The organism is Nonomuraea deserti, assembly GCF_004348685.1.
GTDB classification, from domain to species: domain Bacteria; phylum Actinomycetota; class Actinomycetes; order Streptosporangiales; family Streptosporangiaceae; genus Nonomuraea; species Nonomuraea deserti.
In genome coordinates, this window is sequence record NZ_SMKO01000055.1 from 1 (window position 1) to 50,294 (window position 50,294).

The following is a 50,294-nucleotide window of genomic DNA, read 5'->3' on the forward strand; positions in this document are numbered from 1 at the left end:
GGGTGGGGGTTGCCCGGTCGGGGAGCGGGACACGGTAGACCGGGCTGCGCGGCCCCTCCGAGCCGGCCAGCAGCGCCGTTCCGTCGGCGGTGTAGGTGATCGACTCGGCCTGTTCGAGCTCCGGCATCGGCACCTTGGCGATCGTCTCGCCCGAGGGCTGGTAGAGGGTCGCCGAGAAGTAGGTGCGGATGACGTACGACGAGCCGTCGGGGGCGTAGGCGGCGTCCGTGGCCATGAGGGGGGCGCTGGCGACCTTGCGCAGGATGTTCGTCCGGCCGGTGCGCAGCTTCTTCGGCGCCGCGTAGACCGAGCCGGCGAACTCCTTGGACACCACGTAGAGCCGGCCGGTCCTGGGGTTGATCATGAGCCCTTCGGCGTTGCGGGCTCCGTCGGCGTAGCGGAAGCGGTAGCGGGTGGCGGGCAGGGTGGTGCTGCGCAGCGTCTGCGGCTCCATCACGCGATAGACGGAAATGTCGGGCCAGGCACCGTCCAGGTTGTCGCCGATGTCGGCGAACCAGAGCACCCCCCGGCCCGTCTCCGGCTCCTTGGTCGCCGCCATCGCCTCCCAGTCCCGCGCCTGGGCGCCCTGCACCTGGAAGGCGGCCTTCGTACGGCCTTTGCCGTCGACGGCGTAGAAGGCGGGGCTGGCGGAGCTGTCGTTGTGCGTGTAGAAGACGCCGTCGTGCGTCGGCGACACGGCCAGGCCGCTGGACTCCGTGATCGCGGGATCGCGAAAGGTGAAGAGCTTCTCCGTGCCGTCGTCCGCCGCGTAGGCGGGAACGGCGGACAGACAGCAGATCGCCGTGACGACCGCGAGCACCCTGATCACGACATCCCCCACGCCGCCATCATGCCCCACCCACCGGCCACCCCGTCCGCGCGACAGGCCCCACCCCCGAGTGCAGGCAGCGCCAACGACCTCGCCATCCACCGCTAAGAACATCGTCCCGGCCCGCGACCTAACCTGACGGCATGATCACTGAAACGAGCCGTATGGCCGTAATGCTGACCGCCACCGTGGTGGCAGGAGGCGCTGCGCTGGCCGCCGCACCCGCCGCCGGCGCCACCACCTCGACCGGGTACACCTACTGCACCTACAAGGCCTTGAGGGCAACGGAAAAGTGGACGAACCCCGGGGGCGATGTCTCCAAAGGCACGTGGAAGTAGGGGAGCACCATCACCGTTTACGAAGGGGTCAGCCAGCTAGGCCGGATGTTGACGGCGAGCTCCAAGGCCTACTGGGTCGATCAAATTGACGTCACCAAGACTGGAAGTTGCCACCAGTAAGCCGGTTCTGAGCCTCAACCGGACACCCTGGCGCTGTGGCGGTGGAAGCCGGTGCCCTGGAGCACCACCAGCAGCACGTTGGCCACCGCCATGGCCGCCCACAGCCCGGTGATGCCCCAGGTCCTGGCCACGGGTACGGCGGCGAGGACCAGCAGCCCGTACCCGATGGCGAAGTAGCCCAGGCTGGCCCCCGAACGCTTGAGCGCGGTAAGCCCGGTCCCGTGCACGGCCTGGGCCGCGTCGGCCATCGACGCCAGCACCATCAGCGGGAGCAGCGCGAGCACGCGTTCGCGTACCCCGGGGTCGTCGCTGAACAGCGTGACCAGCGACGAGCCGAATCCGAGCAGCAGGCCCGCGCCGGCGAGCGAGGCCGCGAGGGCGAGCAGTACCGCCGTCCTGTTGGCCCGCCGCGCCCCCGCCGGGTCGGCGGCACGGGCGATCTCCGGCACCGAGGCCAGGCCGATGGAGAGCGAGGCCATCATCATGAGCGCGGTGAGCGTGGTCAGCACGGCGTGGGCGGCGGTTTCACGCGCGCCGGTGCCGCCCGCCGCGAGGGTGACGACCCCGAGCACCCCGAACTTGATCAGTACGGTGCCCGCCAGCGGGACGCTGACCCTGGCCAGCTTGACGATCTCACCGGACCTGGGTCGTGCCTGCCCGATGGGACCGCCGAGCGCGCGGCGCAGCAGAAGGCTCGCCACGACCGCCGCCACGCCGCCCCCGGCCACCCACGCGACGCCCACCCCGGCCAGCCCGAACGACGGCACCAGCGCCACGGTGAGGAAGCTCAGCAGCAGCCCGAAGGTCAGGCTCGGCCAGAGCACGCTGCGGTTGCGCCCGAGCGCCACCAGGATGGTGCTCGCGCCGCCGGTGGAGGCGAAGATCAGAAGGTAGACCGCGACGAAGTACGGCAGCGGGCCCAGCTCGCGCACCACTTCGCCGGGCACCCCCGTGGCGCGCGCGAGCAGCGGCACGCAGAGCACCGCGAGCGCCCCCGCCGCGCCGGCGGCCATGCTGAGCCAGCGCGCGTCCCGCACGATCGGCACGGCCGCCGCGGGCTCGTCCCTGTGCTGGGCGACGAACGGCCCCAGGCCGCGCAGCGCACCCTGGACGGCGGCGGACGCCGGGTTGAGCACGGCGGTCATGACCGCGAAGGCGGCGAGGGCGACGGTGTCGTGCCTGCCGAGCACCGAGGTGACCACCAGCGAGCCGATCATGCCCGTGACCATGGCCAGGAAGAGCGGGACGGCCGCCCTGAGCAGGGCGATCATGAGGAGAGACGGCGCGGCAGGAAGTGCCCCATATCTCTGTAGATCACGCCTGGATCCTATGGCCTGGAGCGCACTCCAGGTACTTAGGGTTGAGAGCATGGATTACGTCAATCTCGGACGCAGCGGCCTCCAGGTGAGCCCGCTCTGCCTCGGCACGATGAACTTCGGCCCGCTGACCACGGAGGAGGACTCCTTCGCGATCATGGACCGGGCCCATGAGCTGGGCATCAATTTCTTCGACACCGCCAACGTGTACGGCTGGAAGCTCGGCGAGGGCATCACGGAGCAGATCATCGGCCGATGGTTCGCCCAGGGCGGCGGGCGCCGGGAGAAGACGGTCATCGCGACCAAGCTGAACGGCAGGATGAGCGACTGGCCCAACGACCAGAAGTTGTCGGCGCTCAACATCCGCAAGGCCTGCGACGCCTCGCTGAAGCGGCTGCAGACCGACTACATCGACATCTACCAGGCCCACCACATCGACAGGGACACCCCGTTCGACGAGTTCTGGGAGGCCATGGAGATCCTGCGGCAGCAGGGCAAGATCGTGTACGTGGGCTCCTCGAACTTCGCCGGCTGGCACATCGCCAAGGCCCAGGAGAGCGCTGCCAGGCGCAACTTCACCGGGCTGATCAGCGAGCAGTCGCACTACAACCTGCTCACCCGCACGGTCGAGCTGGAGGTGCTGCCCGCCTGCGAAGACTACGGCCTCGGCGTGATCCCGTGGAGCCCGCTGGCCGGCGGCCTGCTCGGCGGCGTGCTCCGCAAGATCGACAAGGGCCGGTCGGCCTCGGACAACGTGGTCAAGCAGCTCGAGAAGCACCGCGACAAGATCGAGCGGTACGAGACGTTCTGCGACGAGCTGAACGAGGACCCGGCGTACGTGGCCCTCGCCTGGCTGCTCAAGCAGCGGGCGGTCACCGCGCCGATCATCGGCCCGCGCACGCTGGAGCAGCTCGAAGGCAGCATGCGCACCCTGGAGATCGAGCTCGACGAGGCAGCGCTGGCCCGGCTGGACGAGATCTTCCCCGGCCACCGCACCGCGCCGGAGGACTACGCCTGGTAGCGCTCAGGTCAGCAGGGCGCCGATCACGACGATCAGCAGCAGCAGGCCGAGCACGATGGGCAGCAACCAGGAGCGAGGACGGTCCACGCCCTGGAGCCTAGCCCTGCTCAGAGGGTGCGAGCGCCCATTCGGCGAGTGACTCGTACCTCACCTGCGGCCCGTTGTGACTGCGGACGAGACGGACGTGCTCCGCCCGCCACGGCGAGCCGCTGAATCCCGACAGCGACTCGATCAGCGGGCGGAGGTCCGTCTCCGTCTTGGCCCTGGCCAGCGTCAGGTGCGGGTGGAACCGTTTGCCGTCCGCATGCGCGGCCCCTGCCCGGCGGGCGCCGGCCTTGACGGAGTCGGCGAGCCGGGTCATGGAGTCGCCCGTGACGCCCACCCACAAGACCCTGGCCCGGCGGGCGGACGAGAACGCGCCGAAACCGTCGAAGGCCAGGTCGAGCACGCTGTAGCGGCGCACGGCACGGGCCAGGCGCAACTCCAGCTCGGGCAGCGCCCGCTCGGGCACCTCGCCGAAGAAGGCCAGCGTGATGTGCCAGGTGGCCCGGTCGGGCCAGCGCAGGCCCGGCACCTGCCCGACGTGCGGCGCGATCGCGCGGGACACCTCGTCCAGCGCCTCGTCGGGCGGCACCAGGGCCGCGAAGAGCCTCATGCCATCCGATTGTGCCCCGTCGCGGGGACCGGTCGCTCAGGCCGTGGCGAGCGCCGGCTTGTGCACCCGCGAGCTGATCAGCCGCGTCACGAGGACCGCCAGCCCCGTGCCTGCCAGGACGAGCACGCCCGACAACATCACGCCCGTACGCGGCCCGCCCAGCTCGGACAGCCATCCGATCAGCGGCGCGCCGAGCGGCGCCCCGCCCGTGAATACCAGCATGTAGATGCCCATGACCCGCCCCCGCATGTCGGGGGAGGTGGCGAGCTGGACGCTGGCGTTCGCGGCCGTGTTGATGGTGATCAACGCGATGCCGGTGGGGACCAGCAGCAGCAGGTAGACGGGGTAGAACGGGGCCAGCGCCGTCGCGATCTGGAACAGGCCGAAGCCGATCGCCCCGGCGAAGAGCACCTTGCGCGACAGCCGCGCCCTGCGCGCCGCCAGCAGCGCCCCTCCGAGCGCGCCCACCGCGAACATGCTGGAGGCCAGGCCGAACGAGGACGCCCCGGCCTTGAACACCTCGCGGGCCATGAGCGCGATCGACATCGAGAACGACTGCGAGAACATCGACACGAACCCGATGAGCAGCACCGGCATGAGCAGTTCTTCGCGCCGCATCACGTAGCGCAGCCCTTCGCGGAGTTGCCCCCTGGCCCTGGGCACGCGCTCGGAGATGTTCAACTCCGACCTGCGCATGAAGACGAGGCTGGAGATCACGGCGCCGAACGTCAGCGCGTTGATCAGGAAGATCGGGCCCGTCCCGCCCAGCACGTAGATCAGCAGGCCGGCGAGCGCCGGGCCGACCACGCGGGCCAGGTTGAAGATGGAGCTGTTCAGGGCGATCGCGTTGGGCAGGTCGTTACGGCCGACCATCTCGACCACGAACGCCTGCCGCGTCGGCACCTCGACGCAGGAGATCATGCCGAGCAGGAACGCCATCGCGTACACGTGCCACACGTGGGCCGCACCGGTCATCGTCAGCACGCCTATGGTCAGCGCGAGCGAGGCCATCAGCACCTGGGCGCCGATGAGGATGGGCCGCTTGGGGTAGCGGTCGGCCAGCACGCCGCCGAACATGCCGAACAGCAGCATGGGCAGGAACTGCAGCGCGGTCGCCGTGCCGAGCGCCGCCGCGCTGCCGTTGGTCAGGTCGAGCACCAGCCAGTCCTGGGCGGTGCGCTGCAGCCAGGTGCCGACGTTGGAGACCGCGCCCCCGGCCGCGAACATGCGGTAGTTACGAACCCTGAGCGACCGGAACATCCCGGTCCTGGGTTCCTCAGGTTCGTCTATATCCGGCTGAGCTTCTCCAGGATGGGTGCCGCCTGCCGGAGAATCGCCCTCTCCTCGGGGGACAGCTCTTTCAGCCGCTGCGTCAGCCACGCCTCCTTGCGGCGTCGCTCCTCCTTCAGCAGCTTCTCGGCGGCCTCGGTCACGGTCACGGTCACCTGGCGCCGGTCGGTCGGGTGCGGGGTGCGTGCGACCAGGCCGCGTTCCTCGAGCTTGGCGATCACGCGCGTCATCGAGGGCGGCTGCACCTTCTCGAGCTCGGCCAATTCGCCGGGGGTTATCCCGGAATGCCGTTCCACGGCGGCGAGCGTCGCGAACTGGGTGGGCGTCAGCGAGTGTGCCGCTGCCTGTCGTCGTAGGCGCCTGGTCAGCCTTGCCATAGAAACGCGCAAGGCCGAAGCCAGGCCTGCGTCGCTGCGCAGGTCCGTCTTGTGCTGGGGTTTGGTTAGCATGAGTCATTACCTTTGCTAACTATAGGCGAAGACAGGATATTTCCCTAACCGGTTTTTTGCCCTCCTGGATACCAGGAAGCCGCCCCGCGCGCGCGAGACGGCTCCCACCTGCTCAGATCCCGAAGAGCGCGCGGATCGGACCGATCGCGAAGTAGAGCACGAAGAGGATCGTGACCGCCCACAGCAGCGGATGGATCTCCCTCGCCTTGCCCCGCACCGTCTTGATCAGCACATAGCTGACGAAGCCGGCGCCGATGCCGTTGGAGACCGAGTAGGTGAAGGGCATGACCACGACGGTGAGGAACGCCGGGATCGCGATCTCGTAGTCGTTCCAGTCGATGTCGCGGATCGCGGTCATCATCAGGAAGCCGACGACGACCAGCGCGGGGGCCGCGGCCTCGTACGGCACGACCGTGACGAGCGGCGCGAAGAAGATCGCCACCAGGAACAGCAGGCCGGTGACCACGCTCGCCAGGCCCGTGCGCGCGCCCTCGCCGACGCCGGCGGCCGACTCGATGTAGGTGGTGTTGGAGGAGACGGAGCCCGCGCCGCCGGCCGCCGCGCCGATCGAGTCGACGAGCAGGATCTGCTTGGTACGAGGGAGCGTCCCGTCCTCCTCGATCAGGTTCGCCTGGCGGCCGACGCCCACCATGGTGCCCATGGTGTCGAAGAAGTCGGTGATGAGCAGAGTGAAGACGAACAGCACGGCCAGCAGCACCGAGATCCGGCTGAACGCCCCGAAGGGGTCGAACTCCGTGAACAGCACCAGCGGGTTGTGGAAGCCGAGGATCTGCTCGGGCAGCGTGGGCACGTTCAGCTGCCAGCCGCCGGGGTTCTCGGCCGAGAACGCGCCCGACTTGGTGAGCAACTCCACGATGATCGCCAGCACGGTCGTGCCCACGATGCCGATGAGGATGGCGCCCTTGACCTTCCGCGCCACCATCGCCGCCGTGGCCAGCAGCCCGACCACGAACACGAAGATCGGCCACGAGGTGAGGTTGCCCCCGATGCCCATCTCCAGCGGCGGCCCGGCCGGCACCCGCCGTACGAACCCCGCGTCCACGAAACCGATCAGCGCGATGAACAGGCCGATGCCGACGCTGATGGCGGTCTTGAGCTGGGCGGGAATGGCATGGAACACCGCCACCCTGAGCCCGGTCAGCACCAATATGGCGATGATGACGCCTTCCAGGAAGACCAGGCCCATGGCCTCCTCCCACGTCATCACGCCGGCCAGGTTGAACGTGACGAAGGCGTTCAGGCCGAGCCCGGCCGCCATCGCGAAGGGCACCCTGCCGACGACGCCCATGAGGATCGTCAGCACCCCCGCCACGAAGGCGGTCCCGGCCGCGACCAGCGCCACGTTCGGCGTCGTGCCGTCACCGATGACCTGCTTGTCCACGTCCGTGCCCGTGGCGATGATGATCGGGTTCAGCACCACGATGTAGGCCATGGTGAAGAACGTGGCCAGGCCACCCCGTACCTCACGGGAGACGGTGGAACCTCGTGCGGAGATTGCGAAGAAACGATCTATTTTGCTACGTGTGTCGCTCACGACGCGAACAGTGGCAGGCGCGGTGAGCTGCGGAAAGAGCCAGTAATGATTTCGAGACCCGATTGCAAGCTAGGGTGGACACGTGAAGCAGGAGTGGCACCCCGACCCCGAGCCGATCGAGACCAACGACACCGCGGCCGTGGCCGTCGGCACGGCCGTGTGGGCCGTCGCCCTGGTCGTCCTGCTGATCTTCAATCCCGCCCCGGAGAACACGTGGTGGATCTGGACCTGCGTGACCGGGGTCGCCTTCGGCCTGTTCGGCATCTGGTTCGTCCGCAGACCGGGCCGGGAGTGACCGGATCGGTCCGTACGGGCTGACATTCGTCATCCCCCGCCGTTCCCCGAAGTCACCCCTAAGTGGTGTTTCCGCCCACTACGTCGGCGCACCTCCGGTAAACCATGCTTATAGGCATGAAGAAGCCCATAGCGACATTCCTCCTGGGCGCGGCGGTTCTCACGGCCTGCGGCACCACCGGCGAGCCCGCCCCGGCCGCCAAGGACAAGCCCACAGGCAGAGACACGGGCACCGTGGCCTGGACCCAGTGCACGGATCTGGTGGGCGCAGACGGCAGGCCGATCCCCCCGCCCGCCGGCACCGAGTGCGGCACGATCGAGGTCCCCCTCGACCACGCCGACCCCGGCGGCGAGAAGATCGACCTCGCCCTGATCCGGATGAAGGCCACCGGCGACCGGCTCGGCTCGCTCGTCTTCAACTTCGGCGGCCCCGGCGCGTCGGGAGTGGACACGCTGGCGCTGGCCGGCCGGGCCTTCGCCGGCCTGAACCAGCGCTACGACCTGGTCAGCTTCGACCCGCGCGGCGTCGAGCGCAGCGCCGGCGTCAAGTGCGGGGGCCAGGTCGACAAGCTCCTGGCCGCCGGCGCGGAGGCCGACGCGGACCGGCTGGCCAAGGAGTTCGCGCAGGCCTGCCAGAAGGACTCCGGCAAGATCCTGCCGCACGTCGGCACCGTGAACGCCGCCAAGGACCTCGACCTCATCAGAGCCGCGGTCGGCGACAAGCAGCTCAACTACCTCGGCTTCTCGTACGGCACCCATCTCGGCGCCGTCTACGCCACCCACTTCCCCAAGAACGTCGGCCGTTTCGTCCTCGACGGCGCCTTCGACCCGACGGTGACCTTCGAGGAGCGGGCCGTCATCCAGGCGACCGGCTTCGACCAGGCCTTCGACGCGTTCGCCGAGGACTGCGTGGCGCAGAGCTGCGAGCTCGGCGCCGACCCCGCGGCCGTCGAGAAGACCGTCGAAACCCTGCTCGACAAGCTCAAGACCGAGCCGCTCAAGGTCGGTGACCGCGAGCTCACCTACAGCCTGGCCCAGCTCGCCGTCATCACCCCGCTGTACGCCAAGGCGACCTGGCCGATGCTGGAACAGGCCGCCGCCGCGGCGCTCAAGGGGAACGGCACGGCCCTGCTCACCCTGGCCGACTCCTACACCGGCCGCAGGGCCGACGGGACGTACTCGACGGTCATGACGAGCCTGCAGGCCATCAACTGCGCCGACACCGCGGACCGGCCCACGGCCGCCGACACCGCCAGGATCAACGACAAGGTCGAGAAGATCTTCCCCATCCTGTCCGTCGAGGGCTCGAGCGAGGCCTGCGCGCACTGGCCGGTGCCCGGGAACGACGAGGCCAAGCGCATCGACGCGACGGGGTCCGCGCCCATCGTGGTGGTCGGCGGCAAGGGCGACCCGGCCACTCCGTACCGGTGGGCCCCCGCCCTGACCGAGCAGCTCAAGACCGGTGTCCTGGTCACCTACGAGGGCGAGGGCCACGGCGCCTACCTGAGCGGCAACGGGTGCGTCATGAAGACGGTGGACGCGTACCTGCTGGAGGGCAAGGTGCCCGGCGACGGCACCACCTGCGCGGCCTGACCGTCCCCGTGCCCGCCGCACCCCCACGCGCCACCGGACGCGCGGGGGTGGCAGGCTGCCAGGCCGAACGACCTTCCCGCGCACACCGGCCCCGAACCCGCGCCACCGGTCGGCGCCACCGGACCCGCGCCACCGGACCCGCGCCACCGCGCCCGCGCCACCGCGCCCGCGCCACCGCGCCCGCGCCACCGGACCCGCGCCACCGGACGGCGTGCCGCCGGAAGAGCACCCCGGTCGAGGGAGGACATGGCGGCCGCGCGCGGCTGGACCCGTGGCAAGAGGGGCGGCGGGGCGGGTCAGGAGAGGTCGGCCTCCGCGAGCAGGAGAGGAACCGCCTGAGGATCACGCAGCAGGGCGGCTACCGCGAGCCGGTCGTTCCACTGCCCCGTGGCCCACGCCAGCCCTCTGGCCAGCCCGTCGAACCCCGTGCAGTGCACCGCCCCCTCGAAGAACCGCCACGAGCACTCGACCCCGTCGACGAGCAGTTTCTCGTGCTGGACGTACGTCTCCGGCGCCGTGGGCAGCAGGGAGCGCACCTCGCGGGGCACCTGCGAGACCTCCCCCTGGGACGTGACCTCGCCGGAGGTGAGCTCTCCCGCCAGCGGCAGGTCGAGCAGCTCCGACAGCGCCTCGGCCAGGTCGTAGGGGGCCAGCACCAGCGGCCGGTCGGTGACGAGCTGCAGCAGGTCGGGGGCTTCGACCACCACGACGTCGTCGGCCGGGGCCACCACGATGGAGCCCTGCTGCACCGCGCGCACGCGGGAGGGCGGCGCGACCCTGGAGGGGTCGACGGCGGCCAGGGCGACCCACAGGGCGCGCAGCTGCGCCCGGTCGACCTCGATCGACTCGTCGGCCATGAGGTCGAGCAGCTCCTCGGGCCCGCCGTGGGAGTCGAGCAGCGCGGGCAGCGTGGTGCGTACGCCGAGCATGGACAGCGCGCCCTCGTCGAGGCCCGCGGGGGCGTCGGCGTAGAGGCCCTGCAGCAGGGGGTCGGCACCGGGGAGCCGCAGCTCCAGCGGCCTGCGCCCGCCGAGCACGGGGTGGCGGGCCAGCCACCACGCCGTGTAGGAGGGCACCTCCACGCCCTCGACGCGCAGCGGGTGGAGGGCGGCGCGCAGCGGCGGCCTGGTCAGCAGCTCGAGCGCGGCCGGCCAGTCGGCCACCAGCTCCAGGTCGCGCACCGCCACGAACTCGGGCACCAGCGGCGGCACGTCGAGCTCGGGCAGCAGGTCGAGCACGTGGTCGAGCCAGTCGTCCTCGCCGTCGAGGTCGTGGTCGCACTCGTCGTGGTCGAGCAGCACGTCGGACTCGTGCACGAGCGCGAACCCGTCGAGCACCCCGGCGGCCGCGAGCACGCGCGAGCCGTAAATCTCCGCCAGCTCCGAGGCGGCCACACCGAGGTGGGTGTCGGGCTCGATCAGCCCGGCCAGCGCCCCGTCGGCCAGCATGAGCTCGCCCGCCGGATAGAGCTCGCCATCGGTGCCGCGCAGGGCCAGCTCGGCCAGCCACGGCGCCTCGCCGGGCGCCAGCCCGGACGCCTCCACCAGGGACAGCACGGCCCGCGCCACCGGCTCGGGGTCGGGGCTGTCGAGCGACTGCGCGACGGCGGCCTTGGTCAGCGGGTCGTCGAGGATCGTGCGGGGGGTGGCCTCGGCGGCGCCGAGCCGCAGCAGAGCGGGATGGGCGGCATCCGGGTGCACGATGCGCAGCCCGAGCGGCGTCAGGTCGAGGTCGGCGCCGCCGTCGGTCAGGATGAGCGTGCCGCGCGGCCCCCGCACGAGCCGGCCGTCGGTGAGCGGCACCGGCAGCGCCCCCAGCGCCTCGGGGTCGTCGACGGGCAGCACGTCGTAGAGCGAGCGCCACCACGCCGGCTCGCGCGCCTCCACGGCCTCACCCGACAGCAGGTCGACGACGTCGGCCAGCTCGACCCTGCGCACGCCCAGCGACGTCATGGCCGGATGCCTGGCCGGCCATCCGGCGGGCAGCAACCCGGGGACGAAGCCGGCGACCGTCTCGAGCAGCTCGGCGGAGGCGCCCGCCACGACGGCGGCCTCCCGGCCCGCGACCACCCAGCCGTCGTCGCCCGGCTGGGCCGCCGGGTGCTCGACCCGCCACTCGGCGTCGGGCTCGTAGACCTCGGCCTCGGCGAACGAGGGTGTCTGGACGGCCGGCGCGGGCGCCGACAGCGCGGGCAGCAGCGGTGTCTCGGGCAGCCGGGCGAGCACGGCCCTGCGGATGCGGGCGTCGAGCTCGCCCTTGCCCATGAGGGACGGGACCAGGTCGAGCAGCCTGGACGTGCGCGGCAGCTCCTGGAGCAGCCGGACGTAGGCGTCGGCCACCCGCTCGACCAGGAAGTCGGTGAGCAAGCCCTTGGCGACGTGGCGGCGGTCGGTGGCCATCGGGAACGACGCGATCAGCAGGGCGGGCAGGTCGAGCGGCTCGTCGCTGGGCGTGGGCGCGTGCACGACGGCCGGCACCGTGTCGGGCGGCGAGCCCGGCTCGCCGGTGCCGGTCACCGGGACCGCCCAGCGCAGCGACCAGTAGGGGCGGGCGCGCTCTTCGGTGGGCCGGTCGGCGAAGAGCCTGCTCACCTCGTCGGGCGTGAACTCGCCCGACTCCGACACGACGTGCCAGCCGTCGGCGACGACCGTCCGGACCGACCCGTCGACGTCGATCTCGATGGACTCCAGCGCGGGCATGCCGAGCAGCAGCGCGGGGCTGGTCTCGGTGAGCATCCGCCGGACCGCGTCGACGGCGGCCTGGTCGCGCAGCGGAAGGCGGACGAGCGTGTCGAAACCGTCGGGCACGTCGAGCGGCGGCGCGTCGAACGGCAGCCGCAGCAGCGGGACGTGCCCCGAGCGGTCGGCCAGCTCGGAAGCGAGCTCGGGGATCTCCCCCACCGCGGCGGAGGTGTCGGCGCGCGACCAGCGCACGGAGCCGCGCCCGCGCGAGCCGATGGCCGGCTCGTCGCAGACCGAGACCACCGCCGCGAACCCGACGCCGAAGCGCCCCGCCGCGCCGGCGTCGTCGCGCTTGCCGGAGACGCGCAGCGTCGACAGGCCCTCGACGCCCCTGGCGTCGAGCGGCGCGCCGGTGTTGGCGGCCGTCAGCACGCCGCCCTGGAGGGTCAGCCGCAGCACCCCTGGCACGCCCGCCTGCAACGCCGCGTCGGCGGCGTTCTGCGCCAGCTCGACGATCAGCCGGTCGCGGTAGCCGCCGAGCGCGAAGTCCTCCTCCGCGTTGGCGTCTTCGCGGAACCGGGCAGGCGAGGCCGTCCAGGCGGAGAGCACGGCCGCTCGCATCCGGTCGGTGCCGTAGGTGTCGCTCATCTATCACGATCCTGGTGTGAGGATAGGGGGCCACCGTAGGTTAGCGGCCTTCACCGACAGGTGAGGCGCATCCGCGCCCCACCTACCCTCACGGCGCCGCGCATGCGCCCCCAAGAACGGCCGAGCCGCGCAGGCGACTCGGGAGCGGCCTCAACCGCGCAGGCGGCTCAGGAGTGGCCGAGCTCCTCGGAGGCGGACGCGTCGACCGAGCCCGTCTCCTCCTCCATCAGGTCGTAGCCCAGATCGTCGAGGATGGGGATGGCCTGCTCCACGGGCGCCGGCAGCACGGCGGCCTCCGAGTGGGCGCCGCAACCGTGGTCGGCGGCCACCACCTTCCCGTCGTCCGGTGCGTACTCGTTGGCGCAGACGCCGAACGACAGCCGGAGCTCACCCGCGAGCAACCAGTAGAAGCCGCAGGTGGAGCACTGCGCGGGAGCGGCGTGTGCGATCGGAGTGTGCGGCCCGTGCTCGCCCGCGTGCCAGCGTCTGGCAGCCCGGTCTCTGCCGATGGCCGAGAGCACACGGGCTCGGCCCAGGCCGTATTCGAAAACCATCTGGCGATCGGTGTCATCGTCGGTCTCGGTGAAACCCGGCGCCAGCCTGTCGTCGTCTTCCGCGGTCGGCAGCAGATCGCCCACACCGAGGTCGCCCGGCCGCAGCCGCTCGCTCCACGGCAGCCACTCGGGCGCCAGCAGCGCCCCCGAGCCGGGCAGGAGGACTGCCTCGCTGACCGTGACCTTTTTCGCGCGCGAGGCACGCGTGACGGTGACGGCCCAGCGCCAGCCGCGATAGGCGCGGTCGAGACAGGCGAAATAGTGGGTGACGATCCGGTCGCCCTCGCCTTCGTAGCCGAGGTGCTCGCCGGGCTCGCCCGGGCGCGCCAGCTCCTCGGCCGCGGCGCGCGCCAGATCGACCGCGGCGACGCAGGCCTGGTCTGGAGCGGAGACGCGGGCCCTGGTGCGGCTCATCGGACCGCCTCCGCCGAAAGGTGCTGTTCGCTCACACTTCATTCTCACCCATGGCGGGACCTAAGAGTCCCACAACGGGGGATCCCGCTCCGAGATCGCCGGCGAATCGGGTAAGACTGGTAGGCGTGCAGGGAGGCTGGGAGCGGGCGCGCGAGGTCTCGCGGCGGATGGCGCACGGCGTCGCCGACGCGGGTCGTGCCACTCTGCGCGCGAGCAGGGCCACGGCCAGCGGCACGGCGCGGGCGGGCAAGGTCACCGCGAAGGGCGCGCAGAAGGTCGGCCGGGCCACGCGCCGCCTCACCCACGCCGACGGCGCCGACCGCACCGGGCTCGGCCGCCTGATCGAGCTGTCGGCGGGCAACAGCGCGAGCGACGCGCTGGTCACGGTGGCGCTGGCGAGCACGGTGTTCTTCGGGGTGCCCGTCGGCGAGGCGCGCGGCTCCGTCGCCCTCTACCTCGTCATCACGATGTTGCCGTTTGCGTTGCTGGCGCCGTTCGTGGGGCCGATCCTCGACAGGTTCAGGTCGGGGCGGCGCTACGTGATAGCGGGCACGCTGTTCGGGCGGGGCCTGCTGTGCTTCGCGATGGCCGCCGCGGTGGGGCCCGGCGACCTGCCGACGTTGTTCATCGGTGCGCTGGGCGTGCTGGTGTTGTCGAAGGCGCACAACGTGTCCAGGGCGGCGATCATGCCGAGCGTGTTGCCCGCCGACATCACGCTGGTGTCGGCGAACGCGAGGGTGGCGCTGTTCACGCTGGTCGCCGCAGGCGTGGCGGTGCCGGTCGGGGCCGGGCTGACCGCGTGGCTGGGCAGCGCGGCGGTGCTGCGCATCGCGATGGTGGCCTTCCTGCTGCTCGGGGTCGCCGCCGTACGCCTGCCGCGGCACATCGACTCGCCCGACCTGGAGGAGGAGGGCGGCGCGCCGCGCTGGCGCACGCTGCTCAAGGTGGGGCCCACGGTCGCCGAGGCCGTCTGGGCCAACGTGGCCGTCCGGGTCTTCTCCGGGTTCCTGCTGTTCTTCCTGCTGTTCCTGGTGCAGGACCGCGCGGTGCCGTGGCTGGCGGCGACGCAGCCGCAGGCGGCGGCCGACCCGTTCTTCGACATCCCCAAGACGATCGCGCTGCTCGCGGCCGCGGCCGGGCTGGGCGGCCTGGCGGGCGCCGCCGTCGCCAACTGGACCCGCAACCACGCGCCGCAGCTCATCGTGCTGGTCACGCTGGCCGTGACCAGCGTGACCACCGTCCTGACCGCGATCTTCTTCGGTCTGTGGGCCGCGCTGGCGATCTCGCTGATCACGGCGTTCGCGCAGGAGCTGGGCAAGCTGGCGCTCGACGCGATCGTGCAGCGGGAGATCGGCGAGGAGGTGCGCTCGTCGACGTTCGGCGTGGTCGAGGCCGTGCTCCAGCTCGCCTGGGTGTTCGGCGGCCTGGCCGGGCTGGTGCTCTCGCTGTCGGAGAGCAGCACGGCCGGGCTGGTCACGCTGGCGGTCGCGCTGACCGCCGCGCTGGCGTGGCTGTTGGTCTCCCGGATCAGGCACGCGCGGGCCGCCGACGCCAAGCTGCACCGTCGGCGCGCCGAGGCCGCCGCCGACCAGCCTCAGCAGCGCCAGGACAGCCTCGACCCGACCAAGCCGCTGACCAACCCCAACGGCTGAACGCGTTACGCGTCGAGGTCGTCGGCGACCGCCCGCAGCACCTGCGCGATCTTCTTGGCGTGCGCCGCGTCGGGGTGCTTGCCCCGCTGGTAGGAGGTCGACACGCCGTCGAGCAACTTGATCAGGTCCTCGACGATGACCACCATCTCGTCCGGCTTCTTCCGCTTGCCTTTGGGCTTGACCTTGGCCAGCGTCGGCGGCTGCTCGAGGATCCGGACCGAGAGCGCCTGCTGGCCCCTGCGGCCCTCGGCCACGCCGAACTCGACCTTCTGGCCTGGCTTGAGCGGGCCTGCGCCGGTGGGCAGCGCGGATGAATGCACGAAGACCTCACCGCCGTCGTCGCGGGTGAGGAAGCCGAATCCCTTGTCGGCGTCGTACCACTTGACCTTGCCACTCGGCACAGGAGGACCTCGTTCAAACAGTCGAAAACGAAGGATGGATGGATGTAGGTTATGCCCCGAAGAGCGCCAGGGCGACCGGGTAAATGGCGGTGAATTACCCAAGTTCCGCTTGGGTGCGCCAGCCGGCGAACCAGGCGGCGAAGTCGGTCAGGTCGGTCAACGCCACGTCCGCTCCGTGATCTCGCAGCTCTCCAGCCGTGTACGGGCCCGTCGCAACCGTCACGCTCAGCGCGCCGCCCGCACGTGCCGCCTCGATGTCCCCGACATGGTCACCAACATAGGCCGCCGCGCCGAACCGCGCGAGGGCTGATCCTTTCCCGGCGCCGAACAGCGAGCCGACCACCTCGTCCACGGGGAAGCCCAGCCTCTTGACCGTGCCGATCGCGTCCCTGAGGTTCTTGCCGGTGACCACGATGACCCGCCCGCCGGCCGCGCGTACGGCCTCGATGGCGTCGTACGCACCCGCCATCGCCGTGTGCACCGGAACCCCCAGCTCCGGATATATCTGACGATAAAGATCGGCTGCCGCGGGCACCGCCTCGGGCGGGAGCCAGTTGGCCAGTTCACTCTCCAGCGGAGGGCCCAGCCTCTTGACGATCGCCCCGCTGTCGAAGGGCACGCCCAGCCGGACGGCCAGCTCGTCGTAAACGGCCGCGATCCCCGCTCGCGTGTCCGCCAATGTCATGTCAAGGTCGAACCCCACCGAAGTCACCACATGAGCAGGATGCCAAACAGTGCCCTACTCCTCGTAACGGGCCCTTGTTCTGGAACACTAGTAATGGGAAGAAAGGAATTACTTATCGGAGAGGAGCGGCCGTGACCAACACCCCCCGACCGCCGCAGGCCGGAGACCGGCTCGTCGCCTCCTCCGCCCCGCCCCGCCCGCACCGGCCCGCGATGCCCGGCGGCCGGATCGCGACGCCGTGGCGGCGTGCGGTGTCGGCGGCGGCCTATCTGGTGAAGGTGGCCTCCAGGGTGGCCGCGCTCTCCGTGCTGCTCTACGCGGTGTTCACCGTGTTCAAGGCCAACCCGGCCAACATCTGGTACCAGTTCGTCGAATCGCTCGCCTCATGGCTGTCCCTGGGCCTGGCCGGCCTGTTCCAGCTCGCCGATCCGCGCTGGACGGCGCTCGTCAACTACGGCCTCGCCGCGATCGTGTGGCTGATCATCGGCTCCGCGCTGGCCGGCCTGATCCGGCGCGCCGCTCCGTGAGGGCGACGGTGAGCCGCTCCGGGCAACGGCTACGCTCCTTACGGAGGTATCAGGATAGACATGACCAGATCGACCCGTGAGCGGATCGTCGACGAGGCTCTGCGACTGTTCGCCGAGCGGGGCTACGCCGCCACTTCCGTGGCCGAGATCGAGGCCGCCTCAGGGCTGTCCCCCGGAGCCGGAGGGCTCTACCGGCATTTCAAGTCCAAGTACGAAGTGCTCGCCGCCGCGATCAACCAGCACGCGACGCGCACCAGGAGCCAGGTGGCGGAGAGCCTGGCCGAGCTGAGCGCCATGGAGGCGTCGGCGGACCTGGAGGAGCGCCTGGCCCACATGTGCCGCGCCGGGCTGGCCAAGGTACGCGAGGAGTCGGAGCTGACCCGGGTGTTCTTCCGCGACCTGAGCCAGTTCCCCGAGCTGGTCGCCGTGGTCAGGCAAGGGCTGCTGCAACCCATGTTCGACGCGATCGTCACCTGGTTCATGGCGCAGCCCGAGTACCACGACGTGGATCTCGACTGGGCGGGCATCGCGGCCGTGCTCGGCGGCTCGGTCGTGCACTACCGGTTGTTCCAGGAGACCGTGGGCGAGCTCCCCGGGCACGCGGAGAAGGACCAGTTCGTCACCGCTTGGGTACGCCTGGCCGTCGGCCTGCTCCCCAGCCCGGCGCCCGTCAGGTGACGTCGAGCAGCCGGTAGGCCAGCCACACCACGCCCAGTGCCGTACCGATCATGAACATGGTCCCGCTGACGTCGAAGAACTGCGTGACGAACGCCGACAGCCCGGCCTCCGTGCCGACCCGCAGGCCGCCGATCAGCACTCCGCCCACCGAGTAGCCGAGCAGCGGCGCGCCGATGCCGAGGACCTTGTCGCGGATCGTCCAGGTGTCGCTGAACAGCACGAGCGCGGCGCCGAACGCCCACACCATGACCGGCACCTGGAAGATCGCCACGGGCGGCAGGTCGAACGGCACCAGCAGCGCCGCCATCACCAGGATCACCATCGAGGCGGCGTCGCGCGGGTGCTCCTTGACGATGGTCCTGGCGTCCCTGCCGTCGGTGGCCAGCGGGTTGGCGCTGAACATGGCGGCCTTGCGCAGCCCCGCGAACGGCAGGTCCATGCCGGGCCGCCGGGTCGGGCGCTCCCGGGCGACCCCGCGGTGTTCGCGTACGCCCGGCGGCAGGTCACGGCCGTCGGCGACGGCGGCGAAGCGCAGGGTGGCGCCGGCCTCCTCCTTCGGCGGGGCACCGGAAGCCGGGGCGGGGCCCGACGCGGGGTTCGCGACGGGCGCGGCTGAGGGCGCGGTGACCGGTCCGGCGGAGGGCGCGGTGGTGGGGGTCGTGACGGGCACGCTGGTGGGCGCCGCCGGCGGTCTGGAGCGCATCGTCGCGATCCCGGCCGCGGCCAGCCGGCCGGCCTCCCGCTCCACCAGCGCGACCGGATCGCCGAACCTGGCCAGCACCTTCGACACGTCGCGCGGTTTCCTGCTGCCGTGCAGCTCGATCTCGATCCTGGCCCGCAGCCGCTTGGCGAAGTCGAGCCGCTGGTCGGCTCTGAGCACGCCGTGCGCGGCGTCGGCCGCCTTGGAGACGTAGTTCAGCACCTGCTGGTCGGCTCGCTCAATCACGTCAAGCAATGCTGCCCCAATCGGGGTGGACATACCATGGCAACGATGGAGTTCACGGAGTGGATCAGGGGACGCACCGACGGACAGCTGCGGGCGCTCGTGTCCGCGCGTCCCGAGCTGATCAGTCCGGTGCCCGCGCATCTGGAGGGCCTGGCGTCGCGCGCGGCCAGCCCTTCGGCGATCGGCAGGGTGCTCGACCGGCTCGACCGGTTCACGCTGGCGGTCGTCGAGACGCTCGCCGTCCAGACCGGGCCGACCTCCAGGAAACAGCTGCGCGACCTCATCGGCGCGGCCCTGGCCGGCGACCAGGAGACGGGGCAGGCCGACCCGGAGCCGGCGCTGTCGGAGGCGCTCGGCAGGCTGTCCGACCTCGCCCTGGTCTACGGCCCCGACGACGCCCTCGATCTGGGCCCCGGCGTGCGCAAGGTGCTCGAAGACCCGGCGGGGCTCGGCCCGAGTGCCGTCGACGCGTTCCGGCACCACGCGCCCGAGCACCTGGAGGAGATGGCCGACGACGTCGCGCCGGGCACCGAGGGGCCGGCCAAGGAGCGGCTGGCGGCGGCGCTGGCCGAGCCCGCCGCGCTCGTCGCCGCCGTCTCGGCCGAGGCCAGGGGCGCGCTGGACCAGCTCGTCTGGGGCCCGCCGACCGGGCGGGTGCCCAACGCCAGACGCGAGGTGCGCGTGGCCTCGGCCCGCTCGCCCATCGAGGAACTGCTCGCGCGCGGCCTGCTGGCGGCCACCGGCGAGGAGAGCGTGACGTTGCCCCGCGAGGTGGGGCTCCACCTGCGCGGCGGGCGTGTCCACCGCGGCCTGCGGGCCACGCCGCCGCCGCTCGAAGGGACCGCGCGCGACCCCGAACTGGCCGACCGCACGGCGGCCGGGCAGGCGTTCTCGTTCGTCAGGTCCGTGGAGGAGCTGTGCGAGCGATGGGGCGCGGATCCGCCGGGCGTGCTGCGCACGGGCGGGCTGGGCGTACGCGACCTGAAACGCACGGCGGGCGAGCTCGACCTGCCCGAATGGGTGACGGCGCTGGTCGTCGAGGTGGCGCACGCGGCCGGATTGATCGCGGCCGGCGGCGGCGTCGACGGCGAGTGGTTGCCGACCTCCGGCTACGACCTGTGGCGGGTCAGGTCGGCCGCCGACCGGTGGATGACGCTGGCGGCCACCTGGCTGCGCATGGACCGGGTGCCCGGGCTGGTCGGCGACCGGAGCGCAGGAGCCCGCCGGGAGAGAGCGGGCGCAGCGACGCCAACGAGTGGCGAAGCGGGCGCGACCATCAAACACAGCAGCGCAGGAGCCCGCCGGGAGAGAGCGGGCGCAGCGACGCCAACGAGTGGCGAAGCGGGCGCGACCATCAAACACAGCAGCGCAGGAGCTCGCCGGGAGGGAGCGGGCGTACGCGGCGACGACCGCGACAGGCCGCTCAACGCCCTCCACACCGACCTGCGCCGCTCGTCCGCTGCGGCGGTCAGGCAGGCCACGCTGCGGGTGCTGGCCTCCGCCCCCGGCCTCGCGCCCGAGCGTGACTCCGTGCTCGAACGGCTGGCGTGGGAGCAGCCGCGCCGCCGGGGGCCGCTGCGCGAGCAGCTCACCGAGTTCGCGCTGCGGGAGGCCGAGCAGGTGGGCATGACCGGGCTGGGCGTGCTGGCCGGGCACGGGCGGGCGCTGATCGAGGGCGACGACGCGGCCGGGGTGCTCGCGCCGCTGCTGCCGGAGCCCGTCGACCACGTGCTGCTCCAGGCCGACCTCACCGCCGTCGCGCCGGGCCCGCTGACCAGCGAGCTCAACCGCTGGATGACGCTCGCCGCCGACGTCGAGTCGAAGGGCGGGGCCACGGTCTACCGGTTCAGCGAGGGCTCCGTACGCCGGGCGCTCGACGCGGGGCACGGCGCGGAAGAGCTGCTGTCGGTGCTCGGCCGCCACTCGGCCACGCCGGTGCCGCAGGCGCTGTCCTACCTGGTGACCGACGTGGCCAGGCGGCACGGCCGCATCCGCGTGGGCACCGCGAGCGCGTACATCCGGTGTGACGACCCGGCGCTGCTCGACCAGATCACCGCCGACCGCCGCTCCGCCGCGCTGCGGCTGCGCCGGCTCGCCCCCACCGTCATCGCCTCCCGCTCCTCGCGGGCGGCGCTCGTCGACTCGCTGCGCGCCATGGGGTACGCCCCGGTCGCGGAGTCGATCGAGGGCGACGTGATCGTCTCCCAGCTCGAGAGCCGCCGCACCGAGGGCGCGGCGCCGGTGCGCACCATCGCGTCGGCGAACGGCCTCGACCCCGAGGTGGCGGCGGCGGCCGTACGCGCGCTGCGGGCCGGCGACGCGGCGCACCTGGCGCGGCGCGAGCCCGTCGACGCGCCCAACGGCCAGGTGCCGCGCGGGCCCGCCACCGCGACGATCTCGGCCCTGCAGGAGGCGATCAAGCAGGGCGTGCGCGTGTGGATCGGCTATCTCGACTCCCAGGGCAACGCGACCTCGCGCATCCTGGAGCCGGCCCGGATGGAGGGCGGCTACCTGACCGCCTACGACGAGACCAGGGCCGCCGTGCACCGCTTCGCCCTCCACCGCATCACGGGCGTGACCGGCCTCTGACGCGGGGCTCAGCCGTCCCCGGCGAGGTGGTCCGCCTGGCCGCGGTCAGCGCGCCGGCTCGCCGTCGCGGACCAGCCGCGTGGCCAGGCGGACCACCGCGGCGGGCGTCGGCAGGGTGAGCGCCTGGTTCCTGGCGGCGGCCAGCTGCTCGGCGCCGGTGCCCGCGCGCCGCCCGTAGGTGCTCAGGCAGAGGTCGAACAGCTCGCCGGGGTCGGGGGCGCACCACGGCTGCTCCACCTCGACCGCCTGGGAGGGCACGCCGTTCCTGGTGATGACGAGGTAGGAGCCCAGCTCGGCCAGCTTGCGGGCGAGGTTGACCAGCTCGATCCGCTCGGCGCCGGCCGCGATCCAGTCGTGCAGCACGTACGCCTGCCCGGGCCCGTAGTCGGTCGCGGAGAGCAGTTGCGGGGCGGTGGCGGCCGGGGACAGCACCGAAATCGTGCTTTCCGCCAGCGACATGCGCGAGAGCAGGGCGATGGCCCCTAATCGTTTGCCGGTCTCCTCCTCGCCCACGAGGACCAGCAGGTGCCGCATGGCCAGGCGGCGCACCGCCTCGGGGAAGCAGCCCGGCTCCCGGTAGGAGCGGAGCAGGATGTCGGCCTCCCGCCGGCTGAGGTCGCGCGTGATCGGATGGGTCATGGCGCGCGGCCGGTCATTGACGGCGATGACGCTCTGACTGAGCGTTATGGTGTCGAGGTCGATCTCGCCTGGTTCAGGCGTGTCGGTCACGAAGCCACCTCGGTGATTGACTGGAAACTTGTCTACAGAAAAGATGGAGGATCAACAACTTTCTTCTTTTCCTACGAAGGCAATACGTAGCGTCACAATATCGCCCTGAACTGGCCTTACGTGCGGCCGATGAGTTTATGGGGACACGTCGACCACTCCCTTCGCCTAGATCTTCCACCATGGAACGATCGAGGTCGAGCAGAAAACGAAAATAGCCACGGACGGAGCTTTATATCGTTTTACCGACCCCGGCCGAGTATTGTCCGCATGGACGGTCAAGGGTGCCCGGCGCGACATCAAGGGTTGACGGCGCAACGTCATTCGCATCAGGTTGGGCATGTGACCGAGCAGACGCTGGGCAGGCTGGCCGAGGAGTCATGGAGCCGCTTCGACGACCACGACGCGATGTTCTACGAAGGGGCATGGTTCCGCAGCCACGCGCTCGCCGAACGCGCGCGCCGCATGTGCGGCGGTTTCGTCGAAGCCGGCATCCGGCCCGGCGACCGGGTGGCCGTGATGATGGCGACCTCCCCCGAGGTGCCGCTGCTCTACCAGGCGTTGTGGGCGGCGGGCGCGGTGGTGACGCCGGTGGTGTTCCTGGTGGGGCCCGACGAGTTGCGGCACATCCTGCTCGACAGCGGCGCCCGCGCGATCGTCACCTCGCCCGAGCTGGAGGAGACCGTACGCGCCGCCGCCGTCGACATCCCGATCTTCGTGGACACGGCCGAGCTGGAGCGGGCCCCCGAGCACGGGCTCGTGCACAGGGACCCCGGCGACCTGGCCGCGCTCATGTACACCGGCGGCACCACGGGCAAGGCCAAGGGCGTCATGCTGAGCCACCAGGGCCTGTGGCGGGTGGCCAGGGCCGCCTATGAGCTGTCCCGCCAGGAGGGCAGGAACCGCGCGCTGGTGCCCGTACCGCTGTCCCACGCGTACGGGCTGATCATCTCGGTCGCCTCGATGCACGCCGCGGAGCCGCAGCAGGCGGTGCTGATGCGCTGGTTCGAGCCGAAGGCGTTCCTGTCGCTGGCCGCCGAGCAGCGCGTCCAGTACGGCACCGTCGTCCCGTCCATGATCCAGATGCTCCTCGCCGAACCGCTGGAGTCGCATCCGCTGCCCGACCTCGCCTTCCTCACGTGCGGCGCGGCCCCGCTCGGCAGGGAGACGCTGGCGGAGTTCGAGCGCAGGATGCCGGGCGTGCAGATCCTGGAGGGCTACGGGCTGACCGAGACCAGCGCCGTGACGACCTTCAACCCGCCGGACCGGCGCAAGGTCGGCAGCGTCGGCCTGCCGCTGCCCGGCTACACGATCACCATCCGCGACAGCGAGGGCGAGGCCGCGGAGACCGGGGACATCGGTGAGATCTGCGTCTCCGGCGAGTCGCTGATGCTCGGCTACTGGGGCGAACACGAACCCGACCCCGAGGGCACGGCGCTGGCCGGCGGCGAGCTGCGTACGGGCGACATCGGCTGCGTGGACGACGACGGCTACCTCTACATCGTCGACAGGAAGAAGGACCTGATCATCCGGGGCGGCTTCAACGTGTTCCCCCGCGACGTCGAGGACGCGCTCAACCAGCACCCCGACGTGGTGATGTCGGGCGTCGTCGGCCGTTCCGACCCGCGCGTCGGCGAGGAGGTCGTGGCGTTCGTGCAGCTCAGGACGGGCGCCCAGGTCGGGGCCGAGGAGCTGATCGCGTGGGCCCGCGACCGGGTCGGCAGGGTGAAATATCCGCGGGAAGTGAGGTTCGCCGACTCGATCCCGGTCACGAGCGTGCTCAAGCTCGACCGCAAGGCGCTGCGCGCGCAGCTCGGCTGAGGAGCCGCGAACCACGTCACGGCCGCACCGGGTACGCTCACTCGGTCAGCCGCGCCTCAATTCCGTGATAAGTGTTGACCTGTCTGGAGGTGACCATGAGCCAGGAAGACCCATCGGGTTATCCGTACCAACCGTACGGCGCGCCCTACGGCGACCAGCCGCCCCCGCAGTACGGCTACGGCTACGGCTATCCGCCGCCTCCGCGGAACGACGGCCCGCTCGCCAACGCCATCGTCTCGCTCGTGCTCAACCTCCTCGCGCTCGTCTCCTGCTGCAACGTCCTGGGCCTGCCGGGCGCGATCCTCGCGGGGCTGGCGCTGAGCAAGGCGCGCAACGAGCCGCACACCGCCCGCACGATGGTGATCTGGAGCTGGGTCCTGTTCGGGGTCGGCTTCGTGCTGGGCATCGGCACCATCCTCTTCCTGGGCCTCAACGGCTACCTCGACGACTAGGCGGGGCCCGGAGCCCCGCAGTTCCTGACACGGCGACGCGTCCAGGGCGCGTGGACTAATCCGGGCGCCCTGAATGTTGCACACTGGAGCGGCCGAGCCGGGATCAGGAGACGATGGTCCCGCTGCACCCGGGCCCCCGTACCTACCCCACGGAGACAAGCCAGTGAGCGATGGACCGCTGATCGTGCAATCGGACAAGACGCTGCTGCTCGAGGTCGACCACGAGCGGGCCGACGCGTGCCGCAAGGCGATCGCGCCGTTCGCCGAGCTCGAGCGCGCCCCCGAGCACGTGCACACCTACCGCGTCACCCCGCTGGCGCTGTGGAACGCCCGCGCGGCCGGACACGACGCCGAGCAGGTCATCGACGCGCTGATCAGCTTCAGCCGCTACCCGGTGCCGCACGCCCTGCTGGTCGACGTCGCCGAGACCATGGCGCGCTACGGCCGCCTGCGGCTGGAGAAGGACCCGGCCAACGGCCTGGTGCTGACCTCCACCGACCGGGCCGTGCTGGAGGAGGTGCTGCGCTCCAAGAAGATCCAGCCGATGCTGGGCGAGCGGCTCGGCCCCGACTCCGTGATCGTGCACCCGAGCGACCGGGGCAACGTCAAGCAGGCCCTGCTCAAGCTGGGCTGGCCCGCCGAAGACCTGGCCGGCTACGTCGACGGGGAGCAGCACCCGATCACGCTGAAGCAGGACGGCTGGAATTTGCGCCCCTACCAGCAGGAGGCGGCCGACGCCTTCTGGCACGGCGGCTCCGGCGTGGTCGTGCTGCCGTGCGGCGCGGGCAAGACGCTCGTCGGCGCGGCCGCCATGGCGCACGCCCAGGCCACCACGCTGATCCTGGTGACGAACACGGTCTCCGCCCACCAGTGGAAGACCGAGCTGCTCAAGCGCACGTCCCTGACCGAGGACGAGATCGGCGAATACTCCGGCACGAAGAAGGAGATCCGCCCGGTCACGATCGCCACCTACCAGGTGATGACCACCAGGCGGAAGGGCGTCTACAGCCATCTGGAGCTGTTCGACGCCCGCGACTGGGGCCTGATCGTCTACGACGAGGTGCACCTGCTGCCCGCCCCCATCTTCCGGATGACCGCCGACCTGCAGGCCCGCAGGCGGGTCGGGCTCACCGCGACGCTGGTGCGCGAGGACGGCCGCGAGGGCGACGTGTTCTCGCTGATCGGCCCCAAGCGTTACGACGCGCCGTGGAAGGAGATGGAGAACCAGGGCTGGATCGCGCCGGCCGACTGCGTCGAGGTGCGGGTCACGCTCACCGACGACGAGCGGCTGGCGTACGCGATGGCCGAGTCGGAGGAGCGCTACCGGTTCTGCGCGACCACGCCGTCCAAGACGCAGGTGACCGAGGCGCTGGTCCGCCGCCACCTGGGCGAGCAGGTGCTGGTCATCGGCCAGTACATCGACCAGCTCGACGAGCTCGGCGAGCACCTCAACGCGCCGGTCATCAAGGGCGAGACCCGGGTCAAGGAGCGCGAGCGCCTCTACCAGGCCTTCCGCGACAAGGAGATCCAGGTGCTGGTGGTGTCGAAGGTGGCCAACTTCTCCATCGACCTGCCCGAGGCGGCCATCGCGATCCAGGTGTCGGGGACGTTCGGCTCGCGCCAGGAGGAGGCGCAGCGGCTCGGACGGGTGCTCCGACCCAAGGCCGACGGCGGGGGCGCCCGGTTCTACACGGTGGTCAGCCGCGACACGGTCGACCAGGAGTTCGCGGCGCACCGGCAGCGGTTCCTCGCCGAGCAGGGATACGCGTACCAGATCATCGACGCCGACGACGTGCTCGGCGGCGTGTGACGGCGATGCCGGCGGTCATGCCCAGCCGCTCGCCCGAGCGGCCGGGCATCAGCGTGGCTTCACGTCCACGAGACTCCGCGGGTCGAAGACAATCGAACCACCCCCCTCACCTGCGTACTATCACGCCGCCTGCGACATACCCCCATGATCCGACAAACCCACCTGATATGCCCGAATATTTCGGTATTCCGAGCTTGATCCCTTGTAAGCGGATCTGCCCCTCTACCTGACCAGCAGACCGCCGACGAAGAGCACGCCCCCCGCGACGATCCAGCACAGCACGCCGGCGCCCATCAGGTGGCCGAACGTCCGCGGGTCGTGCCGCGACGACGGCAGCAGCCAGGCCGCCACCGTGCAGCACGCGGCGACCACCGCGAACACCCCCGACAGCGTGGAGACGGTGCCGAGACGCTGCGAGCACGTCGCCATCGACTCACCACCGGCGCAGAACGCCTGCAGGCCCCACCCCGCGAACACCGAGAGCCCCCACAACGCCGCCAGGAGGAAGCTCGCGATCGTGGGAATGATCGGCGAGAAGCGGAGCCGGACCCGCACCACCATCTATGCGTACCCAGGTCGCCGGAGCTAAATGCTTTGGAAGCCCGCAATCGTGGCGACTAAACTGGCGGATTCGCTGCCTGTAACCACCTCCGTCGTTCAACCAGGGAGGCACTTCCGCATGCCCGCACACCAACTGGCTCCCGACATACCCACCGACGTGCTCGCCGCCGAGCAGGCCCACCTGGCCGAGTCCAGAGCCGCGCTCAAAGCCATGCGCGCCCACGCCCGGTCCCTCTCGTCCGACGCGGCCGGCGACTGGGTGTCGCAGCAGATCCTCCAGTCGCTGCTCGACCAGCGGGTGGCCGCGCTCGCCGACCACCCCGACACCCCGCTGTTCTTCGGCCGCCTCGACCGCGCGGAGCGGAAGAGCCCGCGACGAGCGAGCGGCGAGGGCGCCGGCGAGGAGCGAAGCGGTCGCGATCACGAGCACGAGGCGGAGAGCGACGACCTGCCCGGCACCATCTACGTCGGGCGCCGCCACGTCCACGACGGCCACAGCAGGCCACTGGTCATCGACTGGCGCGCGCCGGTGTCCCGCGCGTTCTACCAGGCCAGTCCCGCCGACCCCATGGGGATCGCGCGCCGGCGCCGCTTCGGCTACCACGGCGGGGCGCTGACCGCGTTCGAGGACGAGCCGCTCGGCGAAGGCGTCGAGATCGGCCCGTCCAGGATCCTCACCGAGGAGATCGAACGCCCCCGCACCGGCCCGATGCGTGACATCGTCGCCACGATCCAGCCCGACCAGGACGAGATCGTCCGCTCCACCCTGGCCCAGACGGTGTGCGTGCAGGGCGCCCCCGGCACCGGAAAAACCGCCGTCGGCCTGCACCGCGCCGCCTATCTGCTGTTCACCCACCGCGAGCGGCTGGCCAGGTCGGGGGTGATGATCGTCGGACCCAACCGGGCGTTCCTGTCCTACATCTCCTCGGTGCTGCCCGCGCTCGGCGAGGTCAAGGTCGACCAGACCACGGTGGCCGGCCTGCTCGGCGAGTACGCCGCGCCCGAGGACCCGACGGTGGCCGCGGTGAAGGGCGACGCCAGGATGGCGGCGGTGCTCGAACGGGCGCTCTGGCTGCACATCGTGAAGCCGGAGGAGGGCCTCGTCTACACCAAGGGCGCCTACCGGCACCGGGTGGCCGACTACGAAGTACGCGAGATCGTGGCCTCCCTGCGCGGCACCACGCGGTACAACCCCGGCCGGGCGGCGCTGGCGCAGCGGCTGGCCCACATGGTCCTTGTACGCATGGAGCAGCGCGGCGAGTCGCCCGACGACCGGGTGCAGGACGCGGTGGCCCGGTCGAAACCGGTGAAACACCTTGTGGAAGCGGTCTGGCCCAAACTGACGCCCGAACAGGTCCTCCACCGCTTGCTGTCAGATCCGGAATTTCTAGCGCGAGCCGCTAAATCAGATTTGTCGCCGGAAGAGCAGGAAATGCTCCTGTGGCGGAAGCCGTACCGGAGCCACAAGTCCGCCAAATGGTCGGCCGCCGACGCCGCGCTCCTCGACGAGCTCCGCGACCTGATGGAACGTACGCCGTCGCTGGGCCACCTGGTGGTCGACGAGGCCCAGGACCTGTCCGAGATGCAGTTGCGCGCCCTCGGCCGCCGCTGCCGCAACGGCTCGGCCACCGTGCTCGGCGACCTCGCCCAGGGCACCACGCCGTGGTCGACCCGTTCGTGGAAGTCGGTGCTCGACCACCTGGGCCAGCGCGAGGGCGAGGTCACGGAGCTGACGCTCGGCTTCCGCGTGCCGAGGGAGGTCCTGGACTACGCGGCCCGCCTGCTCCCCTCGATCGCCCCCGACCTGGCCGCCCCGCAGTCGCTGCGGCCCGGCGCCGGGTCGCTCACCGTACGCGAGGGCGGCTCGGTCGCCGAAGCCGCGGAGGAGGCCCTGGCCAGGGAGGGCTCGATCGGCGTCATCGCTCCTGACGCGATGGTCGCCGCGGTCTCCGAGTCCCTCGCCGGCCTCCCCCACGCCGTTCTCGACCCCGACTCGACCGAGGAACACCGCCTGCTCATCGTGCCCGCGACGCTCGCCAAGGGCCTGGAGTACGACCACGTCGTCGTCGTGGAGCCCGCCGACATCGTCGCGGCCGAGCCCCGCGGCCTGGCCAGGCTCTACGTGGTCCTGACCCGGGCGGTGACCACGCTGACGGTCCTGCACGACAAGGCGCTGCCGCCACAGCTGGCGGGCTGACGGGCGTCCGACACGGCCGCTTCTAGGATGGCTGGCAAGGAGCTCTCAACCTAGGAGGATGCCGTGCCAGCACCCCTTCCCCACGAACACCTGCCGTCGGTCCCCGCGCTCGTGGTGGAGAGCGACGACCTCCAGGACGGCGAGCGGCTCAACGACCTCCACGTCTTCAACGACTGGGGCATGACCGGCCAGAACCTCTCGCCCCAGCTGCGCTGGTCGGGCGCTCCCGCCGAGACCCGCTCCTACGCCGTCACCTGCTTCGACCCCGATGCCCCCACAGGCAGCGGCTTCTGGCACTGGGTGCTCTTCGACCTTCCGGCCTCGGTCACCGAGCTGCCGACGGGCGCGGGCACGGCCCCGGAGTTCAAGGGCCTGCCGGCGGGCGCGGTGCACGCCCGCAACGACTACGGCACCAAAGACTACGGCGGCGCCGCCCCGCCTCCTGGCGACCCGCACCGCTACGTCTTCACGGTCCACGCGCTGGGGGTCGAGTCGCTCGGCGTGGACAGCGGCACGAGCCCGGCGGTGGTGGGCTTCAACATCACCGCCAACACCCTGGCCCGCGGTCACATCATCCCCCACTACGGGGTCTGACGACGGAAAGGCGCCCCACCGCACGCTGGTGGGGCGCCTTTCCGTGGGCGCTAGTCGCAGATCTCGTCCAGCGGCTGCAGGTTGCCGAGCAGCGGCACCCAGGATCGCAGCGCGCACAGCGGCGTGCCCTCGGTCACGGCGCCGCTCACGACGACAGGGTCATTGGCATGCGCGGGAACGGCCGTGAGGGTCACGGAGGCGAGGCCGAGAACGGCGACGCCCAGCATGCGCTTGGTGCGGGAGAACAATTATCTGCTCCTTCGGTGAGGCGATGTGGTGACAACCCTTTCTCACTCGAAGTAGCAGTTCAATTGCGAAACGTAATGGCAGTGAAACAAAAGCAAGAGCGGCCCGGAAAAACCGGACCGCTCTTTCGGGACGTGCGCCGCGAACAGGACCTAGAAGTCCATGTCGCCGCCGCCGGGCATGCCGGCGGGAGCGGCCGGGGTCTTCTCCGGCTTCTCGGCGATGACGGCCTCGGTGGTGAGGAAGAGCGCCGCGATCGAGGCGGCGTTCTGCAGCGCCGAGCGCGTCACCTTGGCCGGGTCGAGAATGCCGGCCTCGAACATGTTGACGTATTCGCCCGACGCGGCGTTGAGGCCCTCACCCGGGGTGAGGTTGCGCACGCGCTCGACCACGACGCCGCCCTCGAGGCCGGCGTTGACCGCGATCTGCTTCAGCGGCTCCTCCAGAGCCTTCTTCACGATCGCCGCACCGGTGGCCTCGTCGCCGTTGAGCTCCAGCTTGTCGAACGCCTTGGCGCCGGCCTGCAGCAGCGCCACGCCACCGCCAGGGACGATGCCCTCCTCGACGGCCGCCTTCGCGTTGCGGACGGCGTCTTCGATGCGGTGCTTGCGCTCCTTGAGCTCGACCTCGGTCGCCGCGCCCGCCTTGATGACGGCCACGCCGCCGGCCAGCTTGGCCAGCCGCTCCTGGAGCTTCTCGCGGTCGTAGTCGGAGTCGGTGCGCTCGATCTCGGCGCGGATCTCGTTGACCCGGCCGGAGATCTGCTCGGCGTCACCGGCGCCGTCGACGATCGTCGTCTCGTCCTTGGTCACGACCACCTTGCGGGCGCGGCCCAGCAGGTCGAGGGTGGCGGTCTCGAGCTTGAGGCCGACCTCCTCGGCGATGACCTGACCACCGGTCAGGATCGCGATGTCGTTGAGCATGGCCTTGCGGCGGTCGCCGAAGCCCGGGGCCTTGACGGCCACGGAGCGGAACAGGCCGCGGATCTTGTTGACCACCAGGGTCGCCAGGGCCTCGCCCTCGACGTCCTCGGCGATGATCAGCAGCGGCTTGCCCGACTGCACGACCTTGTCGAGCAGCGGCAGCAGGTCCTTGTTGGCGGAGACCTTGCCGTTGACGATCAGGATGTACGGGTCTTCGAGCACGGCCTCCATGCGGTCGGAGTCGGTGACGAAGTACATCGACGTCATGCCCTTGTCGAAGCGCATGCCCTCGGTGAGCTCGAGCTCGAGGCCGAAGGTGTTGCTCTCCTCGACGGTGATGACGCCTTCCTTGCCGACCTTGTCCATCGCCTCGGCGATGAGCGCGCCGATCTCGGGGTCGGCGGCGGAGATGGAGGCGGTCGAAGCGATCTGCTCCTTGGTCTCCACGTCCTTGGCCAGCTTGGAGAGCTCCTCGCTGACCCGCTCGACGGCCGCCTCGATGCCCTTCTTCAGAGCCATCGGGTTGGCGCCGGCGGCCACGTTTCGCAGGCCCTCACGCACCAGCGCCTGGGCGAGCACGGTGGCGGTCGTGGTGCCGTCGCCGGCGACGTCGTCCGTCTTCTTGGCGACCTCCTTGACCAGCTCCGCGCCGATCTTCTCCCACGGGTCCTCGAGCTCGATCTCCTTGGCGATGGACACACCATCGTTGGTGATCGTGGGAGCGCCCCACTTCTTCTCCAGCACGACGTTGCGCCCCTTGGGGCCCAGGGTCACCTTGACGGCGTCGGCGAGCTGGTTCATACCGCGCTCGAGACCGCGCCGGGCGTCCTCGTCAAACGCGATCATCTTGGCTGCCATAAGGCTAGACCTCCCAGATGCAGGGTGGCTTGTCGTGGACCGAGCCGACGCCCGCGACGGCATGGGTCAGCATCTCCGTTCGGCAGACCCCATCGTCTCGATCCGGTGTTGGCACTCTGCTGCACAGAGTGCCAACGAACTGTTTAGCACTCTACCCTGCCGAGTGCAAGCGAACTCACCCGTGGCGGGCGCTTCCCCCCAGGTCAGTCGTCTGTCCGGCGAGCCGCCCCGTGGGCGCACCGCTGGCCGCGGTTCGCGCACACGGCTCGCCGTACCAGGATCGACGAAAGAAAGGTGACGGTTCGCCCGGACTGCGCTGCCGCACGATCCCGCCGGTGCATACCAGTGCGGTGAATCAGACCGTCCTGACGGACTCCGCCTGCGGCCCCTTCTGGCCCTGCGTGATCTCGAACTCGACACGCTGTCCCTGTTCGAGAGAGCGATACCCGTCCATCATGATCGCTGAGTAATGGACGAATACATCCTTACCACCGTCTACCGCGATGAAGCCGTAGCCCTTGTCCGCGTTGAACCACTTGACGGTGCCCTGCGCCACTTCCGACTCCTCTTACTGGGCTCCCAGACCTCGCCCATTCCTCCGCGAGACCCGTAATCGCCTGACTTAACGGAAAATCAGCCAGGCGATCGCCCTCGACCATACCTGTGGCACGGGGTTTGGCAACAGAGTCAATCCGCAGACTTCGCATTTCCTCTCATCGACGGTTCAACGTTGAATTACTGGGAAAAGGAGAAGGCGCCCACAAGGGGCGCCTTCGCCGAAGTGTGCTCTGCCGCACTCACCCGCCGGCGACGGCGGGGATGATGGAGATCTGGGTGCCGTCCGGCGCCGGAGTGTCCAGCCCCTGGGCGAATCGGACGTCCTCTTCCCCCACATAAACGTTGACAAAACGCCGAATCTTGCCCGATTCATCCAGAATTCTCGCGCCGATACCCGGGTAGTCAGAGTCCAGCTTGGCCAGCACGTCACGAAGAGTCGCGCCCTCGCCACTGACCTCCGCGCTGCCCCCGGTGTAGGTGCGCAGAATGGTGGGAATCCGCACAGAAACGCTCATGTTTAACTCGCCTTTCCTGGTTGTCAGACAGTCGCGCGGAACGCGTCGAGGGAGGGCTTGATCACGGCCGTGGGCCTGGCGTCGCCGCTGATCGCGTCGAGCGTCTTGAGGCCGTCGCCGGTGTTCAGCACCACGGTCTCGGCCTCCGGGTCGAGCTGCCCGGTCTCGGTGAGCTTCTTCAGCACACCCACGGTCACGCCGCCCGCCGTCTCGGCGAAGATGCCCTCCGCCGAGGCCAGGAGCTTAATGGCGGCCACGATCTCAGCGTCCGTGACGTCCTCGACGCCCCCTCCGGTCCGCCGCGCGATGTCCAGCACGTACGGGCCGTCGGCGGGGTTTCCGATGGCCAGCGACTTGGCGATGGTGTCGGGCCGGACCGGCTGCACGACGTCGTGCCCCGCCTTGTAGGCGGTCGACACGGGCGAGCACCCGGCCGCCTGCGCCCCGAAGATCTTGTAGGGCGTGTCCTCGACCAGTCCCAGCGCCACCAGCTCCTTGAAGCCCTTGTCGATCTTCGTGAGCTGCGAGCCCGAGGCGATGGGGATGATGATCTGCTCGGGCAGCCGCCACCCGAGTTGCTCGGCGATCTCGTACGCGAGCGTCTTGGAGCCCTCGGCGTAGTAGGGCCGCAGGTTGATGTTGGTGAACCCCCACTTGTCGCCGAGCGGGTCGCCGATCAGCTCGGAGCAGAACCTGTTGACGTCGTCGTAGGTGCCCTCGATGCCGACCAGCCGGCCGCCGAACACCCGGGCCATGGCGATCTTGGCTTGTTCGAGGTTGGCCGGGATGAACACGCACGCCTCCAGCCCGGCCCGCGCCGCGGCCGCCGTCACCGCGCCCGCGAGGTTGCCCGTGGAGGAGCAGGAGAGCGTGTGGAAGCCGAAGTTGCGGGCCGCCTCGACGGCCATGGCGACCACGCGGTCCTTGAAGGAGTGGGTGGGGTTGCCCGAGTCGTCCTTGACGTGGAGAGATCTGATGCCGAGCGCCCGCCCGAGGTTGCCGGCCCTGACCAGTTTGGTCCACCCCGGGTTCATGTTGGGCTTGTCGGCGACGTCGGCCGGCACGGGCAGCAGCGAGCGGTAGCGCCAGATGTTGGCGGGGCCCGACTCGATGGCCGCGCGGGTCACCTCGCCGAATTCGTAGGCCGCTTCGAGCGGCCCGAAACACTCCTGACAGGCGAAGCTCGGACCGAGCGGGTAACGCGCGCCGCACTCGCGGCAGGACAGACCGACGGCGGGACCGAAATCGAGCGACATGAAGCGAGGCCTTCCCTCATCTTCGTCTGCGGCCACCTTGACCACAGACCGGAATTGGCACCTTGTCCCGGTCGGCCTCGCCAGGTCGCGAGTCACAAGCCGGGAGGGTTGCCGGGGCTTCGCAGGGCCGGTCCCTCCACCCCTCTGGATGAGCAATGTTCAGTTGTTGCATCGGACTCTACCCGCCCACGTGGCGGAAACGTCCTCCCGTCTCAAATCCTGAGACGGACGATCTCATCGATAGTCGTCTCCCAGCACGCCCTGCACATATTTGCGCGCCTGGTGGATGCGCGATTTCGCGGTGCCGAGCGGGATGCCGAGCTGGTCGGCCACCTCGTTGTAGTCGAGCTGGACGATGTCGCGCAGCACCAGCGCCTGCGCCAGGTCCGGCTTGTCGGCCTCCAGCGCCTCCATGGCGTCGAGCAGGTCGAGCCGCGAGCCCGCGATGACGCTGACGCGCCGCACGTCGGGCTTCTGCATCGGCAGCTCGTCCGAGCTCTGCTCGGCCGCCCGGCGTTTCAGCGACCGGTAGGTCGTGCGCGCGCAGTTGGCCGTCACGATGTGCAGCCAGGTGCTGAACCTGGCCCGTCCCTCGAAGCGCCCGATGTTGCGCGCCACCGCCAGGAGGGTGTCCTGGGAGGCCTCCTCGGCGTCCTGGTGGTAGGGCAGGATGCGGGCGCAGTGACGCATCACATCGGGCTCGATCCGCCGCAGCAGCTCGCCTAGAGCACGGTGGTCTCCGGCCGCGGCGGAGCGAGCGAGTTCCTCGGTTAGCTCATCAAGCGCCATAGCTGGGATCCTATGGTCGTAGGGAGCCTTGTTGGCATCCTTCCTTTTCCGATGGGCCGATCACCACGATGATCAGTGTGGTTCCGTCTACACCGACACGCCAGTCGGAAGGAGTCTCCTTGAGGTCTTATGCCAGCTCACCGCCCCGCGGGCGGCCCGCCCGGCCGGAGCGGGCGCGGTGAACAACGTCCTGGTGGCCTCCAACCGCGGCCCCGTCTCCTTCACCGTCTCCGACGACGGCGAGCTGAGCCTGCGGCGCGGCGGCGGCGGGCTGGTGTCGGGGTTGTCCGGCGTGGCCAAGGACGACGGCGTCCTGTGGGTCTGCGCGGCGCTGTCCGACGGCGACCGCAGCGCCGTGCGCCTGGCCCCCGGCGGCCGCATCGACCAGGCCGGCTACGACACCGGCCCGCTGCGCATGCTCGACATCCCGCCCGCCACCTTCCACCGCGCCTACAACGCCGTGGCCAACTCCACGCTGTGGTTCGTCAACCACCTGCTCTACGACATCCCCAACGCGCCGCTCTTCGGCACCAAGTTCGGGCGCGAGTGGGAGTCCTACCGCGACTACAACGGCGCGTTCGCGCTGGCGCTGGCAGAGGAGGCCGGCCACGAGGCCAGGGTGATGGTGCAGGACTACCACCTGACCCTGACCCCGGCGATGCTCCGCGCCGAGCGGCCGGACCTGCGCATCGCCCACTTCAGCCACACGCCGTGGGCGCCGCCGGAATACTTCTCCCTGCTGCCCGACGACGTGGCGCGAGAGGTCCTGGAAGGAATTCTGGGGGCCGATCACGCCGGGTTCCTCACCGACAGGTGGGCGCAGGCGTTCATGGACTGCTGCGAGGCGCTGCTGGGCGCGGAGGCCGACCGCGTCGGGCGCAGCGTCACCCACGACGGCAGGACGACCCGCATCGGCGTGCACAGCCTCGGCGTGGACGGCGCCGCCCTCTGGGAGCGCGCCTGCGAGCCCGACGTCGAGTCGCACATGACCGCGCTGAAGGAGCAGGTGGGCGACCGCAGGCTGATCGTCCGCATCGACCGCACCGAGCTGTCGAAGAACATCGTGCGCGGCCTGGTCGCCTACGGCGAGTTCCTCGGCGCCCACCCCGAGTGGCACGGCCGGGTCGTGCACCTGGCCTTCGCCTACCCGAGCCGGCACGACCTGCCCGAATATCGCGAATACACCGCGTCGGTGCAGCGCTGCGCCCAGCAGATCGAGGACGAGTACGCCACGGAGGACTGGGACCCGCTGATCCTCAACGTCAACGACGACTATCCGCGCTCGCTGGCCGCGTACCGGATGGCCGACGTGCTGCTGGTCAACCCCATCCGCGACGGCATGAACCTGGTGGCCAAGGAAGGCCCCGTGTTGTCGCCGCGCTGCGCGCTGGTGTTGTCGCGGGAGGCGGGCGCGGCGGCCGAGCTGGGCTCCCACGCGCTCCTGGTCAACCCCTACGACATCAGCGGCACCGCCACCGCGCTGCACGACGCGCTCGTCATGCCCGAGGACGAGCGGCGGACGCGCCGCGACAAGCTGCACGCGGCGGCCACCGCCCTGCCGCCGCAGAAGTGGCTGGAGGCCCAGCTCGACGCCCTCGCCTGAGGGCTCAGCTCCAGCGGGCGCGCTGGAGCACGCCGGACAACCCCGGCGTGCTCCACTGGTCGACGACCAGGATCCCGGTCTTCGGCAGATGCCACTCGCGCTGCACGTAGCGCGACCTCACCCGGCCGTTGGAGTAGGAGACGCAGGCGGCCTTCCACTCGCGGTAGGCGGCCCGGTGGCCGGGCCCGACCTTCCGCAGGCCCTTCGCCCCGGCCGCGCCGAGCCGCTGCCCCCACTTGCCGTTGTGCGGGCAGCGCTGCACGTCGGTGGCGGGGTAGAAGGCCGAGGCCCCGGTGTACGGCCGGAAGAGCTCATCGCCCTTCTCGATGGCCTTCGGACCGAGGATCCAGAAGCTGTCGCACCCGGGAGTGCCGTAGCCGCCCTCGGGCTCGGCGCAATTGCCGGTCACCACGCGGGTCCAGCCGGGTTCGACCTTGTGGACCTTCCACGTGGCGGGCAGCCGGAGCGTCAGCCCGCCCCTGAGCGTGAGCGTCCGCGCGGAGCCGGCCTCGGCGGGCAGCGGGGCGGCGAGGAGGGCGGCGGCGACCGCGGTCGCGACGGCGAGATGGCGCTTCGACATGTGCACGACCGTATCGGCGGCCGCTTACGAACGGCTGAACGCGGACGCCAACTCGCCGAGCAGCGCCACCACTCCGTCGGGGCCGTCCACCACGATGTCGGCCCGCTCGGCCAGCGCCGCCACCTCGGCGGAGCCGCTGCACACGGTCACGCCGGGCAGGTTGGAGGCGTCGACGGCGTCGTACGCGGCCAGGTCGCCGAGGTCGTCGCCGGCGAACAGGACGGACCTCGCGGCCCGCTCGGCCAGGAACAGGCTGAGCGCCTGGCCCTTGTCCATGCCCGGCGGCCGCAGCTCCAGGACGTAGCGGCCGGGCTCGACCACCAGGCCGTGCTTCTCGGCCAGCTTGGCCAGCGGCTCGCGCAGCTTGGCGAGGGTGCCGTCGGGGTCGGGGCTGCGCCGGGTGTGGACGGCCACGGCCCGGCCCTTGTCCTCGACGGTCACGCCCTCGACACCCAGCGAGTCGAGCAGCAGCGGCAGCTCGGCCTCGCTGCGCGGCACGCCGGCGGGGGGCGGGGGCGCGGAGACGCGGCCGTGCTCCCAGCGCTCGAACCCGTAGTGTCCGAGCACGACCAGCCCCGGCACGCCGGTCAGCCCTGGCCCCAGCTCCAGCACGGTGGCGGAGGGCCTGCCGGTCACGATGACCACCGCCAGGACGTGGGCGCCCAGATCGGCGAGCACCTCGGGCGCCTTCGGATGGATCACGGCCTCGGCGGGATCGGGCACGATCGGCGACAGCGTGCCGTCGAAGTCGAGCCCGATCACGGCGCCTGCCGGATCGCTCAAGATCGCTTCCATTCCAGGGATGTTCCTCACGCGGCTGCCGTACCCAGCCGGTCAGGGGCGCATGCCAAGCCTTCTGGCCGCGCGGTCACGCTGGCGGGTCGAGCGTAACCTGCGCAGCCTCTTGACCAGCATGGGGTCCTGCTCGAGCGCCTCCGGTCTGTCGATCAGCTCGCCGAGCAACTGGTAGTAGCGCGTGGCGGAGAACCCGAAGGTCTCCTTGATGGCCTGCTCCTTCGCGCCCGCGTGGCGCCACCACTGGCGCTCGAAGGCGAGGAGCTCGTGATCGCGTTGTGAGAGTGATTGCCGGGACGGCTCCTGGGCAGCATTGTCACCGCTGAGCGGTGCTCCCATGGTGTCCTCCTCGAAAGGGGCGTGTGACGATCACGTCGCACGCACGCGGCCCGTGGCCATCGTAATGTGCGGCGCGCTGCTGTTCATGGCGGTTCGACAGACGTACAGTCACCAGATGTGACCTCAGTAATCACGCTGCTCACGGACTATGGGCTGGAAGACGGCTATGTGGCGGCCTGCCATGGAGTGATCGCCGGGATCGCCCCCGAGGCCAGGGTGATCGACGTGTGCCACCTGATACCCGCGGGAGACGTACGCCGCGGCGCGGCCGTGCTCGCCCAGACCATCCCGTACCTCCCGGCGGGCATCCACATCGCCGCGGTCGATCCGGGGGCGGGCGCCTCCAGGCGCGCGGTCGCCGTCGAGGCGGGCGGCCGGGTGTTCATCGGGCCCGACAACGGGCTGCTGTCGTGGGCCGTGCACGCCGGCGGCGGCGCGCAGGCGGCCCATGAGATCAGCAACGACCAGCACTTCCTGCGGCCGGTCTCGCCCACGTTTCCTGGGCGCGACGTGTTCGCGCCGGTCGCCGCGCGGTTGTACGGCGGGCTGAGCCCGGCGGAGCTGGGGCCGGAGATCCCGGTCGGCCGTCTGGTCTCGCTGCCGGAGCCGACCTCCCGGTTGCGTGAGGGCTCGGTGGAGGGCGAGGTCGTCTCGGTCGACCGCTACGGCAACACGCAGTTGTCGATCGCGGCGGGCGACCTGCAGGCGCTGGGCGTGCGGGTGGGCGACACGCTGGGGGTGCGGCTGGGGCGGCGGCAGCTCTCGCTGCCGTACCGGGAGACGTTCTCGGCGGTGCCGCCGGGGGAACTGGTGGCGTTCGAGGACTCGGCGGGGCTGATCGCGATCGCCGTGAACTCCGGTGACGCGGCGCAGCGCCTGGGACTGCCGCCCGGGGCGCATGTCCGGCTTTCCCCCATCTCCTAGGGCGAAAGCCACAGATCGGAATTACTCCGCGTATCGGTCTGTTTACTGAAGCGTCGGGCTGACTCAGCGGTCGCGTGTCAGAATGCGGGTCAAACGTCCCCTCCCCCTCCCTTTCGAGGTCGACGTGTACCAGTTTCCTGTTGTCCTGCTGTCGATGCTGTCCGCGCTCCTGCCCACCCCGGAGCCTCCCGTGCCCGAACGCGGGCCCGTCCGGCCGGTCATGAAGGTCTTCCCCTTCGCCGTGCCAGGCCTCAGCCCGTCGGGCGCGCGGGTCACGTACGTGCTGGCCGGGGTCGCCCCCGAGGCGCCGTGCCCGGCCGCGTTCCAGCCCTCGGCCGTGGGGCCCGGCTGCCGCACCGCCGTACGCGCGACGTACGCCGACAGCACCGGCACCTACGTCGCCACCGTGGGCGTCGCCGTGGTCGACGGCCCGCCGCCGGCCCCCTCCAGCGCCGGACGGCCCGCGACCGTGCGGCCCGTGGCCTTCCCCGGCGGCCCGGCCGAGCGGTTCGGCGACCGTCAGTACGTCACCGGGGTGGTGCTGCGGCCCGGCGGGCGCCACGTGGTGGCGGTGGCCGCGGGCTACGCCGACGGGCGGCCGTACCAGCCGGGCGACGTGGTCGAGCCGCGGCTGCGGGCCGCCGCGGGCCAGCTCGCGGCGGCCCTGCACCGGGCGCTGACCAGATGAGCAGGATCCTCGTGCCCGCCGTGGTCACAGCGCTGGCAGTGGGCGCGGTGCTGGGCGCCGCCGCTCCGAGCGCCTCCGACGACGTCGACCGGGTCGCGCGGGCCGGCCAGTGGCAGCTCCGCGCGATGCGGCTGCCCGACGCCTGGCGGACGAGCAAGGGCGCGGGCGTCGTGGTGGCCGTGCTCGACACGGGGGTGAACGGCCGCCACCCCGACCTGGCGGGCGCCGTGATCCAGGGGCCCGATCTGACCGGGGTGGTCAGGAGCCCGCACCGGTGGGGGCGCCACGGCACCGCCATGGCCAGCCTGATCGCCGGTCGCGGGCACGGCGACGAGCGCGAGGGCGGCGTCCTCGGGGTGGCGCCGGAGGCCGAGGTGCTGTCCGTCAGGGTCACGCTGGACAACGGCGACCCGCAGCGCAAGATGCAGCGCTCGGGCGGGCGCAACGCGCTGGCCAGGGGCATCCGCTACGCGGCCGACCACGGCGCCGAAGTGATCAGCATGTCGCTCGGCGGCGGCAGGGGCTCCTGGGAGGGCTCGGCGACGGAGGAGGAGGCCGTCCAGTACGCGATCGCCAGGGGCGCCGTGCTCGTGGCCTCGTCGGGCAACGACGGCGCCGACGCCAACAGGAAGAACTTCCCCGCCGCCTACCCCGGCGTGATCGCCGTCGGCGCCGTGGACCGGCGGCTCGCGGTGGCCGGGTTCTCCAACAGGCAGAACTACGTCTCGGTGGTCGCGCCGGGCACGGAGATCGTGACGGCCGACGGGCGCCGCTCGTACGTGATCGGCGACGGCACCAGCTCGGCCGCGGCCATGGTCGCGGGCGTCGCGGCCCTGATCAGGTCGGCGCATCCGAGCCTGTCGCCGTACCACGTGCGGCGGGCCATCGAGCTCAGCACCAGGAAGCGGCCGGCCGACGGCCACAGCCGCGCCTACGGGCACGGGGTGGTCGACGCGGTGCTCGCCCTGCGGGCGGCCGCCCGGCTGGACGTGCCCGCGTCGGGAGGCGCGGCGCCCGAGCCGAATTTCTGCGAGGCGCCGCCGTCCTCCAGGGCGCCGGTGGTCGCGGGCATGGTGATGCTGGTGGCGGCGATGTCGGCGCGGGTGCTGGTGACGCAGCGCAGGCGGCGAAGGGATGCAACCTAGCAAGCGCTTGTGTGATACTCCGGCTATGACGTTTGCGATCGACGGCTGGTTCGCCATCGACCACGACGGCGTCCGCCTCCTCGGCACCAGATGCGCGGACTGCGGCACCGTCTGCTTCCCACCGCGGCACGGCCTCTGCCCCGACCCCCGCTGCGGCGGCACGGAGCTCCACGAGGTCAGGCTGCCGAGACGCGGGCGGGTCTGGTCGTACACGAACGCCTGCTACCCGCCGCCGGCGCCGTACGTGGCTGCGGAGCCGTACGAGCCGGTGACCCTGGCCGCGGTCGAGCTGGACGAGGCGGGCATCGTGGTGCTCGGCCAGGTCACGGGGCTGACGGTGGCGGAGCTGGAGGTGGGCATGGAACTGGAGCTCACCTCGGGTCCCCTGGCCGACGGGCCCCAGGTGTGGATGTGGCGGCGGGCGTCATGAGCGTCGTGGTGCTGGGCACGGGCATGCACCCCTGGGGCAAGTGGGGCCGTCCCTTCGTGGAGTACGGCGTGGCGGCCGCCCGCGCGGCCCTCGACGACGCCGGCGTGGCCTGGACCGACGTGGACTTCCTCGTCGGCGCGGACACGATCAGGAACGGCTACCCCGGCTTCGTCGCCGGCGCCACCTACGCCCAGGCCCTCGGCTGGTCGGGCGCCAGGATCGCCTCCTGCTACGCCGCCTGCGCCTCGGGCGCCCAGGCCGTCGACATCGCGCGCACCCGCATCCTGGCGGGCCTCTGCGAGGTCGCCCTGGTCGTGGGGGCGGACTCCACGCCCAAGGGCTTCTTCACGCCGGTGGGCGGCGACCGGCCCGACGACCCCGACTGGCTGCGCTTCCGGCTCCTCGGCGCCACCAACCCCGCGTACTTCGGCCTCTACGCCCGCCGGCGCATGGCCGTCCACGGCTCCACCCATGCCGACTTCGCCGCCGTCAAGGTCAAGAACGCGCGGGCCGGCTCGCTCAACCCCATGGCCCGCTACCGCAGGCCCGTCACCGTGGAGGAGGTGCTGGCCTCCCCCATGGTCGCCGATCCGCTGCGGCTGATGGACATCTGCGCCACCTCCGACGGGGGCGCCGCCGTGGTGCTCGCCTCGGAGGAGTACGCCCGCCGCCGCGGCACGACCCCCCTGGTGCGCCTGGCCGCCGTGGCCACCGTCACCCCATCCTTCCCCAGCGCCGTCCTGGAACTGCCGAACTTCGCCACCGACTCCTGGGCCGCCGTGCCCCCGCCCGAGAGGCCGTTCAGGGCGGCGATCGCGCACGCCGCCTACGAGGAGGCCGGGGTGGGGCCCGAGGACGTCTCGCTGGCGGAGGTGTACGACCTGTCGACGGCGCTGGAACTGGACTGGATGGAGGACGCCGGCCTGTGCCCGCCAGGGGAGGCGGACAAGCTGCTGCGCGGTGGCGAGACGGCCATCGGGGGCCGCGTCCCGGTCAACCCGTCGGGCGGCCTGGCCTCGTTCGGCGAGGCCGTCCCCGCCCAGGCCATCGCCCAGCTCTGCGAGCTCACCACCCAGCTGCGCGACCGCGCGGGCCCTCGCCAGGTCCGCCGCCCCCGCGTCGGCCTGGCCGTCAACCAGGGCCTCTTCGGCCACGGCTCGGCCCTCATCGCCACCCGCTGACGCGCGAAGGCCCTCCGAGCAGGGCTCGGAGGGCCTTCCCTGACAGGCGGTTCAGCCGACGTGGACCACGTCGTGCGTCTCGGCGAAGTGGCAGGCGCTCTCGTGCGCCGTGCCCGGCCGGATCTGCAGCAGCGGCTCCTCCTCCGCGCAGATCTCCTGCGCCTTCCAGCACCGCGTACGGAACCGGCAGCCCGACGGCGGGTTGGCGGGCGACGGCGGATCACCCTGGAGGATGATGCGCTCGCGCTGCTCCCGTCCCTCGGGGTCGGGCACCGGCACCGCCGACAGCAGCGCCTGCGTGTACGGGTGCGCCGGCCGGTCGTAGATCTCGGTGTCCTTGCCGAGCTCCACGAACTTGCCGAGGTACATCACCCCGACCCGGTCGGAGATGTGGCGCACCACCGACAGGTCGTGGGCGATGAAGATGTACGCCAGGTCGAACTCGTTCTGCAACCGCTCGAGCAGGTTGATGACCTGCGCCTGGATCGACACGTCGAGGGCCGACACCGGCTCGTCGCAGACGATGATCTCCGGCTGCAGCGCCAGGCCGCGGGCGATGCCGATGCGCTGCCGCTGGCCGCCGGAGAACTGGTGCGGGTAGCGGTTGATGTGGTCGGGGTTGAGGCCCACGACCTCCAGCAGCTCCTGCACCTTCGTGCGGCGGTCGCCCTTGGGCGCCACCTCGGTGTGGATCTCGTACGGCTCGCCGATGATGTCACCGACGGTCATCCGGGGATTCAGCGAGGTGTACGGGTCCTGCATCACCATCTGGATGTTGCGCCGCATCCGCTTGAGCTCGTTGCCCCTGGCCTTGGCGATGTCACGGCCGTTGATCGTCACCGAGCCCGACGTGGGCCGTTCGAGCGCCATGAGGACCTTGGCGAGGGTGGACTTGCCGCAGCCCGACTCGCCCACGACGCCCAGGGTCTCACCTTTGTGCAGGTCGAACGAGACGCCGTCGACGGCCTTGATGGCGCCGATCTGCCTCTTGACCACGATGCCCTGGGTGAGCGGGAAGTGCTTGACCAGGTCGCGCACCTCCAGGATGCGCTCACTGGTGCTCGCCATCGAGGACCTCCCTCCAGTAGTGGCAGGCGCTGCTCCGCGTGCCGCTGACCTCGTGGAGCGGCGGCGTGTCGGTCACGCAGTCGTCCTGACGGTAGGGGCACCGGGGGTGGAACGCGCAGCCCGTCGGCAGGTCGAGCAGGTTGGGCGGCAACCCCTTGATCGCGTACAGCTCGTGGCCCTTGAGGTCGACCCGGGGGATCGACTCCAGCAGGCCCTTCGTGTACGGATGCGCCGGCGCCTTGTAGATGTCGTGCACGGGGGCGTTCTCCACGATGCGCCCCGCGTACATCACGGCGATCTTGTCGGCCACGTCGGCGACGACGCCCAGGTCGTGGGTGATCAGGATGAGACCCATCTGGCTCTCGCGCTGCAGCTCGGCCAGCAGCTCCATGATCTGCGCCTGGACGGTAACGTCGAGCGCCGTGGTCGGCTCGTCCGCGATCAGCACCTCGGGGTCCAGCGCGATCGACATGGCGATCATGATGCGCTGCCGCATGCCTCCGGAGAACTGGTGCGGATAGTCGTGGACGCGCTGCCTGGCGGCCGGAATGCGCACCCGCTCCATCAGCTCGACGGCCTTCTTCAGCCCGTCGGCCTTGGACATGCCTCGGTGCACCCGGAACATCTCGCTGATCTGCCAGCCCACGGTGAACACCGGGTTGAGCGCGGAGAGCGCGTCCTGGAAGATCATCGCGATCCGCTGGCCGCGCACCTGCGTGCGGGCCTCCTCCGACAGCTGGAGCAGGTTGGTGCCCTTGAAGCGGATCTCCCCCTTGGGGATCACCGCGGGCGGCATGTCGAGAATGCCCATGATCGCCTGCGCGGTCACGGACTTGCCCGAACCCGACTCGCCCAGCACCGCGAGCGTCTCGCCGGAATTGACGGTGTAGTTCACCCCGTTGACCGCGCGTACGATCCCGGCGCGGGTGCGGAACTCCACGTGCAGGTTGTCGACGGCGAGCAGTGGATGGTCGCCCAGCGCCCCTCCTTCGGAGAGCCCAGGCAGCACGTCCGCTGACGTCTTCTTCACGTGATCCCCCCTTCTACCTGAGCTTCGGGTCGAGCGCGTCGCGCACCGCGTCGCCCATCATGATGAACGCGAGCACGGTGACGCACAGGAACGCGGCAGGGAACACCAGCGGAAGCGGCGCTTCCAGGAACCGGTTGCGCGCGTCGGCGATCATCAGACCCCACGAGATGTCCGGGGACAGCACGCCGACGCCCAGGAACGACAGCGCGGCCTCGGCGGCGATGAAGCCGCCCAGGTTGATCGTGGCCACGACGATGACCGGCGCGAGCGAGTTGGGCAGCAGGTGACGGAACATGATCCGGCCCGCTCCCGCGCCCAGCGCCCTGGCGGCCACCACGAAGTCCTGGCTCTTCGCGGTGATCACGGCCGCTCTCATGATGCGGTACGTCATCGGCCAGCCGAGCACCCCCAGCGCGACGATGACCAGCAGGATGCTGTTGGCCCTGCCGCGGAAGGTGGCCGCGATCAGCAGCGCGCCGAGGATCGCGGGGATGGCGAAGAAGATCTCGGTGAACCGCGAGGACACCGCGTCGACGGCGCCGCCCTTGTAGCCGGCGATGATGCCGAGCAGGCTGCCGATCAACGTGGTGACGATCGTGGTGAACACGCCGATGATGATCGAGTTGCGGGCGCCGTAGATCGTCCTGGCGTAGAGGTCGCAGCCCAGGTTGTCCCTGCCGAACAGGTGGCCGGGGCTGGGGCCCTGACGCGCCGTCGACAGGTCGCAGCTCCTGGCGTTGAACGGGTCGATCGAGGTGAACAGCGACGGCCAGAACGACATGACCAGCAGGACGAAGATGATGATCACCGAGAGGATGAACATCGGCCGGCGCCTGAGGTCGTACCAGGCGTCGGTCCACAGGCTGGCGGGCTTGCCGGTCTTGGCCTTCTTGCCCTCGCGTTCCGGCGCCCGGGTGGGCTCCGTGACCAAGGTCTGCGTATCCGGGAGCCCGGGCCCGACCGGCGGGGTTGGGTTACTCATATCGGATCCTCGGGTCGAGCAGGGCGTATAACATGTCGACGACCAGGTTGGCCAGGATGTAGATCAGCACCAGGATGGTGACGATGCCCACGACCACCGGTTGTTCCCGCAAGTAAACCGACTGGAAGAGCTGGTTTCCGATCCCCTGCAGGTTGAAGATCGTCTCGGTGATGACCGCGCCGCCCATCAGGTTGCCGAGGTCGGCGCCCAGAAAGGTGACCAGCGGGATCAACGCGTTGCGCAACCCGTGCCTGCCGACGACGCGGCGTCTCGACAGGCCCTTGGCCGTGGCCGTGCGGATGTAGTCGGCCCTCAGGGTCTCCGCGAGGCTGGTCCTGGTGAGCCTGGTCAGATAGGCGATCGACGTGCCCGCCAGCACGAAGCCGGGCAGCAGGTAACTGCGCCAGCCCGCGAACGTGCCGGCGACGGGGAAGATGTCGGCGCCGGTCCACTGTTTGAGCTTCACGCCGAGAAGGAGCTGCAGCACGAATCCCGTCACCAGCGTCGGGACGGAGATGAACAGCAGCGTCGAGGCGAGGATCATGGTGTCGGTGGCCTTGCCCCGGCGCAGCGCGGCCCACAGGCCCAGGCCGACGCCGATGACGGCCTCCATGACCAGCGCGGTCAGCGCGAGGTTCAGGGTGACCTGGAACTTGCCCGCCATGATCTGGGACACGGGGACGTCGGCGAAGTTGACGCCGAAGTCGCCTCTGAAGAGCACGCCGCTGATGTAATACCAGTACTGCAGCAGCAGCGGATCGTTGAGGTGATATTGCTCGCGCAGGACCTCGGCGATCGCGGGGTCGGGACGCTTGTCCCCGAACAACGCCGCGATGGGGTCTCCGGGCAGCGCGAAGACGATGCAGAAGATGAGTAGCGTGGCGCCGAACAGGACGGGGATCGCCTGGATCAAGCGCCTGATGACATAACGGCCCATTCAAGCCCTCCGGTACACACCTGGAGGCAACCCTCGGAGTCCGTGGATGACCCGGCTTGAGTGGCTGCCTCCAAGTTCAGCCCTCCGACGGGTGGACGGCCAGGCCGTCCACCCCGGCGAACGACGTCAGGCCTTCTCGACGTCTGCCCAGTCAATCTGATTGAGCAGGTTGAGCTTGACGTTCTTCACCTTAGTGGAGTGCCCGAAGTTGCTCCGGTAGAAGTAGACCGGGATGTACGGGAGTTCCTTGATCAGGATGTCGTCGGCCTGCTGGTAGAACTTCAGGCCCTCGGCGGCGTCCGTCGCCTGGTCGCCCTTCTTGATCAGCTCGTCGAACTCCTTGTTCGAGTAGCCGCCGTAGTTCGAACCGGACTCGATGGCCCCGGTGCCGAAGATCGGGGACAGGTAGTTCTCGGCTGCCGGGTAGTCGATCGCCCAGCCCATGCGGAACAGGCCCTTGTACTCCTTGCCGTCAAGGGCGTCCAGGATGCCCTGGAACTTCTCGAACGGCTTGGGCGTGACCTCGATGCCCAGGTTGGCGCGGAGGTTGTTGGCGACGGCCTCGATCCACTCCTTGTGGCCGCCGTCCGCGTTGTAGCCGACCTCGATGTTCTTGGGGCCGCCCGCCTCGTCGTACAGCTTCTTGGCCTCGGCCGGGTTGTACGTGCAGGCGTCGCAGGCGCCCTGACGGTAGCCGGGGATGGCCGGGTTGATGAAGTCGTCGGCGGGCGCGCGGGTGCCGGAGAAGACCGTCTCGGCGATGGTCTTCCTGTCGATGGCCAGCGAGATGGCCCGGCGGACCTGCACGTCCTGGAAGTCGGGGTTGTACTTCAGCGGGACGCCGATGTAGCCGATGGAGGCGTCGGGCTCGTCGAAGTAGCGGTCACCGAGCGCGGCCTTCGCGCTGGCGATCGCGGAGGGAGGCAGCGAGTCGTCGACGTCGAGGTTCTCGGCCTGGAGGTCGTTGTACGCGGTCTCGGCGCTGGTGTAGACCTTGAACTGGAGCTTCGTCCAGTTCGAGGGCTTCTTGCCCGGGAACTTGTCGTACACCGACGCCTCGATGGTCGCGTCGGTGCCCTTCTTGTAGGGCTTGTCCAGCTTGAACAGACCCTGACCGATCGGCTGCTCGCCGTAGGCCTGGGTCACCTTGCCGTCGGGCCCGATGGCCGACTCCGGCAGGGGGTAGAAGGCGGTGTAGCCCAGCATGGTCTTGAACTGCGAGAACGGCGCCGCGAGCGTGACCTCGAGCGTGAGGTCGTCGACGACCTTGAGGCCCTTCATCTCCTTGGCCGACGGCTTCTTGCCTTCGCCCGGGTGGACGTCCTCATAGCCGTCGATGCGCCCGAAGAAGTAGGACGCGCTCATGGCGTTGTCCTGGAGCGCCGCGTAGTTCCACGCGCGCGCGTAGTCGGCCGCGGTCACGGCGGTGCCGTCGTGCCACGTGTAGCCGGACTTCAGCTTGATCGTCCAGACCTTGCTGTCCTCCGTCGTGACCGACTCTGCGGCCTCCTCGACTGGCTGCTTGTTCTCGTCGTAGCCGACAAGCGGAGAGAAAAGCGCGGCGAGGACCTCGGAGCCTTCGGTCTCGGTGGTGTTCTGCGGAACCAGGAGCTCCTGAGGCTCACCGATTTCCATGCGGACCGGCGTGGTGTCCCCGCCGCCCGCGGCAGTGCCACCGCTGTCCGAGGCACCGCCGCCACACGCGGCAACCGCGAGGGCGAGCAGCGCGGTACCGGCGACGATCTGTGCGCCCTTAGTAACACGCATGGTGAAAGAATTCCTCCCTCTACAGGTGGGCGTAAGCGCTGAGCTGCGGTGATCGTGAGCAGCCTGACGGGGGGGTCCTGGTATCCCCCCGGGTTTGGCTGACATGGTCAAACCAGCCGACGCCCTGCCAGTCGATCGCGACTATCCCTCACTACTTGCCACCAGGACGTCTCTGGCGCGTTGCAGTTCGGTCACACGTACGCCTATCCACCGTCACAGACATTCAGCCCTATCGGTATGAAACGGTACAGAACACCCCGATCAGGCACTGCATGGACATGAACTGTCGATGAAAATTACCCCCTACACGATGGCGCTCGCGCCCTTGCCGTCACACCCCGCCCGGCTGGGCTACGGTTGAGCAGGTCTTGACGACGCCTTGGAACCCAGCGTCCCGAGACTCCGTCCAACTGACTGTCGCCGACCCGTGCGACAGGCACCTCACCGACCGGGATCCAATAGAGTCCTTGCCATGAGCCAGCCGGAATCCGCTGTCGCGGACGCCCAGGCGGGCGGCCGAAGCGGGCAGGAGCCGCTGGCCAAGCTCGCCAAGCGATATGGGCTTCGCCGTGCCATCGCGCGGCCGAGGTTCCCTGTCTACCTGCGCCAGTTGTGGCAGCGGCGCCACTTCATCCTGACATACGCGACCTCGCGCAACGTCTCGAAATACTCGAGCTCGGCGCTCGGCCAGCTGTGGCAGGTGCTGACTCCCCTCCTGAACGCCGCCATCTACTACGTGATGTTCGGCGTCGTCCTCGGCGGCAGAGACGGCATCGACAACTACCCGGCGTTCCTGCTGACCGGGATGTTCATCTTCACCTACACGCAGCGCACGGTCACCGCCGGCGCCAAGTCGATCTCCGGCAACCTGTCGATGATCCGGGCCCTGCACTTCCCCAGGGCCTCGCTGCCGCTCGCCTACACGATCCAGGAGCTCCAGCAGCTCGCCATCTCCATGGGCGTGCTCCTTGCCATCGTGTGGGCCACCGGCGAGTGGCCGACCTGGTACTGGCTGATGATCCCGGTGGTGCTGCTGCTCCAGACGATGTTCAACATCGGGACGGGCCTGGTGGTCGCCCGGCTCGGCGCGCAGATGCGCGACCTCAACCAGTTGCTGCCGTTCATCTCCCGCACCTGGCTCTACGCCTCCGGCGTGTTCTTCTCGATCCAGGACAAGGTCGTCGGGACCGCGGAGTTGCCGCAGTGGGTGGCGGACGTGATGTACCTCAACCCCGCCGCCTCCTACATCGAGTGGATGCGCGAGATCCTCATCGGATCCCACAACCAGCCGTACGGCCACCACCCCCCGGCAATGGTGGTGCTGTCTTGCGTATTCTGGGCGGTGTTCGCACTCGGCTTCGGCTTCTGGTACTTCTGGCGGTCCGAGGAGAGGTACGGGCGTGGCTGAACTGACCAAGGAGCTGTCACAGGTGAAGGGCGAGAAGCCCGCCGTCTCGGGCAAGGATGTCAGGGTGCATCCCAACCCGGAGCCCTCGGGCAAGCGGCCTCTTGACGTCCCCACGGGCACTCCGACCGTCATCGTCGACGACCTCCACATCGTCTACCGCGTCTACGGCGCGGCCTCGGAGAGCGAGAAGGGCAACGCGGTCAACGCCCTCACGCGCCTTCTGAAGCGCCAGGGGCGCCCGCAGATGAAAGAGGTCCACGCGGTCAAGGGCGTCACGTTCGTGGCCTACCACGGCGACGCCATCGGCATCGTGGGGCGCAACGGCTCGGGCAAGTCCACGCTGCTGCGGGCCATCGCGGGCCTGCTGCCGCCGCACAAAGGCGCCGTCTACACCGACGGCCAGCCGTCGCTGCTCGGCGTCAACGCGGCTCTCATGCGCGAGCTGACCGGCGAGCGCAACATCGTCCTCGGCTGCTACGCCATGGGCATGACGCCCGCCGAGGTTCGCGAGAAATACCAGGAGATCGTCGACTTCTCCGGCATCGACGAGTTCGTCCAGCTGCCCATGTCCACCTACTCCTCCGGCATGGGCGCCCGCCTGCGCTTCGCCATCTCCTCCGCCAAGACCCACGACGTCCTGCTCATCGACGAGGCCCTGGCGACCGGCGACCGCGAGTTCCGCAAGAAGAGCCAGGAGCGCATCCGCAAGATCCGCGAGTCGGCCGGCACGGTCTTCCTCGTCGCCCACGACCACAAGGTCATCGAGGAGACCTGCAACCGCGTCATCTGGCTGCACAAGGGCAAGATCAAGATGGACGGCGACCCGAAAGAGGTCATCGCCGCCTACAACAAGGGCTGACCCCGCTCTCCCCCCGC

The 50,294-nt window shown here is 70.4% G+C and carries 48 protein-coding genes and 1 riboswitch; of the genes, 21 read left to right on the forward strand and 27 right to left on the reverse strand.

The window, feature by feature from the left end; translation table 11 throughout:
- Positions 1–841 (reverse strand): hypothetical protein (locus E1292_RS21130; RefSeq protein ID WP_132596956.1); only part of this gene is annotated, 841 nt, incomplete at its 3' end.
- A gap of 131 nt (positions 842–972) precedes the next feature.
- On the opposite strand from E1292_RS21130, the gene E1292_RS21135 reads away from it, so the two are divergent.
- Positions 973–1,167, forward strand: coding sequence for a hypothetical protein (locus tag E1292_RS21135; protein ID WP_132596957.1), 195 nt, complete (start codon positions 973–975; stop codon positions 1,165–1,167).
- 134 nt (positions 1,168–1,301) lie between these two features.
- Here the strand turns inward: E1292_RS21135 and E1292_RS21140 are convergent, their stop codons facing one another.
- A complete protein-coding gene (locus E1292_RS21140; protein ID WP_132596958.1) occupies positions 1,302–2,558 on the reverse strand; it encodes an MATE family efflux transporter in 1,257 nt (418 codons plus the stop codon).
- A gap of 97 nt (positions 2,559–2,655) precedes the next feature.
- Between E1292_RS21140 and E1292_RS21145 the strand changes: the two genes are divergently transcribed.
- A complete protein-coding gene (locus tag E1292_RS21145; RefSeq protein WP_132596959.1) occupies positions 2,656–3,624 on the forward strand; it encodes an aldo/keto reductase in 969 nt (322 codons plus the stop codon).
- 97 nt (positions 3,625–3,721) lie between these two features.
- Here the strand turns inward: E1292_RS21145 and thpR are convergent, their stop codons facing one another.
- The 4 genes from thpR to E1292_RS21165 all read right to left on the reverse strand — a co-directional run bounded on the left by thpR (position 3,722) and on the right by E1292_RS21165 (position 7,573).
- A complete protein-coding gene (gene thpR / locus E1292_RS21150) occupies positions 3,722–4,279 on the reverse strand; it encodes an RNA 2',3'-cyclic phosphodiesterase (RefSeq protein WP_132596960.1) in 558 nt (185 codons plus the stop codon).
- Between the two features lie 36 nt (positions 4,280–4,315).
- Positions 4,316–5,539: an MFS transporter gene (locus E1292_RS21155; protein ID WP_132596961.1), complete on the reverse strand. Its 1,224-nt coding sequence runs from the start codon at positions 5,537–5,539 to the stop codon at positions 4,316–4,318.
- A 26-nt stretch (positions 5,540–5,565) separates the two neighbouring features.
- Positions 5,566–6,018 (reverse strand): MarR family winged helix-turn-helix transcriptional regulator, encoded by a 453-nt coding sequence (locus E1292_RS21160; protein WP_132596962.1) that lies wholly within the window; start codon positions 6,016–6,018, stop codon positions 5,566–5,568.
- A 112-nt stretch (positions 6,019–6,130) separates the two neighbouring features.
- Positions 6,131–7,573 carry an NCS2 family permease gene (locus tag E1292_RS21165; protein WP_132596963.1) on the reverse strand — a complete coding sequence of 481 codons (1,443 nt, stop codon included), beginning with the start codon at positions 7,571–7,573 and terminating at the stop codon, positions 6,131–6,133.
- An 82-nt stretch (positions 7,574–7,655) separates the two neighbouring features.
- Here E1292_RS21165 and E1292_RS21170 point away from each other — a divergent pair, with 82 nt between their 5' ends.
- Positions 7,656–7,868 carry a DUF2530 domain-containing protein gene (locus tag E1292_RS21170; RefSeq protein ID WP_132596964.1) on the forward strand — a complete coding sequence of 71 codons (213 nt, stop codon included), beginning with the start codon at positions 7,656–7,658 and terminating at the stop codon, positions 7,866–7,868.
- A 116-nt stretch (positions 7,869–7,984) separates the two neighbouring features.
- Positions 7,985–9,460, forward strand: a complete 1,476-nt coding sequence (locus E1292_RS21175) for an alpha/beta hydrolase (protein WP_132596965.1) — start codon at positions 7,985–7,987, stop codon at positions 9,458–9,460.
- A gap of 296 nt (positions 9,461–9,756) precedes the next feature.
- On the opposite strand, the gene E1292_RS21180 is transcribed toward E1292_RS21175, so the two are convergent.
- Positions 9,757–12,789 (reverse strand): sacsin N-terminal ATP-binding-like domain-containing protein, encoded by a 3,033-nt coding sequence (locus tag E1292_RS21180; RefSeq protein ID WP_132596966.1) that lies wholly within the window; start codon positions 12,787–12,789, stop codon positions 9,757–9,759.
- A 167-nt stretch (positions 12,790–12,956) separates the two neighbouring features.
- Positions 12,957–13,757, reverse strand: a complete 801-nt coding sequence (locus E1292_RS21185) for a DUF3027 domain-containing protein (protein ID WP_132517809.1) — start codon at positions 13,755–13,757, stop codon at positions 12,957–12,959.
- A 125-nt stretch (positions 13,758–13,882) separates the two neighbouring features.
- On the opposite strand from E1292_RS21185, the gene E1292_RS21190 reads away from it, so the two are divergent.
- Entirely contained in the window at positions 13,883–15,409 is a 1,527-nt protein-coding gene (locus E1292_RS21190; RefSeq protein WP_132596967.1) for an MFS transporter, read from the forward strand.
- 5 nt (positions 15,410–15,414) lie between these two features.
- Here the strand turns inward: E1292_RS21190 and E1292_RS21195 are convergent, their stop codons facing one another.
- Positions 15,415–15,810, reverse strand: coding sequence for a cold-shock protein (locus E1292_RS21195; RefSeq protein ID WP_132331104.1), 396 nt, complete (start codon positions 15,808–15,810; stop codon positions 15,415–15,417).
- Between the two features lie 94 nt (positions 15,811–15,904).
- Complete coding sequence (locus tag E1292_RS21200; RefSeq protein ID WP_220446977.1) at positions 15,905–16,525, reverse strand: HAD family hydrolase; 621 nt, start codon at positions 16,523–16,525, stop codon at positions 15,905–15,907.
- Between the two features lie 101 nt (positions 16,526–16,626).
- On the opposite strand from E1292_RS21200, the gene E1292_RS21205 reads away from it, so the two are divergent.
- On the forward strand, positions 16,627–17,022 hold the full coding sequence (locus E1292_RS21205; RefSeq protein WP_132596968.1) for a hypothetical protein: 396 nt from the start codon (positions 16,627–16,629) through the stop codon (positions 17,020–17,022).
- Positions 17,023–17,082: 60 nt separating this feature from the next.
- The gene (locus tag E1292_RS21210; RefSeq protein ID WP_132596969.1) at positions 17,083–17,700 is read left to right on the forward strand and encodes a TetR/AcrR family transcriptional regulator; all 618 of its coding nucleotides are present in this window, start codon (positions 17,083–17,085) and stop codon (positions 17,698–17,700) included.
- On the opposite strand, the gene E1292_RS21215 is transcribed toward E1292_RS21210, so the two are convergent.
- A complete protein-coding gene (locus tag E1292_RS21215; protein ID WP_132596970.1) occupies positions 17,693–18,646 on the reverse strand; it encodes a hypothetical protein in 954 nt (317 codons plus the stop codon). The genes E1292_RS21210 and E1292_RS21215 overlap by 8 nt on opposite strands.
- Positions 18,647–18,691: 45 nt before the next feature.
- Between E1292_RS21215 and E1292_RS53915 the strand changes: the two genes are divergently transcribed.
- A complete protein-coding gene (locus E1292_RS53915) occupies positions 18,692–21,235 on the forward strand; it encodes a helicase-associated domain-containing protein (RefSeq protein ID WP_246090239.1) in 2,544 nt (847 codons plus the stop codon).
- A 45-nt stretch (positions 21,236–21,280) separates the two neighbouring features.
- Here E1292_RS53915 and E1292_RS21230 read toward each other — a convergent pair whose 3' ends face one another.
- Positions 21,281–21,964: a hypothetical protein gene (locus E1292_RS21230; protein WP_132596971.1), complete on the reverse strand. Its 684-nt coding sequence runs from the start codon at positions 21,962–21,964 to the stop codon at positions 21,281–21,283.
- Positions 21,965–22,303: 339 nt separating this feature from the next.
- Between E1292_RS21230 and E1292_RS21235 the strand changes: the two genes are divergently transcribed.
- The 3 genes from E1292_RS21235 to E1292_RS21245 all read left to right on the forward strand — a co-directional run bounded on the left by E1292_RS21235 (position 22,304) and on the right by E1292_RS21245 (position 26,044).
- The gene (locus E1292_RS21235) at positions 22,304–23,782 is read left to right on the forward strand and encodes an AMP-binding protein (RefSeq protein ID WP_246090240.1); all 1,479 of its coding nucleotides are present in this window, start codon (positions 22,304–22,306) and stop codon (positions 23,780–23,782) included.
- A 95-nt stretch (positions 23,783–23,877) separates the two neighbouring features.
- Positions 23,878–24,234 carry a hypothetical protein gene (locus E1292_RS21240; protein ID WP_132511685.1) on the forward strand — a complete coding sequence of 119 codons (357 nt, stop codon included), beginning with the start codon at positions 23,878–23,880 and terminating at the stop codon, positions 24,232–24,234.
- Positions 24,235–24,397: 163 nt separating this feature from the next.
- Positions 24,398–26,044, forward strand: coding sequence for a DNA repair helicase XPB (locus tag E1292_RS21245; protein ID WP_132596973.1), 1,647 nt, complete (start codon positions 24,398–24,400; stop codon positions 26,042–26,044).
- 222 nt (positions 26,045–26,266) lie between these two features.
- Here E1292_RS21245 and E1292_RS21250 read toward each other — a convergent pair whose 3' ends face one another.
- Positions 26,267–26,605 (reverse strand): hypothetical protein, encoded by a 339-nt coding sequence (locus tag E1292_RS21250; RefSeq protein WP_132596974.1) that lies wholly within the window; start codon positions 26,603–26,605, stop codon positions 26,267–26,269.
- Between the two features lie 118 nt (positions 26,606–26,723).
- On the opposite strand from E1292_RS21250, the gene E1292_RS21255 reads away from it, so the two are divergent.
- Positions 26,724–28,802 carry a HelD family protein gene (locus E1292_RS21255; protein ID WP_132596975.1) on the forward strand — a complete coding sequence of 693 codons (2,079 nt, stop codon included), beginning with the start codon at positions 26,724–26,726 and terminating at the stop codon, positions 28,800–28,802.
- Positions 28,803–28,865: 63 nt separating this feature from the next.
- Entirely contained in the window at positions 28,866–29,396 is a 531-nt protein-coding gene (locus E1292_RS21260; protein ID WP_132596976.1) for a YbhB/YbcL family Raf kinase inhibitor-like protein, read from the forward strand.
- A gap of 50 nt (positions 29,397–29,446) precedes the next feature.
- Here E1292_RS21260 and E1292_RS21265 read toward each other — a convergent pair whose 3' ends face one another.
- The 6 genes from E1292_RS21265 to E1292_RS21290 form a co-directional block, all read right to left on the reverse strand.
- Entirely contained in the window at positions 29,447–29,644 is a 198-nt protein-coding gene (locus E1292_RS21265) for a hypothetical protein (protein ID WP_132596977.1), read from the reverse strand.
- Positions 29,645–29,794: 150 nt separating this feature from the next.
- Complete coding sequence (gene groL, locus E1292_RS21270) at positions 29,795–31,423, reverse strand: chaperonin GroEL (protein ID WP_132511695.1); 1,629 nt, start codon at positions 31,421–31,423, stop codon at positions 29,795–29,797.
- A 355-nt stretch (positions 31,424–31,778) separates the two neighbouring features.
- Entirely contained in the window at positions 31,779–31,979 is a 201-nt protein-coding gene (locus E1292_RS21275) for a cold-shock protein (protein WP_106250594.1), read from the reverse strand.
- Positions 31,980–32,220: 241 nt separating this feature from the next.
- Positions 32,221–32,496, reverse strand: coding sequence for a MoaD/ThiS family protein (locus tag E1292_RS21280; RefSeq protein ID WP_132596978.1), 276 nt, complete (start codon positions 32,494–32,496; stop codon positions 32,221–32,223).
- A gap of 23 nt (positions 32,497–32,519) precedes the next feature.
- Entirely contained in the window at positions 32,520–33,752 is a 1,233-nt protein-coding gene (gene thrC / locus E1292_RS21285; protein ID WP_132596979.1) for a threonine synthase, read from the reverse strand.
- A 13-nt stretch (positions 33,753–33,765) separates the two neighbouring features.
- Positions 33,766–33,907, reverse strand: a riboswitch (SAM riboswitch).
- 79 nt (positions 33,908–33,986) lie between these two features.
- The gene (locus tag E1292_RS21290) at positions 33,987–34,541 is read right to left on the reverse strand and encodes an RNA polymerase sigma factor (RefSeq protein ID WP_132511701.1); all 555 of its coding nucleotides are present in this window, start codon (positions 34,539–34,541) and stop codon (positions 33,987–33,989) included.
- Between the two features lie 178 nt (positions 34,542–34,719).
- Between E1292_RS21290 and E1292_RS21295 the strand changes: the two genes are divergently transcribed.
- The gene (locus E1292_RS21295) at positions 34,720–36,144 is read left to right on the forward strand and encodes an alpha,alpha-trehalose-phosphate synthase (UDP-forming) (RefSeq protein ID WP_132596980.1); all 1,425 of its coding nucleotides are present in this window, start codon (positions 34,720–34,722) and stop codon (positions 36,142–36,144) included.
- A 4-nt stretch (positions 36,145–36,148) separates the two neighbouring features.
- Here the strand turns inward: E1292_RS21295 and E1292_RS21300 are convergent, their stop codons facing one another.
- The 3 genes from E1292_RS21300 to E1292_RS21310 are packed head-to-tail and all read right to left on the reverse strand — an operon-like array spanning position 36,149 to position 37,858.
- Positions 36,149–36,724: a hypothetical protein gene (locus E1292_RS21300; RefSeq protein WP_132596981.1), complete on the reverse strand. Its 576-nt coding sequence runs from the start codon at positions 36,722–36,724 to the stop codon at positions 36,149–36,151.
- 24 nt (positions 36,725–36,748) lie between these two features.
- The gene (gene otsB, locus E1292_RS21305; protein WP_165974657.1) at positions 36,749–37,519 is read right to left on the reverse strand and encodes a trehalose-phosphatase; all 771 of its coding nucleotides are present in this window, start codon (positions 37,517–37,519) and stop codon (positions 36,749–36,751) included.
- A gap of 39 nt (positions 37,520–37,558) precedes the next feature.
- Positions 37,559–37,858: a DUF3263 domain-containing protein gene (locus tag E1292_RS21310; RefSeq protein ID WP_132596982.1), complete on the reverse strand. Its 300-nt coding sequence runs from the start codon at positions 37,856–37,858 to the stop codon at positions 37,559–37,561.
- A gap of 117 nt (positions 37,859–37,975) precedes the next feature.
- Here E1292_RS21310 and E1292_RS21315 point away from each other — a divergent pair, with 117 nt between their 5' ends.
- The 5 genes from E1292_RS21315 (at position 37,976) to E1292_RS21335 (ending at position 42,226) form a co-directional block, all read left to right on the forward strand.
- Positions 37,976–38,782, forward strand: a complete 807-nt coding sequence (locus E1292_RS21315; protein ID WP_132596983.1) for an SAM hydrolase/SAM-dependent halogenase family protein — start codon at positions 37,976–37,978, stop codon at positions 38,780–38,782.
- A gap of 82 nt (positions 38,783–38,864) precedes the next feature.
- The gene (locus E1292_RS21320) at positions 38,865–39,470 is read left to right on the forward strand and encodes a hypothetical protein (RefSeq protein ID WP_132596984.1); all 606 of its coding nucleotides are present in this window, start codon (positions 38,865–38,867) and stop codon (positions 39,468–39,470) included.
- A complete protein-coding gene (locus tag E1292_RS21325; protein ID WP_132596993.1) occupies positions 39,467–40,615 on the forward strand; it encodes a S8 family serine peptidase in 1,149 nt (382 codons plus the stop codon). The genes E1292_RS21320 and E1292_RS21325 overlap by 4 nt, the downstream gene beginning before the upstream one ends.
- A gap of 25 nt (positions 40,616–40,640) precedes the next feature.
- Complete coding sequence (locus E1292_RS21330; protein WP_132596985.1) at positions 40,641–41,045, forward strand: Zn-ribbon domain-containing OB-fold protein; 405 nt, start codon at positions 40,641–40,643, stop codon at positions 41,043–41,045.
- Positions 41,042–42,226, forward strand: coding sequence for a lipid-transfer protein (locus tag E1292_RS21335; RefSeq protein WP_132596994.1), 1,185 nt, complete (start codon positions 41,042–41,044; stop codon positions 42,224–42,226). The genes E1292_RS21330 and E1292_RS21335 overlap by 4 nt, the downstream gene beginning before the upstream one ends.
- 51 nt (positions 42,227–42,277) lie before the next feature.
- On the opposite strand, the gene E1292_RS21340 is transcribed toward E1292_RS21335, so the two are convergent.
- The 5 genes from E1292_RS21340 to E1292_RS21360 form a co-directional block, all read right to left on the reverse strand.
- Positions 42,278–43,294, reverse strand: a complete 1,017-nt coding sequence (locus tag E1292_RS21340; protein ID WP_132596986.1) for an ABC transporter ATP-binding protein — start codon at positions 43,292–43,294, stop codon at positions 42,278–42,280.
- Entirely contained in the window at positions 43,278–44,324 is a 1,047-nt protein-coding gene (locus E1292_RS21345) for an ABC transporter ATP-binding protein (protein WP_281284048.1), read from the reverse strand. The genes E1292_RS21340 and E1292_RS21345 overlap by 17 nt, the downstream gene beginning before the upstream one ends.
- Positions 44,325–44,337: 13 nt before the next feature.
- Complete coding sequence (locus E1292_RS21350; RefSeq protein ID WP_132596987.1) at positions 44,338–45,306, reverse strand: ABC transporter permease; 969 nt, start codon at positions 45,304–45,306, stop codon at positions 44,338–44,340.
- Positions 45,299–46,243 (reverse strand): ABC transporter permease, encoded by a 945-nt coding sequence (locus tag E1292_RS21355; RefSeq protein WP_132596988.1) that lies wholly within the window; start codon positions 46,241–46,243, stop codon positions 45,299–45,301. The genes E1292_RS21350 and E1292_RS21355 overlap by 8 nt, the downstream gene beginning before the upstream one ends.
- Before the next feature lie 126 nt (positions 46,244–46,369).
- Complete coding sequence (locus E1292_RS21360; protein ID WP_246090241.1) at positions 46,370–47,878, reverse strand: peptide ABC transporter substrate-binding protein; 1,509 nt, start codon at positions 47,876–47,878, stop codon at positions 46,370–46,372.
- A 604-nt stretch (positions 47,879–48,482) separates the two neighbouring features.
- Here E1292_RS21360 and E1292_RS21365 point away from each other — a divergent pair.
- Together E1292_RS21365 and E1292_RS21370 are read left to right on the forward strand one after the other, a co-directional pair.
- Positions 48,483–49,418 carry an ABC transporter permease gene (locus E1292_RS21365; RefSeq protein ID WP_132596990.1) on the forward strand — a complete coding sequence of 312 codons (936 nt, stop codon included), beginning with the start codon at positions 48,483–48,485 and terminating at the stop codon, positions 49,416–49,418.
- Positions 49,411–50,277, forward strand: a complete 867-nt coding sequence (locus E1292_RS21370; protein ID WP_181958269.1) for an ABC transporter ATP-binding protein — start codon at positions 49,411–49,413, stop codon at positions 50,275–50,277. Before E1292_RS21365 ends, E1292_RS21370 begins: the two co-directional genes overlap by 8 nt.
- The last annotated feature ends 17 nt before the right edge of the window (positions 50,278–50,294 follow it).

Excerpts from the sequence above, each read along its gene's own strand:
- E1292_RS21135 (WP_132596957.1), top strand. The coding sequence starts at position 973 with ATGATCACTGAAACGAGCCGTATGGCCGTAATGCTGACCGCCACCGTG.
- E1292_RS21140 (WP_132596958.1), bottom strand. The coding sequence starts at position 2,558 with ATGATCGCCCTGCTCAGGGCGGCCGTCCCGCTCTTCCTGGCCATGGTC.
- E1292_RS21145 (WP_132596959.1), top strand. The coding sequence starts at position 2,656 with ATGGATTACGTCAATCTCGGACGCAGCGGCCTCCAGGTGAGCCCGCTC.
- thpR (WP_132596960.1), bottom strand. The coding sequence starts at position 4,279 with ATGAGGCTCTTCGCGGCCCTGGTGCCGCCCGACGAGGCGCTGGACGAG.
- E1292_RS21155 (WP_132596961.1), bottom strand. The coding sequence starts at position 5,539 with ATGTTCCGGTCGCTCAGGGTTCGTAACTACCGCATGTTCGCGGCCGGG.
- E1292_RS21160 (WP_132596962.1), bottom strand. The coding sequence starts at position 6,018 with ATGCTAACCAAACCCCAGCACAAGACGGACCTGCGCAGCGACGCAGGC.
- E1292_RS21175 (WP_132596965.1), top strand. The coding sequence starts at position 7,985 with ATGAAGAAGCCCATAGCGACATTCCTCCTGGGCGCGGCGGTTCTCACG.
- E1292_RS21180 (WP_132596966.1), bottom strand. The coding sequence starts at position 12,789 with ATGAGCGACACCTACGGCACCGACCGGATGCGAGCGGCCGTGCTCTCC.
- E1292_RS21185 (WP_132517809.1), bottom strand. The coding sequence starts at position 13,757 with ATGAGCCGCACCAGGGCCCGCGTCTCCGCTCCAGACCAGGCCTGCGTC.
- E1292_RS21210 (WP_132596969.1), top strand. The coding sequence starts at position 17,083 with ATGACCAGATCGACCCGTGAGCGGATCGTCGACGAGGCTCTGCGACTG.
- E1292_RS53915 (WP_246090239.1), top strand. The coding sequence starts at position 18,692 with ATGGAGTTCACGGAGTGGATCAGGGGACGCACCGACGGACAGCTGCGG.
- E1292_RS21240 (WP_132511685.1), top strand. The coding sequence starts at position 23,878 with ATGAGCCAGGAAGACCCATCGGGTTATCCGTACCAACCGTACGGCGCG.
- E1292_RS21250 (WP_132596974.1), bottom strand. The coding sequence starts at position 26,605 with ATGGTGGTGCGGGTCCGGCTCCGCTTCTCGCCGATCATTCCCACGATC.
- E1292_RS21255 (WP_132596975.1), top strand. The coding sequence starts at position 26,724 with ATGCCCGCACACCAACTGGCTCCCGACATACCCACCGACGTGCTCGCC.
- groL (WP_132511695.1), bottom strand. The coding sequence starts at position 31,423 with ATGGCAGCCAAGATGATCGCGTTTGACGAGGACGCCCGGCGCGGTCTC.
- E1292_RS21280 (WP_132596978.1), bottom strand. The coding sequence starts at position 32,496 with ATGAGCGTTTCTGTGCGGATTCCCACCATTCTGCGCACCTACACCGGG.
- thrC (WP_132596979.1), bottom strand. The coding sequence starts at position 33,752 with ATGTCGCTCGATTTCGGTCCCGCCGTCGGTCTGTCCTGCCGCGAGTGC.
- E1292_RS21290 (WP_132511701.1), bottom strand. The coding sequence starts at position 34,541 with ATGGCGCTTGATGAGCTAACCGAGGAACTCGCTCGCTCCGCCGCGGCC.
- E1292_RS21300 (WP_132596981.1), bottom strand. The coding sequence starts at position 36,724 with ATGTCGAAGCGCCATCTCGCCGTCGCGACCGCGGTCGCCGCCGCCCTC.
- otsB (WP_165974657.1), bottom strand. The coding sequence starts at position 37,519 with ATGGAAGCGATCTTGAGCGATCCGGCAGGCGCCGTGATCGGGCTCGAC.
- E1292_RS21310 (WP_132596982.1), bottom strand. The coding sequence starts at position 37,858 with ATGGGAGCACCGCTCAGCGGTGACAATGCTGCCCAGGAGCCGTCCCGG.
- E1292_RS21320 (WP_132596984.1), top strand. The coding sequence starts at position 38,865 with ATGCGGGTCAAACGTCCCCTCCCCCTCCCTTTCGAGGTCGACGTGTAC.
- E1292_RS21325 (WP_132596993.1), top strand. The coding sequence starts at position 39,467 with ATGAGCAGGATCCTCGTGCCCGCCGTGGTCACAGCGCTGGCAGTGGGC.
- E1292_RS21330 (WP_132596985.1), top strand. The coding sequence starts at position 40,641 with ATGACGTTTGCGATCGACGGCTGGTTCGCCATCGACCACGACGGCGTC.
- E1292_RS21335 (WP_132596994.1), top strand. The coding sequence starts at position 41,042 with ATGAGCGTCGTGGTGCTGGGCACGGGCATGCACCCCTGGGGCAAGTGG.
- E1292_RS21340 (WP_132596986.1), bottom strand. The coding sequence starts at position 43,294 with ATGGCGAGCACCAGTGAGCGCATCCTGGAGGTGCGCGACCTGGTCAAG.
- E1292_RS21350 (WP_132596987.1), bottom strand. The coding sequence starts at position 45,306 with ATGAGTAACCCAACCCCGCCGGTCGGGCCCGGGCTCCCGGATACGCAG.
- E1292_RS21355 (WP_132596988.1), bottom strand. The coding sequence starts at position 46,243 with ATGGGCCGTTATGTCATCAGGCGCTTGATCCAGGCGATCCCCGTCCTG.
- E1292_RS21360 (WP_246090241.1), bottom strand. The coding sequence starts at position 47,878 with ATGGAAATCGGTGAGCCTCAGGAGCTCCTGGTTCCGCAGAACACCACC.
- E1292_RS21365 (WP_132596990.1), top strand. The coding sequence starts at position 48,483 with ATGAGCCAGCCGGAATCCGCTGTCGCGGACGCCCAGGCGGGCGGCCGA.